This is a genomic window from Pseudomonas sp. MN1F (assembly GCF_009391885.1).
Lineage (GTDB): Bacteria > Pseudomonadota > Gammaproteobacteria > Pseudomonadales > Pseudomonadaceae > Aquipseudomonas.
Window position 1 is genome coordinate 55,872 of sequence record NZ_VZII01000021.1, and the last position, 46,016, is coordinate 101,887.

General features: G+C 64.8%; 42 protein-coding genes (1 of these 42 only partly in view). 11 read left to right on the forward strand and 31 right to left on the reverse strand.

The features are described 5' to 3' along the window. The 4 genes in view from F6X59_RS12315 to F6X59_RS12330 are tightly spaced (at most 12 nt apart) and all read right to left on the reverse strand, a layout consistent with a single transcriptional unit that may run on beyond the window. Positions 1-1,212 carry the 5' portion of an ABC transporter substrate-binding protein gene (locus F6X59_RS12315; protein WP_152956489.1) on the reverse strand. 342 nt of this gene lie to the left of the window's left edge, so only the first 1,212 of its 1,554 coding nucleotides appear in the window; the start codon lies at positions 1,210-1,212; the stop codon falls past the left edge of the window. 4 nt (positions 1,213-1,216) lie between these two features. Further along, the gene (locus tag F6X59_RS12320) at positions 1,217-2,416 is read right to left on the reverse strand and encodes an LLM class flavin-dependent oxidoreductase (protein ID WP_152956490.1); all 1,200 of its coding nucleotides are present in this window, start codon (positions 2,414-2,416) and stop codon (positions 1,217-1,219) included. A 12-nt stretch (positions 2,417-2,428) separates the two neighbouring features. Continuing rightward, on the reverse strand, positions 2,429-3,652 hold the full coding sequence (locus F6X59_RS12325) for a lipase family protein (RefSeq protein WP_152956491.1): 1,224 nt from the start codon (positions 3,650-3,652) through the stop codon (positions 2,429-2,431). Between the two features lie 11 nt (positions 3,653-3,663). After that, positions 3,664-4,737: an ABC transporter substrate-binding protein gene (locus tag F6X59_RS12330; RefSeq protein ID WP_152956492.1), complete on the reverse strand. Its 1,074-nt coding sequence runs from the start codon at positions 4,735-4,737 to the stop codon at positions 3,664-3,666. A gap of 333 nt (positions 4,738-5,070) precedes the next feature. Between F6X59_RS12330 and F6X59_RS12335 the strand changes: the two genes are divergently transcribed. Then, a complete protein-coding gene (locus tag F6X59_RS12335; RefSeq protein WP_152956493.1) occupies positions 5,071-6,135 on the forward strand; it encodes a sigma-54-dependent Fis family transcriptional regulator in 1,065 nt (354 codons plus the stop codon). Between the two features lie 77 nt (positions 6,136-6,212). Here the strand turns inward: F6X59_RS12335 and F6X59_RS12340 are convergent, their stop codons facing one another. After that, a complete protein-coding gene (locus tag F6X59_RS12340) occupies positions 6,213-7,439 on the reverse strand; it encodes an MFS transporter (RefSeq protein ID WP_152956494.1) in 1,227 nt (408 codons plus the stop codon). 377 nt (positions 7,440-7,816) lie between these two features. Here F6X59_RS12340 and F6X59_RS12345 point away from each other — a divergent pair, with 377 nt between their 5' ends. From F6X59_RS12345 to F6X59_RS12355, 3 genes are all read left to right on the forward strand, one after another. Further along, complete coding sequence (locus tag F6X59_RS12345; RefSeq protein ID WP_152956495.1) at positions 7,817-8,422, forward strand: hypothetical protein; 606 nt, start codon at positions 7,817-7,819, stop codon at positions 8,420-8,422. Between the two features lie 33 nt (positions 8,423-8,455). Further along, positions 8,456-9,028, forward strand: coding sequence for a hypothetical protein (locus F6X59_RS12350; RefSeq protein ID WP_152956496.1), 573 nt, complete (start codon positions 8,456-8,458; stop codon positions 9,026-9,028). A 533-nt stretch (positions 9,029-9,561) separates the two neighbouring features. Next, positions 9,562-10,986 carry a PLP-dependent aminotransferase family protein gene (locus F6X59_RS12355; protein ID WP_152956497.1) on the forward strand — a complete coding sequence of 475 codons (1,425 nt, stop codon included), beginning with the start codon at positions 9,562-9,564 and terminating at the stop codon, positions 10,984-10,986. Here F6X59_RS12355 and panB read toward each other — a convergent pair. Together panB and F6X59_RS12365 are read right to left on the reverse strand one after the other, a co-directional pair. After that, positions 10,974-11,789: a 3-methyl-2-oxobutanoate hydroxymethyltransferase gene (panB, locus tag F6X59_RS12360; protein WP_152956498.1), complete on the reverse strand. Its 816-nt coding sequence runs from the start codon at positions 11,787-11,789 to the stop codon at positions 10,974-10,976. The genes F6X59_RS12355 and panB overlap by 13 nt on opposite strands. 169 nt (positions 11,790-11,958) lie before the next feature. Next, positions 11,959-13,812, reverse strand: a complete 1,854-nt coding sequence (locus tag F6X59_RS12365) for an ABC transporter ATP-binding protein (protein ID WP_152956499.1) — start codon at positions 13,810-13,812, stop codon at positions 11,959-11,961. 279 nt (positions 13,813-14,091) lie between these two features. Between F6X59_RS12365 and F6X59_RS12370 the strand changes: the two genes are divergently transcribed. Beyond that, the gene (locus F6X59_RS12370; RefSeq protein WP_152956532.1) at positions 14,092-15,933 is read left to right on the forward strand and encodes a potassium transporter Kup; all 1,842 of its coding nucleotides are present in this window, start codon (positions 14,092-14,094) and stop codon (positions 15,931-15,933) included. A gap of 33 nt (positions 15,934-15,966) precedes the next feature. Here F6X59_RS12370 and F6X59_RS12375 read toward each other — a convergent pair whose 3' ends face one another. From F6X59_RS12375 to F6X59_RS12395, 5 genes are all read right to left on the reverse strand, one after another. Next, complete coding sequence (locus F6X59_RS12375; protein ID WP_152956500.1) at positions 15,967-16,929, reverse strand: isopenicillin N synthase family oxygenase; 963 nt, start codon at positions 16,927-16,929, stop codon at positions 15,967-15,969. Between the two features lie 85 nt (positions 16,930-17,014). After that, complete coding sequence (locus F6X59_RS12380; RefSeq protein WP_152956501.1) at positions 17,015-18,097, reverse strand: BMP family ABC transporter substrate-binding protein; 1,083 nt, start codon at positions 18,095-18,097, stop codon at positions 17,015-17,017. 52 nt (positions 18,098-18,149) lie between these two features. After that, positions 18,150-19,076 (reverse strand): ABC transporter permease, encoded by a 927-nt coding sequence (locus F6X59_RS12385; protein ID WP_152956502.1) that lies wholly within the window; start codon positions 19,074-19,076, stop codon positions 18,150-18,152. Positions 19,077-19,101: 25 nt separating this feature from the next. Further along, a complete protein-coding gene (locus F6X59_RS12390; protein WP_152956503.1) occupies positions 19,102-20,202 on the reverse strand; it encodes an ABC transporter permease in 1,101 nt (366 codons plus the stop codon). A 12-nt stretch (positions 20,203-20,214) separates the two neighbouring features. Continuing rightward, complete coding sequence (locus F6X59_RS12395; RefSeq protein ID WP_152956504.1) at positions 20,215-21,756, reverse strand: ABC transporter ATP-binding protein; 1,542 nt, start codon at positions 21,754-21,756, stop codon at positions 20,215-20,217. 251 nt (positions 21,757-22,007) lie between these two features. On the opposite strand from F6X59_RS12395, the gene F6X59_RS28500 reads away from it, so the two are divergent. Further along, positions 22,008-22,265: a hypothetical protein gene (locus F6X59_RS28500; protein WP_256669264.1), complete on the forward strand. Its 258-nt coding sequence runs from the start codon at positions 22,008-22,010 to the stop codon at positions 22,263-22,265. Between the two features lie 43 nt (positions 22,266-22,308). On the opposite strand, the gene F6X59_RS12405 is transcribed toward F6X59_RS28500, so the two are convergent. From F6X59_RS12405 to F6X59_RS12435, 7 genes are all read right to left on the reverse strand, one after another. After that, a complete protein-coding gene (locus F6X59_RS12405) occupies positions 22,309-22,593 on the reverse strand; it encodes a hypothetical protein (RefSeq protein ID WP_152956506.1) in 285 nt (94 codons plus the stop codon). A gap of 149 nt (positions 22,594-22,742) precedes the next feature. Beyond that, on the reverse strand, positions 22,743-23,114 hold the full coding sequence (locus F6X59_RS12410) for a RidA family protein (RefSeq protein ID WP_152956507.1): 372 nt from the start codon (positions 23,112-23,114) through the stop codon (positions 22,743-22,745). A 28-nt stretch (positions 23,115-23,142) separates the two neighbouring features. Continuing rightward, complete coding sequence (locus F6X59_RS12415; RefSeq protein ID WP_152956508.1) at positions 23,143-23,844, reverse strand: DUF3726 domain-containing protein; 702 nt, start codon at positions 23,842-23,844, stop codon at positions 23,143-23,145. Between the two features lie 2 nt (positions 23,845-23,846). Then, a complete protein-coding gene (locus F6X59_RS12420) occupies positions 23,847-25,541 on the reverse strand; it encodes a hypothetical protein (RefSeq protein WP_152956509.1) in 1,695 nt (564 codons plus the stop codon). Positions 25,542-25,567: 26 nt separating this feature from the next. After that, on the reverse strand, positions 25,568-27,118 hold the full coding sequence (locus F6X59_RS12425; RefSeq protein WP_152956510.1) for a BCCT family transporter: 1,551 nt from the start codon (positions 27,116-27,118) through the stop codon (positions 25,568-25,570). Positions 27,119-27,173: 55 nt separating this feature from the next. Then, a complete protein-coding gene (locus F6X59_RS12430) occupies positions 27,174-28,160 on the reverse strand; it encodes a dipeptidase (protein WP_152956511.1) in 987 nt (328 codons plus the stop codon). Between the two features lie 13 nt (positions 28,161-28,173). Beyond that, complete coding sequence (locus F6X59_RS12435) at positions 28,174-29,616, reverse strand: aldehyde dehydrogenase family protein (protein WP_152956512.1); 1,443 nt, start codon at positions 29,614-29,616, stop codon at positions 28,174-28,176. 95 nt (positions 29,617-29,711) lie between these two features. On the opposite strand from F6X59_RS12435, the gene F6X59_RS12440 reads away from it, so the two are divergent. From F6X59_RS12440 to xth, 3 genes are all read left to right on the forward strand, one after another. Continuing rightward, positions 29,712-30,599, forward strand: a complete 888-nt coding sequence (locus F6X59_RS12440; protein ID WP_152956513.1) for a LysR family transcriptional regulator — start codon at positions 29,712-29,714, stop codon at positions 30,597-30,599. A 96-nt stretch (positions 30,600-30,695) separates the two neighbouring features. Continuing rightward, complete coding sequence (locus F6X59_RS12445; RefSeq protein WP_152956514.1) at positions 30,696-30,938, forward strand: hypothetical protein; 243 nt, start codon at positions 30,696-30,698, stop codon at positions 30,936-30,938. Then, positions 30,935-31,726: an exodeoxyribonuclease III gene (gene xth / locus F6X59_RS12450; protein ID WP_152956515.1), complete on the forward strand. Its 792-nt coding sequence runs from the start codon at positions 30,935-30,937 to the stop codon at positions 31,724-31,726. The genes F6X59_RS12445 and xth overlap by 4 nt, the downstream gene beginning before the upstream one ends. A gap of 1 nt (position 31,727) precedes the next feature. Here the strand turns inward: xth and F6X59_RS12455 are convergent, their stop codons facing one another. Genes F6X59_RS12455 through F6X59_RS12470 form a run of 4 tightly spaced genes read right to left on the reverse strand, consistent with a single transcriptional unit; the run spans position 31,728 to position 37,237 of the window. After that, complete coding sequence (locus F6X59_RS12455; protein ID WP_152956516.1) at positions 31,728-33,929, reverse strand: xanthine dehydrogenase family protein molybdopterin-binding subunit; 2,202 nt, start codon at positions 33,927-33,929, stop codon at positions 31,728-31,730. Then, positions 33,926-34,927: a xanthine dehydrogenase family protein subunit M gene (locus F6X59_RS12460; protein WP_152956517.1), complete on the reverse strand. Its 1,002-nt coding sequence runs from the start codon at positions 34,925-34,927 to the stop codon at positions 33,926-33,928. The genes F6X59_RS12455 and F6X59_RS12460 overlap by 4 nt, the downstream gene beginning before the upstream one ends. Then, positions 34,924-35,430: a (2Fe-2S)-binding protein gene (locus F6X59_RS12465; protein ID WP_152956518.1), complete on the reverse strand. Its 507-nt coding sequence runs from the start codon at positions 35,428-35,430 to the stop codon at positions 34,924-34,926. The genes F6X59_RS12460 and F6X59_RS12465 overlap by 4 nt, the downstream gene beginning before the upstream one ends. Before the next feature lie 19 nt (positions 35,431-35,449). Continuing rightward, positions 35,450-37,237 (reverse strand): thiamine pyrophosphate-requiring protein, encoded by a 1,788-nt coding sequence (locus F6X59_RS12470; protein WP_152956519.1) that lies wholly within the window; start codon positions 37,235-37,237, stop codon positions 35,450-35,452. A gap of 149 nt (positions 37,238-37,386) precedes the next feature. Here F6X59_RS12470 and F6X59_RS12475 point away from each other — a divergent pair, with 149 nt between their 5' ends. Further along, positions 37,387-37,920, forward strand: coding sequence for a cupin domain-containing protein (locus tag F6X59_RS12475; RefSeq protein WP_152956520.1), 534 nt, complete (start codon positions 37,387-37,389; stop codon positions 37,918-37,920). 45 nt (positions 37,921-37,965) lie between these two features. Here the strand turns inward: F6X59_RS12475 and F6X59_RS12480 are convergent, their stop codons facing one another. The 8 genes from F6X59_RS12480 to F6X59_RS12515 form a co-directional block, all read right to left on the reverse strand. Next, entirely contained in the window at positions 37,966-38,979 is a 1,014-nt protein-coding gene (locus tag F6X59_RS12480) for a methionine ABC transporter ATP-binding protein (RefSeq protein WP_152956521.1), read from the reverse strand. A 3-nt stretch (positions 38,980-38,982) separates the two neighbouring features. Beyond that, positions 38,983-39,753 carry a MetQ/NlpA family ABC transporter substrate-binding protein gene (locus tag F6X59_RS12485; protein WP_152956522.1) on the reverse strand — a complete coding sequence of 257 codons (771 nt, stop codon included), beginning with the start codon at positions 39,751-39,753 and terminating at the stop codon, positions 38,983-38,985. A gap of 22 nt (positions 39,754-39,775) precedes the next feature. After that, a complete protein-coding gene (locus F6X59_RS12490) occupies positions 39,776-40,441 on the reverse strand; it encodes a methionine ABC transporter permease (protein ID WP_152956523.1) in 666 nt (221 codons plus the stop codon). Then, entirely contained in the window at positions 40,438-41,808 is a 1,371-nt protein-coding gene (locus tag F6X59_RS12495) for an LLM class flavin-dependent oxidoreductase (protein WP_152956524.1), read from the reverse strand. Before F6X59_RS12495 ends, F6X59_RS12490 begins: the two co-directional genes overlap by 4 nt. Before the next feature lie 12 nt (positions 41,809-41,820). Further along, the gene (locus F6X59_RS12500; protein WP_152956525.1) at positions 41,821-43,044 is read right to left on the reverse strand and encodes an SfnB family sulfur acquisition oxidoreductase; all 1,224 of its coding nucleotides are present in this window, start codon (positions 43,042-43,044) and stop codon (positions 41,821-41,823) included. Positions 43,045-43,210: 166 nt separating this feature from the next. After that, positions 43,211-43,585 carry a termination factor Rho gene (locus F6X59_RS12505; protein ID WP_152956526.1) on the reverse strand — a complete coding sequence of 125 codons (375 nt, stop codon included), beginning with the start codon at positions 43,583-43,585 and terminating at the stop codon, positions 43,211-43,213. Positions 43,586-43,666: 81 nt separating this feature from the next. Further along, positions 43,667-45,136: an MFS transporter gene (locus F6X59_RS12510; RefSeq protein ID WP_372240372.1), complete on the reverse strand. Its 1,470-nt coding sequence runs from the start codon at positions 45,134-45,136 to the stop codon at positions 43,667-43,669. Positions 45,137-45,150: 14 nt separating this feature from the next. After that, entirely contained in the window at positions 45,151-45,300 is a 150-nt protein-coding gene (locus F6X59_RS12515) for a hypothetical protein (protein ID WP_152956527.1), read from the reverse strand. 180 nt (positions 45,301-45,480) lie between these two features. Between F6X59_RS12515 and arfB the strand changes: the two genes are divergently transcribed. Further along, positions 45,481-45,894, forward strand: a complete 414-nt coding sequence (gene arfB / locus F6X59_RS12520) for an alternative ribosome rescue aminoacyl-tRNA hydrolase ArfB (protein WP_152956534.1) — start codon at positions 45,481-45,483, stop codon at positions 45,892-45,894. The last annotated feature ends 122 nt before the right edge of the window (positions 45,895-46,016 follow it).

Sequence of the window (46,016 nt, forward strand, 5' to 3'; positions counted from 1 at the left end):
CCCCTGGAAGGTGGCCAGGTCGACCTGGCGCACGCTGATTGTCACGCCGATGCGCCGCGCCTGTTCGGCCAGCACCAGCGCTGACGCAAGCCCGGGACCCGGCGTGGTCACCAGTTCTACCTGCAGGCCCTCCTGGCCTGCCTCCTTGAGCAACTGCGAGGCCCGTTGCGGGTCGTGCGGGCGAGGCCCGAGGCTATGATCGAAGGTCGGGTCGAACGGTGCATACAAGTCGTTGGCCACCCGGCCCTGGCCGTTGAGCGCACGCCGCACCAGCTCCTCACGGTCGGCCAGCAGGCGGAACGCCTCACGCACCCGCGGGTCGTCGAACGGCGCCTTGGCGGTGTTCATGTCGAACGACAGCCAGTTGCCGCTCACCGACTTGAGCAGGCGCAAGCGCGGGTCGGCCTGCAGCACCTGCAGGTGTTCGGTGGACATCACGTTGGCCATGTCGATCTGCCCGGCGCGCAGCGCCGCCAGGCGGCCGGTCTGGTCCTTGAAGTCGATGATCTCGAGCTCGTCGGCATACGGCTTGCCGGGTTTGTAATAGTTGGCGAAGCGGGTGAACAGCGAGCGCTGGCCCGGGGTGAAACGTTCGAGCTTGTAGGGGCCGGCGCCAACCGGGTTGCTGACCGGGTGATAATCGACCGGCACGATGCCGCCGAAGTTGACCCAGGTTTCTGGCAGCGGCATGTAGCTGCGGCCCTCGCGAAAGGCCAGGCGCACAGTGCGTTGGTCAAGCTTGACCAGGTTGTCGCGGTCGACCCAGTGCAGCAGGGCGGCATAGGGCGAGGCCAGCTGCGGGTCGGTGAGGCGGCGGATGGAGAAGATCAGGTCGTCGGCATCGATGGTCTTGCCGTGGTGGAATTCCAGCCCAGGCTTGAGGCGCAAGGTCCAGCCGCTGGCATCGGCGTTGGGCTCGGCGAATTCGGCCAGGGCCAGGCGCGGCTGCATCTGCTCATCCCATTCCCACAGTTTGCTGTACAGCGCAAAGCCGCGCACGATGCCGCTGCCAACCGGCTTGTGGGCGTCGAGGTTGCCGCTCTGGTTGCCGTCGATGATGCCCAGGCGCAGGCGCCCGCCGTAGCGTGGCTGGTCGGCCACGGCGCTGCCGGGGTTGTCGCCGGCACCGCAACCGGTGAGCAACCCGCCGGCCAGTACGCCGGCATGCCCGAGGAAGCTGCGCCGGCTCAGTGGGTAACCGTCCCTGGTCATGGCCTCAGCCCCCATTGCTGGCGTGCAGTTGCACGGCGGTGGCGGCCGGCCGGGCAAGGGCTGCGCGCTCGCCACGGAAGTGCGGCAGGATGTGCTCGCCAAGGCGGTAGGCCTCTTCCAGGTGCGGGTAGCCGGCCAGGAAGAACAGGTCGATGCCGATGCCGTGGTACTCGCGGATGCGCGCCACCACATTGCTGTAGCTGCCCACCAGCGCGCAGCCTGGTGGGATGCCGATGTAGCCGAATCCGGTCCATACATTGGGGTGAATGAAAAAGTCGTCGAACGCCTGCTGCTCGTCCTTCTCGCTGTAGCCATGTTCGTAGCTCAGCTTGCGTGCAGTACGCAGCCCGGCGTGGGCGGCGCGGGCCTTGACCGTGCCCTTGGCCACGCCTTCGTCGAAGAAGCGCTTGGCCTCGGCCAGCGCAGCCTCTTCGGTGTCGCGGGTAATTACATCAATGGACAGGCCGAAGCGAATGTCGCTGCGGCCCCACTTCAGCGCGCGGGCACGGATGTCGGCGATCAGCGCGGCGATCTCGTCCGGGTGCTCGGCACGCATCAGGTAGAAGTCCGCATGCTTGGCCGCAAATTCGCGGGCAGCCTCCGATGAGCCGGCGGTGCAGATCAGCGGCAGCTCGGCCTTTTTCAGCGGGCCGCGCAAGCCGCCGCCTTCGGCGCTGTAGTAGGTGCCCTGGTAATGGAATTGCTCGTTGTGCCAATAGCCGCGCACCACGTCCATGAACTCGGTGGCGCGGGCGTAGCGCTGGTCATGGCCCTCGAAGTCGCCGACCTGGCGCTGAATGGCATCCGAGCCGCCGTTGATGATGTTCCACACCAAGCGGTTGCCGGTGGCGCGCTGGTAGGTTGCGGCCTGTTGCACCGCCACCCAGGGGGTGTAGTGGTAAGGCTGGAAGGCGGTGACGAACTTCAACGTGCGGGTTTCCCGGGCCAGCAGCGAGCAGACGGTCCAGGGCTCCTCGCCGGTCGGCGCATTGACCATCAGTGCGCCGCCAAAACCATTGATCTCCGCCGCCCGGGCGATCTGCCCGAGGTAGTCGATGTAGCTGAAGTGGTCGCCTACCGCGAAGGCAGAGACCGCGCCGGTGCTGGGGCCGCCGGCGTGCCAGTCGCCGCGGTTGCGCGGGTCGCCGGGCAGGTACTGGGTTTCGCCATGCAGCGGCAGGCGGGTGAAGAACTCGATGCTCATGGGATGGCCTCCTTACTGGACGCTGGGGCTGCAGTTGGGCGTGACCGGCTGGCCGCTGATGACCTGGCGGGCAAAGGGAATCGAGTCCTTCAGCGAGGCATTGACCGTTTCGCTGTGGCCCAGGCCCTTGTACAGGTGGCCCTGTACCACGGAGCCTGCCTTGCAGGCGTCCTGCATCAGCGCGACCTGGGTGGCGGCGGCGGGTGTCTTGTCTTCGGCACCGGTGCCGATGAAGATCGGCTGCGCCAGCTTGAGGGTCGGGTAGGACACCTGGGCCAGCCACGGCTTGAGCTTGTCGCCCTGGTAGTCCTTCTTGGCATTGGCCGGCGTCAGGCCGCTGCCGACCACGTCGCTGACCAGCGACGACAGGCAGCTGGTGCGGGCCTGCTCGAACAGTGGCAGGGCCTTGTCGGTGTAGAAATCGCGCGGGTCGATGCTCGGGTCGTACTGCTGCGCGGCGAGCAGGGTGTAGAAGCCATAGGCCAGGGCCGGGTCGACCTTGTCCTGGTCCTGCTCACCGACGTTCTTTGAACCCACGGTGTAGATGACACCGGTGCCGATGCTGCCCTTGACCCCCAGGTTGGGCGCATAAGTGGCGGCATAGGCGCCTGCGGCGAAGGCACCGGCACCGCCTTGGGATTGGCCGATGATCAGCACCTTGTCGGCCAGCCCTGGTACGCTGGCGACCACAGCCTTGGCCGCATCGAGAATGCCGTAGGCGGCCATGCGGTTGTTGAGCAGCGGGTGACCGCCCGGTACACCCAGGCCCTGGTAATCGGTGGCGACGATGGCATAGCCCTCGGCCAACCAGCGGTTGAGATACTGCACATCGCGGTACGAACGGCCGGCCCAGGACGGCGCGCAGATATCCGCCACGCCCACCGTGCCATGGCCCCAGCTGGCGACCGGCCAGCCGCCGGCGGGCGCCTTGCCTTTGGGAATGAACAGCGCGCCGGAAACCACGATCGGGGTCTTGCCGTCGATGCCGTCCAGCGAGGTGTAGAGGATGCGTTGGGCGCTGGCGGCGTTGGGCAGGCTCAGTGCCTGCTCCAGTGGCTCGCTGCGCAGCAGCTTGCCCGGGGTGGCGGGGATGGCCTTGCTCCAGGTGTAGAAGCTCGAAACCCGGCCGTCACCCTGCTGCGGGTCGGGCTTGGGGGCAAAGGTGTCGGCCGCCATCGCGCCGATGGAAAAGGCCAGTGCGGTGAGGCTGAAAGCGATGGATGCAGGCAGTTTCATGCGCGAGGTTCTCAAGGTTGTTGGCTGAGCTGAGCGTCCAGGGACGGCCAGTAGTGGGTCAGTTGCAGGTCGATCAGTGCCTGGCGGGTAAAGCCGGTGGCCAGGTCCTGGCTGATGTCGTAGGGGGTGCGGATCAGGCGGTTGTCCAGCGCGTATTGGGCGAGGGCGTGGTAGTGGGCCTTGAGCTGTGCATCGCTCTTGGGCGCCCAGCGGGTTTTCCAGGCCACCGGGTCGCCCTGGTCGTCGCGGCGCAGCACGCTTTCGGCGACGCCGGCACGCGACGACAGTGCGTAGTAGCCATCGCGGTTCTGCTCCTGGGAGATCCACCAGGCTGCGCGCACCCAGGCCGTTGCCACCAGTTGGGTCAGCTCCGGGTTTTGCGCAATGAAGGCGTCGGTGCCCCACAGGTCGGAGACCAGCCGCCAGTCATCGGCGCCTTGCTTGGTCGACCAGAGGATGCGGGCCACGCCCTTGTCTTCCAGGGCGTAGGCCTCGTTGAGCAGCACTGCCGCATCGACCTTGCCGGCTGACACCGCCGCGGCGCCTACCTGCGGGTTGAGGTTGGCGATCTTGAAGTCGGTCAGTTTCAGCCCTTGGCTGGCGAGGAAGTTGCTGAAGGCGAACTCCCAGGGGCGGCCGCGGTGCAGGGCCAGGCGCTTGCCCTTGAGTGCCTGGATATCGCGCACCGGGGAGTCGGCGGGTACCACCAGGTAGATGTTGTTGCCACTGCCGCCGGGTACTACCAGCTTGCCTGGCACCTGGCCGGCACCGGCGATCACCGAGGGCAGGTCGCCGCGCACCGCGAAGTCCAGGCTGTTGTTGCTGAACCCCTCATTGATCTGCGGCCCGGCGCCAGCATGGGGCAGGGCGGTCCACTGCAGCTTGACGCCGCGTGCTGCCAGCTGTTGTTCGAGCCAGCCTTCCTCGATCACCCGGCCGGGTATGCCGCCGAATACCGGCGCGCCGCCTTGGGTGAAGGCGACGATGGCGATGCGCACCGCAGCCGGTGGCTCGGCCGCCAGTGCGGCCAGGCTCAGAAACAGGCCGCCGAGCAGGGCGAGGCCGTGACGCCAGGGTTTGTTCATGTGCAGCTCCAGGCAGGGGTTCGACAGGCCCGGGCCGCGTGGTTGAGCGGATCGGACGTTATCAGGCCTGGAGCGAAATGCATGCCAGCTCTTGCTCGATCAGCTGCAGCCCTTGACTGGCGGGGCGTGCAGCAAAACCTTCGAAGCCTCGGGGCGGTCTTGGCCTGCTGATCGGCAGGCACGCGGTTGCTGCTGCGTTGCTGCTCCAGCAGCAGTGCGCTGCTGAAAATCGCATTAGTCAATAATGGAATATATAAATATTAATTAATAATTTTTTGATCTAATTTGTTTCATGCACTATTGGGGCGCGCTTCAACTGCCAGGAAAGCCCCCATGTCGCTGATCACCCATCCCAATGCCCGCGAGCTGAGCAAATCGGTGCGTGCCACCGTCCTTGTATTCAAGGACCCTCGTTCCCAGGAACTGCTCAGCCGCATCGAGCGCCTGGCACCTAGCGAAGCCAACACCCTGATCATCGGCGAAACCGGCACCGGGAAGGAGCTGGTCGCCCGCCATATCCATCACCTGAGCCGCCGCGGTCGTGAGCCGTTCGTGGCGGTCAACTGCGGTGCGTTCGCCGAAACCCTGGTCGAGAGCGAGCTGTTCGGCCATGAAAAAGGTGCGTTCACGGGAGCCACCTCGAACAAGGCCGGCTGGTTCGAGGCGGCCAACGGCGGCACGTTGTTCCTTGACGAAATCGGCGACCTGCCGCTGAACATGCAGGTGAAGTTGCTGCGGGTGCTGCAGGAGCGCGAAGTGGTGCGCCTTGGCTCGCGCACGCCGATCCCGATCAACGTGCGCCTGGTGGCGGCGACCAACGTCAACCTGGCCGACGCGGTGGTGGCGGGGCATTTCCGCGAGGACCTGTTCTACCGCCTGCACGTCGCCACGATTCGCCTGCCGCCATTGCGTGAGCGTCCAGGCGACATCCTGCCGCTGGCAGAATTCTTCATCGAGGAGCACTGCCGTCGCCTGGGCTATGACCGTGCCTCACTGAGCCCGGATGCCGAACGCAAGCTGTTGGCGCACAGTTGGCCGGGCAACATACGTGAACTGGAGAACGCCATTCACCATGCGCTGCTGGTGTGCCGGCATCAGGTGGTGGCGCCAGGCGACCTGCACCTGGTCGACATGCGTCCGCTTGGGCCCGCCCAGGGGCAGGTCCCGCACGCCGTCAGCGGTGTGTCGGGTGTTGCGCCACCCAGCCTGGAGAGTGCCTTGTTGGCCTTGTTCGAACAGAACGTTGCCAACCTGTATGAACACATCGAGGAGACGGTCTTTCGCGAGGCTTACAGATACTGCCATGGCAACCAGCTGCAAACCGGGCGCCTGCTGAACATCAGCCGCAACATCGTGCGTGCACGGCTGGAGAAGATAGGCGAATTGACCAAGGCCTGAAGCAGACGGCACAGCGAGTGTGGCCCTGTCCTGACCCAAGGGTACGATCAGGGCCCATCGCGAACGATCATTACCCTTCAGCCAGCCTGCGCCGCCAGGTTGTTACTGACACTGCGCCCCAGCACCAGCACCGTGACAAACCCGCAGCCCACCAGTGCCGTGGCCAGGCTCAACAGCACCGAGCTGCCCAGCTGGTCGACGATACGCCCGCCGAAGAACGAACCCAGGGCGATGATCACCTGGAACATGGCCACGAACAGCGGCATGCCGCGCTCGACATCTTTGGGCGCCACGACGAACATCCAGATGCTGGCGCAGGCCGGGAACGCGCCGAAGGCGAAGCCCCAGAGCGCAATCAGCATCGCTGCGCCGGTCAGGCCGGTGGCGAAGTAGGGGAACAGCGCCGTACTGACGCCAATCATCACCGCCACCAGCATCAGCGTGTGGCGCACGCTCTGGTTGGCGGCGTAGCCAGCGAACAGGTTACCGATCACCCCGGCCACGCCATAGAGCAGCAGCAGGGAGCCGATGGTCGACCCATCGAAGCCGGAACTTTGCTTGAAGAACGGCGCGACATAGGTGTACGCGGCAAAGTGCGCGAGGCCGATCAGCAGCACGGCGATCAGGCCAACCCGGGCTTGCGGGTTGATGAACAGCGCTGGCAGGTCACTGACGCGGATGGCCTTGTCCGGGTTGAGCCGCGGCAGCAGGAACAGTTGTGCCAGCAGTACCGGCACGCCGACCAGTGCAGTGGCCAGGAAGGTCATGCGCCAGCCCATCAGGCCGCTCAGCCAGGTGCCCACCGGCACGCCCAGCACGGTGGCCAGGGTCACACCGGCCATGATGATCGAGGTGGCCCTGGCCACGCTCACGCCCTTGGGCGCCAGGCGGCCGCTGAGGGCAATGGCGGTGGCCCAGAAGCCACCGATGCTGATGCCCAGCAGTACACGACCGAACAGCAGCAGGCTGAAGTCGCTGGCGTAGGCCACCACCGCGTTGGCGATGATCATGATCAGCGTCAGGCCGATCAGCAGGTAGCGCCGGTCCATGGCGCCAATGCCCACCGACAGCAGCGGCGCGGCGAGGGCCGCCATGATGCCGGGCAGGGTCACCATCAGCCCGGCGTGGCCGGCGCTGATGCCCAGGTCGCTGGCCACATCGTTGAGCACGCCCACCGGCAGAAACTCGCTGGTGACCAGGGCGAAGGCGCCCACGGCGACCGAGAGAATCGCCAGCCACTGTTGCTTGACGCTTTGTTGATCATGTTGGGGGCGGCCGTGAGAGGCCTGACTGACGCTTGGCATGTTGCTGATTCCAAGGTGAGGTCGCCTGTTGCAGACGAGGGGAAGAGGGAAAACGGAAAGGGATTGTAGGAAATAACGCCGGCGTGTCGACAGGCGAGACACTCGATAGTATTCATCAACATGATTGATGGAACGCTCAGGCCAGGGCACCCGCCGCGGCCGGCTAAAGAAAAGGCAATGAAACGGTAAAGGCCTTCTATGCTGATCTCGACGACCTGATTGCGCATGAGAGCACCGTGAACTGGACTTCCCTTATTCCCGCAACCTGCATTTCAGTTTTCGCATCGCTGGCCGGTTCAGCCTACGCTGAAACGCCGCAAGCCTTCCTTCAGCCACCGTTATACGAACTGCGCGCCACGCCTACGGGGCCCCAATGCGTGCAGCTGGAAGCCGGCCTGCCGGCGTCTGTCTGGAACCCGCCAGGTGACTACGGTCGCGAAACCTCGATGCTGTTCGAGGAAGGCAAGGTGCTGGTGCTTGGCGCCGAACACAAACCCTCTGGCGAGCACGTCGCCCACCGCTATTACAAGCAACCCGCGCTGTGCCAGCGGGACTTGCAGCGCAAGCCTGAAACCACTTCGCCGACCAAGACCGCGGGGGGCGATGGCCTGACCTATGTGCAACGGCTGCAGCGGGATTTCGCGGCGCGGTTGCATTTCAGCGATGCGCAGGCACAGCGCACGGTGCAGAGCATCAATATCGATTGCCGGTCCATGGACGGTCGCTACCTGCCGTTGCATAACGCCCTGCTGGCACGCCTGGACAAGGAGAACGAATCCAACGCCTGGGTCGAGACCCGCGTTGCCAGCGCGGGCAAGGGCATCAAAGTCTATGACAGTGTTCATCTGCGCAATGGCGAGGTGCGTGAGCCGCAGCTGGTGTTCGAGGTCGACGCGTGGGGCGCGGTCACCCGCCACGGCGTGCGCAGCGACGCGCTGGAGAACGCTTGCTATGGCACCTACGGGCCCATCTGGCAATTCTGACACCTGATTAACTTCGCTTGGAGAAGCTGGCCTATGAAACTGTTGCCCGACCATTTTCCGTGCTGTGCCTTTGCGCTTCTCATCGCCACCAGCATCACCGCCCATGCCGCCCAGGTGCCATTGGCCAGTGATGCGCTGAGCGAGCGCTTCGAAACCCATGTGCTCGCCGTCGACCCGGCCAAGCACCAGGTCACCCTGGAGGGGGTGGACAAGCGGCCGGTCGTTCTGCAACTCACCGACCAGGCGAAGGCCGCGCGCAACCTGAAAGTCGGTGACAAGGTCGACATGCGCATCACCCGCTCGATCGACTACGTGCTGGACACCAGCGTCGAAGGTGCGCCGAGTGTCAGCAACGATGCCTGGGTCAACCGTGCCGACCCGGCCAGCATGCCGGGCGGGGAGTTGTACCGGACCGTCAAGGTGACTTCCCGAATCACCCACATCGACGGGCCGAACCACCAGGTGACTGTGCTCAAGCCTGACGGGCAGGAGCAGGTCATTACCGTGCAGAACCCTGAGGTGCAGGCATACATCCCGCACCTGCAGGTGGGGCAGACCGTTGATGCCGTGCATACCGAAGTGCTCAAGGTCGAGACGTCTCGCTGAACGCCACCGTGGCACGGTGATGCCTCGGCGGGAGCGAGTCCATCGATTACATTTTTTGCAACGTGGTCATGCCTGTGAGGCCATGGTTGTCAGACGGTTTACAAGGCTCAAGTCATGCACCAAGGCAGGCAACCATGGCCTCACAGGCATGAGGTGCACCGACATGAACTGGTAAGACAGATAGCCTGACTGAACGGCTTGCCCAGAAGCAGTGCCTGCCCACCGACCTGGCGTGCAGTGGTGAGGAAGGGGGCAGCACTTTGGCCGGCACAAAAATGGGAATTATCCGCTCATCTGTAGTCCTTTTCCTAAATTTGCGCTTGCTTCTTTTATCCGTTGCGGTCGAAAGTGCAGGGCTCTAGTCTCGGCGTGTCGCTGCGCATCAGCGCGACGGAGCAGGCATTCATATCCAACTTTCTGGGCTATCCATGCCCAGGCAAAAGCTTGCGTGGCGGTGGCTGCACCGCCCCTGTCAGGTGATGCGCGGTATCTCCGTGTAACCTGTGGCAGCATTTGCCAAGTGATGCTTGAGTATGGATACAAAGAAAACCAACAAGTCCAGCTACACCTACCAGGCGGTTTACCGCTATCTGCTCGACTGGATCGAAGCGGCACCATCGGATGTCGAGCAGCGTCTGCCATCGCTGCGCCAACTGGCCCTGCGCTTGAATGTTTCCGTATCCAGCACCAAGTACGCCTATTCGCTGCTCGAAGATGAAGGGCGGGTTTATGCACGACCCAAGCTCGGCTATTTCACCCGGGCCAGCAGTGCGCCATTGCTTGCCGAGCGCTCGCCGAGCCTGCTCGACACCGTGTTCTCCAGTGCCCGTCAGCCCGGCATGCTGGCTCTGAGCAGCGATGCCCCGGCCATGCTGCTATCGCTGGAAAAGCCGCTGCTGATGATCGAGCGCGAACTCGCGCGCCAGTACCCGCGGTCACACGCGCCGTTGTACCAACCGTTCGGCGAGATGGAGTTGCGCAGCGTGCTGGCAGACCTCTACACCCGTTCGGCGCACCGATGCTGGCAGGCCGAACATGTGTTCGTCGGTTCTGACCTGCGCAGCATCCTCGAACTTTCGTTACGCGCCCTGGACCTGGAAGGCAAGGTGGCGTTGGTCGAGTCTCCCTGTAGCTGGGCGGTGCTCAGGCAACTGTTGGCTGCGCGCATGACCATCATCGAAGTACCGCTGGGCGAGGATGGTCGCTTCGACCTGCCGCAACTGCGGCAGGTGCTGAGCAGTGAACCGGTGCGCCTGGCGGTGTTGTCGTCGGCGACCAGTGTGCCGCAGGGGGGGCTGATGCCGGCGGCCGACAAGCAGCAGATCTGCCGTTGGTTGGCTGAGCAGGATGTGTGGCTGTTCGAGAACGAAGGCTATGGCGAGTTCTGTTTCCAGGCCGCAGCACCGCGCTATCGAGATTTCGCGGACCCTGATCGGCTGTTGGTGTTCTCCACTTTCGACAAGGTGATTGGTTCGGAAGCACCCTATGGTTACCTGCTTTGCCGGCGCCATATCGAGCGGTTGCAACACTTGTTCCTGGAGCGTGCCTTCCGCCTATCGCCTATTCGGCAGAAGGCCATTGCCAAGCTATTCACCTCGCGCCGGGTCGAGCAGCATGTGCAAGTGCTGCGCGCCATGCTGCGCGAGCGCATGCACCATATGAAGGCCCTGCTGGAAGCTCACGGCCAGGGGTGCTTGCGCATTATTGAGCCGCAGGGTGGCGCAAGCTTTTGGCTGGAGTCTACCCGGCCGGTGGAAATGCGCCGGGTCTTTGAGCGGTTGCTGGCACAGCGTATCGTCATCGCGCCTGGGGAAATCTTCAGCCAGCGTGGCCTTTGGCGCAGTCACTTGCGGTTGAGCTACACGCTGGACTGGAGCAAGGACATTCCCCAGGCGCTGCAATGCCTGGTCAAGGCGATCCAGGACGAAGCCATTCAGGACACCGCTCAGACGCCATAGCAGTGACGCATGTCGGGGAAGGTCCCGTCGCGCACTTCGTCGCCGAAGCGGGTACACGCCTCACGGATCACCTGGGCAACATCGGCATACTGCTTGACGAAGCGTGGCACATGATCGCCACCCAACCCCAGCAGGTCCTCGGTGACCAATACTTGGCCATCGCAAGCCGGTGACGCACCGATGCCGATGGTGGGCTTGTCGGTGGCGTCGGTGATGGCCCTCGCTACGGGTTCCGCGACCCCCTCCAGCAACAGGCTGAAAGCGCCGGCCTGCAGGTTGGCCCGGGCATCGGCGCGCAATGCCGCACCGCTCTCGGGGCACAGCCCCTGGGCCTTGTAGCCACCCATCACATTGACGAACTGGGGCATAAGGCCAATGTGTGCCATGACCGGTATGCCGCGCGCGACGAGAAATTCCACGGTACTGGCCAAGGCCTGATTGGCCTCCAGCTTGACGGCGTCGCAGCCGGTACTGGCGAGCATCTGGGCGCAGTTGCGAAACGCCTGCTCTTGGGATTCCTGGTAGCTGCCGAAGGGCATGTCGGCAATCACGCAGGCCAGCCGTGTGCTGTCGACCACCGCCCGGGTGTGGGCGATGGTTTCATCCAGGCGCATGCCCAGGGTAGAGGGGCGGCCGTAGCCGACCATGGCGGTGGAGTCACCGACCAGGATGAAGTCGACCAAGGGGTCGATGACCTTGGCGATCGCGCTGGAGTATGCCGTCAGCGAAACGATCTTTTGCCGGCCTTTCATGGCTACCAGCTGTGGGATCGTCAGTCGTCTGTTGCGGATATGCGTGCTCATCAGTGTCTCGTCTCGACATGTGGCCAAAGATGTCCTGATTATCGAGCCGTAAAATGGGAACTCAATGCACAGATATCATCTGAAAACCGGCACAGATGGCTCTGCGCCGCCACAAGGATTGCACCAGCCTTCCGATACGGAGCAAGAAAGTTGCCCTGACAGCGCGTGGCTATTCCAGCGCCTCCGCCACCCCCTGATCCTCACCCAAAAAACCCCCGCTCTGGTGCTGCCACAGCCGTGCATAGGTACCGTTCTTCGCCAGCAATTCACTGTGCGTACCTTGCTCGATGATGCGCCCTTCATCCATGACGATCAGCCGGTCCATGGCGGCGATGGTGGACAGCCGGTGGGCGATGGCGATCACGGTCTTGCCTTGCATCATCTCGTCGAGGCTTTCCTGGATGGCGACTTCGACCTCCGAGTCCAGCGCGCTGGTAGCCTCGTCCAGCAGCAGGATCGGGGCGTTCTTGAGCATCACCCGGGCGATGGCGATCCGTTGCCGTTGGCCGCCTGAAAGCTTGATACCGCGCTCGCCGACCAGGGTGTCGTAACCGCTGTGGCCGTCGCGGTCGCTGAGCTGGCGGATGAAGCCATCGGCCTGGGCGTTGGCGGCGGCGCGCTGGATCTGCGCCTCGGTGGCGTCCGGGCGGCCGTAGGCGATGTTGTCGCGGATCGAGCGGTGCAGCAGCGAGGTGTCCTGGGTGACCATGCCGATGGCGCTGCGCAGGCTGTCCTGGGTGACGTGGGCGATGTTCTGCCCGTCAATGCGGATCTCGCCGCTGTCCACGTCATAGAAGCGCAGCAGCAGGTTGATCAACGTCGACTTGCCCGCGCCCGAGCGGCCCACCAGGCCGACCTTTTCGCCCGCGCGGATGTTCAGGCTCAGGCCATCGAGCACCTGGCGCTCGCCGTTGTAGTTGAAGCGCACGTTGTCGAAGGTCACCGCGCCGCCACGGGTTTCCAGCACGCCGGCATTGGGCACGTCCTGCACCTTGGGCCCGCGGGTGAGGGTGGCCATGCCGTCCTGCACGGTGCCGATGTTTTCGAACAGCGAGGTCATCTGCCACATGATCCAGTGCGACATGCCGTTGATGCGCAGGGCCATGGCGGTGATCGCGGCCACCGCGCCGGTGCCGACCTGGCCTTGGTGCCACAGCCACAGGGCATAGCCGCCGGCGCCGAAAATCAGCCCGACCACCAGCGTCTGGTTGACGATCTCGAACTGGCTGACCAGGCGCATCTGGCGAAAGCCGGTCTGCTTGAAGTCTTCCATTGCCGCCCGGGCGAAGTGCGCCTCGCGCTTGGAGTGGGAAAACAGCTTCACGGTGGTGATGTTGGTATAGGCGTCGGACACCCGCCCGGTCATCGACGAGCGTGCATTGGCCTGTTCCTGGCCGACCTTGCCCAGGCGTGGCACGAAATACAGCATGGCCAGGCCGAACAGCAGCAGCCAGGCAATGAACGGCAGCATCAGCTTGGCGGCAAAACCCCCAGCCAGGGCGATGATGGCAATGAAGTACACGCCGATGCCCGGCACGATCTCGATCACCGTGAACAGCACTTCACGCACTGCCAGCGCGGTCTGCATCACCTTGGTGGTGACCCGGCCGGAAAACTCGTCGGAGAAGAACGACAGGCTCTGGCGCAGCATCAGCCGGTGGAAGTCCCAGCGCAGGCGCAGCGGCAGGTTGATTGCCAGCACCTGGTGTTGCATCAGCGTACGCAAGGCCACCAGCGCGATGCTGGCGATCAGCAACAGGCCGACGCCCCACAACACGCGGCTTTCTTCCGGACTCACGCCGCCGCCGGCCTGCCAGTTGGAGAGCAGGTCCACCACCTGGCCGAGGAAGGAAAACAGCCAGGCCTCGTAGATCGACACCCCGGCACTGAACAGCGCCAGCGCCAGGATGTAGCCGCGGGCGCCGCGGGTGCAGGCCCACAGGAAGCGCAGCAGGCCGACCGGGGGAGGCGGCACCTCGTCGGGCGGGAAGGGGTCGAGCCAGCGTTCAAAGGCACGAAACATGAGGGTCTCCGGGATTTATTCGTTTGCAACAACCATACAGCACATTTGCCTGGCGGGAGATTTGCAGCGCCTGTGAGACCGAGCGCTGAACCTCCCAAGGCGAACCCCTGGTTTTTTTACGCTCTTTTTACGACTGGCCTGATTGCCTACAGAGATACTGACCGCGCGATGCTCAAGGATGGCATGCACTTCTACCCGCCAGTCCAGAGAAGCCCTTTCGTGAGCCAGCCCGCCGTCGCAGCAAACCCACCCCATTCCAGCAAGCCCGCTGCCATCGGCATGCTCGTCGCCGCAGTCGGCGTGGTCTATGGCGACATCGGCACCAGCCCGCTGTACACCCTCAAAGAAGTCTTCGCCGGGCACTACGGCGTGCAGGCCAACACCGCCGGGGTGCTCGGTGTGCTGTCACTGGTGTTCTGGTCGCTGCTATGGGTGGTATCGCTCAAGTACGTGCTGTTCATCCTGCGCGCCGACAACCAGGGCGAGGGCGGCATCATGGCCCTGACCGCGCTGGCGCACCGCGCGGCGGCACCCTACAAGCGGCTGAGCAGGCTACTGGTGCTGCTCGGCCTGTTCGGCGCTGCGCTGTTCTACGGCGACAGCATGATTACCCCGGCAGTTTCGGTGTTGTCGGCCGTGGAGGGGCTGCAGTTGGCCTTCGACGGCATCGAACATTGGGTCGTACCGCTGGCGGTGCTGCTGCTGGTAGCGCTGTTCCTGATCCAGAAACACGGCACCGCGCGCATCGGCATTCTGTTCGGGCCGATCATGGTGCTGTGGTTCGTGGTGATCGGTGCGCTGGGCGTGCACGGCATCGTGCAGCGCCCGGAGGTGCTGCAGGCGCTAAACCCGGCCTGGGCGGTGAAGTTCTTCATCTACCACCCCGGCATGGGCGTGGCCATTCTCGGCGCCGTGGTGCTGGCACTGACCGGCGCCGAAGCGCTGTACGCCGACATGGGGCATTTTGGCCGCAAGCCGATTGCCCGCGCCTGGTTCCTGCTGGTGCTGCCGGGGCTGGTGCTGAACTACTTCGGCCAGGGTGCATTGATCCTCGGCAACCCAGAGGCCGTGCGCAACCCGTTCTACCTGCTGGCGCCGGACTGGGCCCTGCTGCCGATGGTCGGGCTGGCCACGCTGGCGACCATCATCGCCTCCCAGGCGGTGATTTCCGGGGCGTTCTCGCTGACGCGCCAGGCCATCCAGCTGGGCTATGTGCCGCGCATGTTCATCCAGCACACCTCCAGCGAGGAGCAGGGGCAGATCTACGTCGGCATGGTCAACTGGGCGCTGATGGTTGGCGTGGTGCTGCTGGTGGTCGGCTTCGAGTCGTCCGGGGCACTGGCGGCGGCCTATGGCGTGGCGGTGACCGGCACCATGTTGATCACCACATTGCTGGCTTCGGCGGTGGTGCTGTTGTTGTGGAAGGCCCCGCGCTGGCTGGCAGTGCCGATGCTGCTGGCGTTCTTGCTGGTGGACAGCCTGTACTTTGCTGCCAACGCGCCGAAAATCCTCCAGGGCGGCGCGTTCCCGGTGATTGCCGGGGTGGTGCTGTTCGTGCTGATGACCACCTGGAAGCGCGGGCGTACGATCATCGTCGAGCGGCTGGACGAAAGCGCATTGCCGCTTGAATTGTTCATCGCCAGCCTGCAGGCGCAACCGCCGTACCGGGTGAATGGCACGGCCGTGTTCCTGTCTGCGCGGCCCGAAGCCGTGCCCCACGCGCTGCTGCACAACTTGCTGCACAACCAGGTGCTGCATGAGCAGGTGGTGCTGCTGACCGTGGTGTTCGAGGACGAGCCGCGGGTCAATGCCGGCAAGCGCTTTGAAGTCGAGGCCTTCGGCAACGGCTTCTACCGGGTGAGCCTGCACTTTGGCTTCATGGAAGAGCCCAACGTGCCACTGGCCCTGAGCCGTTGCCCCTATGCGGACCTCGAGTTCGGCCCGATGCGCACCACCTACTTCCTCAGCCGCGAGACGGTGATCGCCGGCAAGCAGAAGGGCATGGCGCGCTGGCGTGAGCACCTGTTCGCCTTCTTGCTGAAGAACGCCAACAGCAACCTCAAGTACTTCCAGCTGCCACTGAACCGGGTGATCGAACTGGGTACCCAGGTCGAGATGTGAGGCCGCTGCAACCCTCGGCAACGGCCCTGCCGTTCAAACCACCGCTTCGCGGCGATAGGCATAGGTCTCGGCAAAGCGTGACAGCATGTAGGCGCTGCACGACACCGCCGGGTACCGGGCCGGGTTGGCCGCGCTGGAGCAGTTGGGCAGGCAGCTGATCTCGGTGTCCGGGTGCGGTTCGGCGAAGAACGGCATCGAGTAGCGGTCCACACCCAGCGGGCTGATCACCCGGTGCGGTGTGGACGTGTAACGGTCGTTGCTCCAGCGCGCCATCATGTCGCCGATGTTGACCACATAGGTGCCTTCGATGGGCGGGGCGTCGATCCATTCGCCGTTCACGTTCTGCACCTGCAGGCCGCCGGCATCGTCCTGGTACAGCAAGGTCACGCAGCCGTAATCGGTGTGTGCGCCGGCGCCTTGCTGGTCGGCGCTGCTGGCGGTCTGGCGTGGCGGGTAGTGGATCATGCGCAGCACGCTGATCGGCTCGGCAAAGCGTTGGTCGAAAAAGTCCTCTTCGATGCCCAGCGCCTCGGCCATGGCCCGCAGCAGGGTCAGGGACAGGGCGTGCATGTCCTGGTAGTGCTGTTGCAGCAGCGCTTCCCAGCCGGGGATGGCGGGGTGGCGATTGGGGCCGCGCAGTGGTTTTGCCGCGAGCACGTCGGGGTGCTCGGCGCTCATGTGGAAACCCATGTCGAAGGTTTCCTTCAGGTCACTCGGCCGGCTCGGGTCGAGCTGTTCGGTGGCGATGGCGCCGTAACCGCGGTGGTGGGCGCTGCGGGTGATGTCGATGCGCAGCTTTTCCTCGGCCGGGCGGGCGAAGAAGTCTTCGGCGGCGGCTTTCAGTTCGGCAATGCGCGCAGCCGGGATCGGGTGCCCCTTGATGTAGTAAAAGCCCCATTGCCGGCAGGCGGCGTCGATCTGCCGGGCCACCGCCTGGCGGGCGGCGGGGTCGTGCTGGTACAGCGGGGCGATGTCGATGATGGGCAGGGTATTCATCAGGGCTCCGTGAGGTCACTGTAGGACGAACTGTCTTTTCAGGGCTGGCGCGATCCCACAGGGATCGCGCTCAACCAACCGGCACTTACTTGGGCAGCTGTGCAGTGATGCCCTTGACGTAGTAGTTCATCCCCGCCAGTTCGGCATTGCTGGCCACGGCGCCCTCAGGAATCTTCACTGCACCGCTCTGGTCAAGAATCGGCCCGGTGAACGGGTGGAACGAGCCATCCTTGATGCTGGCGATGATCTGCTCGGCGCCACTTTTCACGTCGGCCGGCACCAGGTCGCTGATCGGCAGCTCGACGGTGCCGTCGGCCAGGCCACCCCAGTAGTCCTGCGGCTTCCAGTTGCCGTCGATGACCGCCTGGGTGCTCTTGATGTAATGCGGGCCCCAGTTGTTGACGATCGAGGTCAGCACCGCCTTGGGCCCGAAGTGGGCCATGTCCGAGGCGTAGCCCACCGCGTAGATGCCACGGCGTTCGGCGGCCTGGATCGGCGCCGGGCTGTCGGTGTGCTGGAACAGCACGTCGACACCCTGGTCGATCAGGGCGTTGGCCGCATCGGCTTCCTTGCCCGGGTCGAACCAGGAGTTGACCCACACCACCTTGATCTCGGTGCCGGGGTTGTACTTGTCCAGCGCCAGCTGGATGGCGTTGATGTCACGCAGCACCTCCGGGATCGGGAAGGAGGCGACGTAGCCGACCTTCTTGCTCTTGGTCATCTTCGCGGCGAGGTAACCGCCGACGTAGCGGCCTTCATAGGAGGTTGCCAGGTAGGTGCCGAGGTTCTTGTCCTGCTTGTAGCCGGTGGCGTGTTCGAAGGTGACCTTGGGGAACTGCTTGGCGACCTTGGCGGTCGGGTTCATGTAGCCGAACGAGGTGGCAAACACCAGGTCGTAGCCGCCCTTGGCCATGTTGCGGATGACCCGCTCGGCGTCGGCGCCTTCCGGCACGTTCTCGACGAAACGGGTGTCGACCTTGTCGCCGAACTGCTTGATCAGCGCCTGGCGGCCCTGTTCGTGCTGGTAGGTCCAGCCGTGGTCGCCGATCGGGCCGATGTAGACGAAGCCCACTTTCAGCGGGTCGGCGGCGGAGGCGGACAGTGCGGTACCAAGGCCGATCGCGGCGGCCAGGGTGCGCAGCAGCTTGGTGCTTTTCTTCAGATGCATCGAGGGTTCACTCCTGTGGGTCTTGTGTTGTTTTCTTGTTTGCGGTGTGGCGTCAGCTTCCCGCTTTCCAGGGCTGGCCGAGCGAAACCGGTGCATACAGCCGGGTCTTGATTGCATCGCGGGAGAGCACCACCAGCACCAGGATCGTCGCCACATAGGGCAGCATCGCCAGCAGGTTGGCCGGGAAGCTCACGCCGATGCCCTGGGCTACCAGGTGCAGGATGCTGGCCAGGCCGAACAGGTAGGCGCCGAGCAGCACCCGCTGCACCCGCCAGCTGGCGAACACCACCAGCGCCAGGGCGATCCAGCCGCGGCCGGCGGTCATGTTTTCTGCCCACATCGGGGTGTAGGCCAATGACAGGTAGGCGCCGGCAAGGCCCGCCAGGGCGCCGCCGAACAGCACCGCCAGGGTGCGCACGCGCAGCACCGGCAGGCCCATGGCGCTGGCCGCGTCGGGGTTTTCGCCGACGGCCTGGAGGATCAGGCCGGTACGGCTTTTCAGCAGCACCCAGGCGACCAGGGCGAACAGGGCGAAGGACAGGTACACCAGCACGTCCTGGTTGAACAGCATGTGGCCGATGATCGGCAGGTCGGCCAGCAGCGGAATCGCCAGCGGTTCGAAGCCGCTCAGCGGCTTGCCGACCCAGGCGCTGCCAACGAACGCCGACAGGCCGACGCCGAAGATGGTCAGGGCCAGGCCGGTCGCCACCTGGTTGGCCTGGCAGCCCAGGGCGACCACGGCGAACAGCGAGGCCAGCAGCATGCCGGCCAGGCACGCCATCAGCACGCCAAGCCACAGGCTGCCGGTGGCGAAGGCGGCGATGAAGCCCACCACCGCGCCGAACAGCATCATGCCTTCCTGGCCGAGGTTGAGCACGCCGCTCTTCTCGCACACCAGTTCGCCCAGGGCCACCAGCAGCAGCGGGGTGCCGCAACGCACCATGGCGTAGAGAATGTTGCCAAGCAGATCGAGATCCATAGTCGAAGCCTCAGGTCAGGGGAGGTCAGGCACTGGCCGTTTCGGCCACCGGCGTACGCCGCCGCCAATTCAGCGTCAGCCGCAGCCGGTAGAGGATCAGCACGTCGCAAGCAAGCAGGTAGAACAGCATCATTCCCTGGAACAGCCCGGTCAGCGCCTGCGGCAGGTTGAGGGTCATTTGCGCGTTCTCGCCGCCCAGGTAGAGCAGGGCCATCAGCAGGCCGGCAACCAGGATGCCGAGCGGGTTGAGCCGGCCAAGAAAGGCCACGGTGATCGCCGCATAGCCGTAGCCCGGCGACACCTGCGGCACCAGTTGGCCGATTGGCCCGCTGACTTCACTCACCCCGGCCAGGCCCGCCAGGCCGCCGCTGATCAGCAACGCCAGCCACACCAGGCGCTTTTCGCGAAAGCCGACAAAGCCGGCGGCGCGCGGGTCGAGGCCGAGCACCTTGATCTGGAAGCCCAGGAAGCTCTTCTGCAGCAGCACCCACACCGCCACCAGCGCCAGCAGCACGAAGTACAGGCCGACATGCAGGCGGCCATCCTCGAACAGCGCTGGCAGGCGGCTGGCATCGCCGAACATCGCCGACTGCGGGAAGCTGAAGCCTTCGGGGTCCTTGAGCGGGCCGTGCACGCAATACAGCAGCAGGTTCAGGGCGATGTAGTTGAGCATGATGGTGGTGAGGATCTCGTTGGCATTGAAGTGCGTGCGCAGCCACGCCGCCAATGCGCCCCACAGTGCGCCAGCGAGGGTGCCGGCCAGCAGCACCCAGAGCAGGGCCCAGCGGCTTTCCCAGTCGATGATGTGGATCGCCACGGCACTGCCGGCCAGGGCGCCGATCAGCAGCTGGCCTTCGGCGCCGATGTTCCAGATGCGCGCCTGATAAGCCACCGCCAGGCCCAGGGCGCAGAGCAAAATCGGCAGGGCCTTGAGCAGTAGCTCGCTGAGGCCGTAGAGGTCGCTGACCGGTTCGATCAGCAAGGTGTGCAGGGTCAGCAGCGGGTCATGCCCCAGGGCGCTGAACAGGACCGCCCCGCTGACCAGGGTCAGCAGGCCGGCGAGCAGCGGTGACAGCACCAGCATGGCGCGCGACTGCTGGGTACGGGGTTCGAGGGATAGCAACATGGCGGGTTCTCGTCAGGTGGCGGCGTGCGCGGTATCGAACTGGCCGGCCATCCAGCTGCCGACCTCCACGCTGTGGGTGTCGGCGGTGGCCTTGAGCGGCGACAGGCGCCCACTGCACAGGGCGCCGATGCGGTCGCTGATCTGCAACAGCTCATCGAGGTCTTCGGAAATCACCAGGATCGCCGCGCCGGCATCGCGCAGGGCGATCAGTGCGCGGTGGATCGCTGCGGCGGCGCCGACATCGACGCCCCAGGTCGGGTGAGCGGCGACCAGCAGCCTGGGGTTCTGCAGGATTTCGCGGCCAAGGATGAACTTCTGCAGGTTGCCGCCAGACAGGCTGCGTGCCGTGGCTTGCGCATCCGGCGTCTTCACCGCGAAGCGCTGGATGATCTGCTCGGCCAGCGCCTGCACCTTGCCCGAGCGGATCAGGCCACGTTCGACCAGGCCCTGCTGGAAGGCGGTGAGCAGGGCGTTGTCGGCCAGGCTCATGTCCGGCACGGCGCCGTGGCCCAGGCGCTCGGCCGGGACGAATGCCAGGCCCAGGGCGCGGCGGGCATCCGGGTGCAGGTTGGCGATGGGCTGGTTGTCGAGGCTGATGCGTTCGCGCTCGCGGGTGGGCAGGCGCGTTTCGCCACTGAGCAAGGCCAGCAACTCGTCCTGGCCGTTGCCGGCAACCCCGGCGATGCCGACGATTTCGCCGCTGCGCACCTCCAGGCGCAGGTGCTCGAAGGAGCTGCCGAACGGGTCCTGGTTGCGCCAGCTGAGGTCGTCCACCCGCAACCGTGGCAGGCCACCGGCGCGCTTCGGGTAGCTGGCTTCGAGCCCTTCGGCATCGCCGACCATCAGCCGCGCCAGTTGCAGGTCGCTGCAGTCGGCCGGTACGCAGGCGCCGGAAACCCGGCCGGCACGCAGCACGGTGGCGCTGTGGCAAAGGGCACGCACTTCGTTGAGCTTGTGGCTGATGAACAGGATGCTGCAGCCTTCGCTGGCCAGCGTACGCAGGGTAACGAACAGCTGCTCGACTTCCTGGGGCGTCAGCACCGAGGTCGGTTCATCGAGGATCAGCAGTTTGATGTCCTGCATCAGGCAGCGCACGATCTCCACCCGCTGGCGCTCGCCGATCGACAGGCTGTGCACCAGGCGCTCCGGCTCCAGCGCCATGCCATAGCGCTGCGACACCTCGCGGATGCGCGGCGCCAGCTGCTTCGGCGAGCCTGCCTCGCGGCCCAGTGCCAAGGCGATGTTCTGCGCCACGGTCAGGGTCTCGAACAGCGAAAAGTGCTGGAACACCATGCCGACCCCCAGGCTGCGGGCCTGGGCCGGGTCGTCCACTTGCACCTGCCGACCTTCCCACAACAACTGGCCAGAGTCCGGCCGGGTGACGCCGTAGATGATCTTCATCAGGGTGCTCTTGCCCGCGCCGTTCTCGCCGAGCAGGGCATGGATTTCACCAGCGGCGATGCGCAGGTCGACGCGGTCGTTGGCCAGCGTGCCCGGGTAACGCTTGGTAACTGCACGCAGCTCGAGGCGCAGGTGCATAGGGGTTTCGGACATGGGACTGCTCGGGGTGGTGGGTGTGAGCAGCTTGCAAAGCAAAAACATGGCCAAGTGGTCAGATTCCCGTGCGGCGGCCGTTGCCGTCAGGGTTGCGGCCTATCCGGGCAGGGTGCCGGGCGGGTGCAGCGGGAGGCGGGGTGTTTGGTTTTGGGGCGCAGGGGGCGCCAAAGTGGGGCGAAATTCAAGCATGAGCTGCCTTGATGCTTTCACATAATGCGACTAATACTAAAGAGCTGCCAAGAAGAGGGATGGTCATGCAGACGCGCTTTGTTGTGGTGCCCGCGCTACCGCTAGAAAAGGAATACCTACCGAGGTGTGCAGGCTTTCCCAAGGCATTGGGCCAGGGCTACGACCTCTATGACACGCTCGACAAGCTCAGGCTGACGCTGAACTTTCCTACGCGGGCTGAAGCGGATTACGCGTGTGCCTGCCGCAACGGCTTGCTAGGCCCGAGTGATGAAGACGCCTGCGGGGGGCGTTCTGGGTGGTGTGCCGCAGAAACCTGAGGCACCGGGGCAGCTTCGCCACCCCGGTGCAAGCCGAGCAGTATCAACGATCCTTGTCTTTGTTCTGGGTGCCACCCTGGGTGGATTGCCCACCCATGCGTCCGGTGTCAGACGGCGCCTGCGTGCCGCCGGCCTGTCCACCCTGGTGTCCGGTGTCCCTGGACTTTTCCCAATCCTTGTCCATCTTGTCGTCAGGTTTTTGCCCGGACTGCTGGCCGCCTTTCTGCGAACCCGGCATATCGCCTTGGCCACCTTTGCGGCCAGCGTCACCTGCGCCGGCCTGGTTGCTGCCGCCCTGGTTTCTATCGTTGTCTTGATTGTTAGCCATGATCGGTTACCTCAAGTCAGACACAGAACGTTCTGTGTTCACGTGTGACTGGCGAAGGTTGCGGCACAACGCAAAAACTTTCGGCTAATCGGACGAGACGCTTTAACAAACCCCGGGCAAACCATTAGTGGCTAAAAAACCGCTGGGGCTCAAACGCAGGCGTACACCACCAGCTCCACCAGCATTTCCTCACGGGCCAGGCCGGCTACCACAACCGCTGCACGGTTGGGGTAGGGCGGCTGGAAGTAGTCGCCGTACAGGCGGTTGACCGTGGCCAGGTAACTGCGGTCGGTGACGTAGATCAGCACCTGGGTCACGGCATCCAGCGAGCTGCCGGCGGCCTCCAGGGTATGGCGCAGGTTATCCAGGGTCTGGCGGGTCTGCGTCTCGATGCCGCCAGCGACCACCTGGCCGTGGGCATCAATGGGGATCTGCGCGGTGTAGAGTGTGCCGTTGCCGACGACCGCCCATTCCAGAGGGGCCTTGGAGGCATAGAGGTCGGTCTTGATCGCCTGTTTCATTGAGTGGGTTCCTGGGTGTGGGTGCAGGTCAGTCGGCATCGCTGCCTGCGCCTGCGCCATGGCGGCGTGAGGCTTCGCTGCTTTCGACGAGGATCTGCTCGGACAATTGCTTGAGCCGCTGCCAGGTGCCTGCGTCGACCGTAAAGCCCTGGTTTGCCGTGTTCGATGCCGTGACACGCGCAGGCGTGGGCAGGGTCTGGCCAGGCCGGGTGAACAGCACCGTGATGCCTTGCTCGAACGCCTGGACGGCTTCGGGCTGGGCGTCACTGCGCAGGGCAGGGCGTTGCTCGCCTGCAGTAAAATCGGCCAGGTGGCGTTGGCGCGCATCTTCCCAGCGGGCCTGCACGTGCACCCCACGCTCGGCGGCCTTGCTCAGGTAGCCCAGCAACAGCAGGCGGTTATGGCAGTGATGGATCTGCAGCAACGCCTGGCCGCGGCGCAGGGCCTTGTCCAGCACCAGTTCCACCGCCGTCGCGGCGCAGCGCAGCACGCTCTGGCCCTGGGAGTCGATCACCAGCAAGGTGTTGTCTTCTTGGTTCAGGGTGAAAGGCTGGTTGGCCTCGCCCTGCAGGTAGTTCAGCGCTGCAGCCAGCGTGCCGATGCCGTCCAGCCCTTGCAGGTGCAGCCAGCCCACCAGTTCGGCCGCGTCCTCGTAGTCGCCAGGGGCAAAGCCCATGCCTTCGAAGGCCTTGCGGCACATTACCTGGATTTCGTTGAGCGATACGCGCATGGTCACAGCTCTCCCTGCGGCATGACCGCGAAGTTCCAGTCGTCTTCGAACGGCTGGCCGATGTCGCTCACCAGTGGCGCGCCCTGGAACAGGGTGATGCGCACCCAGCGGCTTGACTTGGGGTCGAACTTGCCCGCGCCGAAGAACGCCAGCTTGCAGCGCAACAGGTGGATCGGCAGCATGTTGCGGTCCAGCAGGTTGGCGCGGATTTCCCCGTAGGTGCTCTGCGCCATGCCTTGCAGGCGACGCACCGTGCCCTTGAGCGCAGGCGCGGCGATGAGCAGGTGCGCGGTCAGGGCGTGGGGGTGAGCCTGCAGGTGCTCGACCACGGCGCGGTGGCAGCGCTGGATATTGCGGGCGATGCCTAGTTGCATTTCCTTTTCCGCCCCCGGTTCCTCGGCGCGCATGCCCAGGCGCGGTTCCTCTTTCTCGGCCGAGCGGTACCAGAAGAAGTGCTCGGCCTCCACGTTGTTGAAGTCGTAGGCCAGGGCCCAGCCATACTGCTGTTCGATTAGCGCGCGCAGCTGACAGAGCGGCATCTGTGCGTCCAGCTGCCAGCCCTCGCTGACCCCCATCTGCTCAGCCAGTGGCGTGACGTGCTCGGGGTATAGCTCCAGCAGCAGGCTGACCAGCAGCTCCTGGCAGCCCGGCCCGCCGTGTGCTTCGCTCCAGGCCCGCAGGCGCGGCCAGAGGTCGTGGTCAGCGGGCTGGCCGCTTAGCCAGTTGCCCAAGGCGGCGAGCTCGGCAAGGGTTTGCTGGTTCTGCGCGTGCTGGCGCAGGTCTTCGGTCTGGGTCTGGCTGAGGTGCAGGCGGGCACGCGTGAGCAAGCCTTGCAGGCGCGCCAGGCGGGCGGGTTCGGCGGGTTGCGCCAAGGCCAGGGCCAGGGCGGTTTCGCGCAGGCTGATCCAGCGTTCCACCAGTTGCGGGTGGTTGATCAGGAAGGGCGCCATGCCCAGCCCGGTCGCGTTGCCGACCCCCAGGTAGCGTTGCAGTGCCGGGGCCAGCGGCACGGCCCGTTGCGGGTCGAGGGCGCGGGCCATGTGTTCGATCTGCTCGATGCTGAAATGGCGCAGCAGGTAGACCGTGAACATCTGCGCGCTGAAGGGCTGGCTGAAGTCCGGGTTGCCTTGCAGGCAGCTGAAGTCGGCGATGCCGAACTTGCCGTTGCCATACACCGCGGTGGTGCGATAGAGGTAACCGACCTCGGCCAACTGGCGCGGGTCGGGCTGCTGCCCCTCGGCCAGCGCCGCCAGGAAACGGTCGAAGTTGCGCAGGCTACGGTTGGCCCGGGACAACACCAGCACGCGGGCGTCGAAGCGGCCAGCTTCCTGCAGCGGCACGTTGCGCTGCAGGTCGGCCAGTTGCGCCGTGTCGACATCGCCGGCCACCAGCACGAAGGCAACGTCCCACTGGTCGGCGATCACCCGGTCGCTGCGTTTTTCCGGCGGCAGGTAGGCCGAGAAGATCACGCAGTGGTAATGCCCGTGCGGCGTGTCGATGCGGTAGATGGCGGTGCCGAAGCCTTGCGCATCGAGGTCGAAGCGGCTGCGCCGGATCTGCCAGTGCTGGTTCATCATCCGCCGCATGCTGCTGCGCACAAAGCTCAGCGGGCTCTGGAAGTGGCTGCCCAGCCGGGCCAGGTCCATGACCTGGCTGGCAGGGCGCAATGCCGGTGTTGCAGGTAGGCTGTTGGACATTGTTGTCATACCTGGATGGATCATGTTCAGACGCCTTGTTCGCGGGCCATGTGCCGGGCAATGCGTACCGCATCCCACAACGCTGGCAGGATCACCAGCGACACCGGCACCGCGGTGATGACAATGAAGGACTGCAGGGCCGTCACGCCGCCTGCGCCGATGGTGATCAGCACCACCGCCGCCAGGCCCATGCCGATGGCCCAGAAACCACACAGCCATTTCTTCGGTTTATCGTTGCTGGACATCGCCAGCGCCACGGTAAAGGCCATGGCATCGCCATTGGTGGCCACCGAGATGAAGCTCAGGAACAGGAACAGCGCACTGATCAGGCCACCCAGCGGCAGGTTCTGTGTCACCCCCAGCAGCAGGTCTTCGGGCTGGGTGCCATGGGCGGTGACGATGCCCGGCGCCTGCAGCTCCAGGCCGATGCCGGTGCCGCCGACCACGGTGAACCAGAACATGGTCACCAGCGGCGCGATGATCGACAGCGTCATGATGATCTCGCGAATGGTGCGGCCCCGCGAGATCCGCGCGACGTACAGCGCCACCATGGGGGCATAGCCAATGAACCAGCCCCAGTAGAACACCGTCCACCAGTCCAGCCACTTGGGGTCGGCGCGGAACATCGTCATCGGGATGAAATGCTCCACATGCAGGGCGAAGGCTGCCGGGAAGCCGCCGAGGATGAACAGAGTCGGGCCGAACACCACCATGAACAGTGCCAGGCCGATCATCAGCCAGACGTTGATCTCGCTGACGAAACGGATGCCCTTGAGCCCCACCAGGCACGACACGGTGTACATCGCCGTGACCAGCACGATGGTCAGCGACTGGGTGACGATATCGTTGGGCAGCCCCCACACTGCATGCAGGGCGCTGCTGATCTGCAGGCCAAGGAAGCCGATCGGGCCGATGGTGCCGGCCACCACGGCGATGATCGAGGTGGCGTCGGCCAAGGTGCCGATCGGGCCCTTCAGCGCTCGTTCGCCAAACAGCGGGTAGAGCAGGGTGCGCGGTGCCAGTGGCAGGCCCTTGTCGTAGTGCAGGTGCATCAGCACGATGGCCAGCAGGCTGCCGAGCACGGCCCAGGCCAGGAAGCCCCAGTGCACGAAGGATTGCGCCAGTGCCGCAGTGGCCGCCGCCTCGCTGTGCGGTTGCAGGCCGGCGAACAAGGGCGGCGGGCTGGCAAAGTGCATCAGCGGTTCGGCCGCGGCCCAGAAGGCGCCGCCGCCTGCCAGCAGGGCGCACATGATCACGGCGATCCAGTTGAAGGTGCTGATGTCCGGGCGCTGGCTCACGCCGCCCAGGCGCACGCGCCCGCAGCGCGAAAAGCCGATGGCCAGGCTGACCGCGAAGGTCGCCAGCATCAGCACCTGCCAGTACAGGCCAAAGGCCTTGGTCGACCAGGCAAACAGGGTGTTGACCAGCGCCGACACGGTGTCGATGTCGATCAGCGCCGCCAACAGGAAGGCGCCGAGGAAGCCGCCGCTGATCAGGAACAGCGGCCAGTCGATGTCCCGCGTCAGCGGCAGGCCCATGGCCTGGCCTTCAGCCTGCAGGGTGGTTGGGTTTTTCATGAAGCCTCCGGAACCTGCGATTGTTGTTATTGTTGATGCTGTCCGTGCAAGGGGTTCAGGCCTGCGCCGTGGTGGCGGTCTCCAGCAGGCGCAACCAGTTCAGCCCCATGATGTTGGCCACGTCGGCCTCGGCAAAGCCGCGGGCACGCAGGCCCTGAGCGATGTTGCCGAAGTCGCGGCTGTCGCGGAACCACTGCAGCGGTGCCGGCCAGTGGGCATTGTCCTTGGAGCCTTCGCCGTAGTCCTTGTCCTTGCTCCAGCGGCCATTGCGCATCCATTCGAGCACTGCCAGCGGTTGTGCCTGGCACAGGTCGGTGCCGATGCCGATATGCTCGACGCCCATCAGGTCGGCGGTGCGCGCCACCATGTCGCAGAAGCTTTCCAGGCTGCAGTCCGACGCACCCTTGAGGTGGAACGGGTAGGTGCTGAAGCCCAGCAGCCCGCCGGACTCGGCGATCCCGCGCAGCACCGCATCGGACTTGTTGCGCTTGGCGGCGTGGAAGCTCGTCGGGTTGGCGTGGGAAATGATGACTGGCCGGCTCGACAGCTCGATGGCTTCCAGGGTGCTGCGTTCGGCGCTGTGGGACATGTCGATGAGCATGCCGACCCGGTTCATTTCTGCGATCACCTGGCGGCCGAAGCGGCTGATGCCGTTATCCTCGCGCTCATAGCAACCGCTGGCCAGCAGGCTCTGGTTGTTGTAGGTGAGCTGCATGACGAACACCCCGAGCTGGCGGAACACCTCCACCAGGGCGATGTCGTCCTCGATCGGCGAGCAGTTCTGGAAGCCGAAGAAGATCCCCACCCGGCCTTCCTCGTGGGCCAGGCGAATGTCGCTGGCCGTGCGCACCGGGCGGATCAGCTCGGGCCAGGTTTCGAAGCGGCGGTTCCACTCACCCAGGCGCGACAGGGTCTCGCGGGCGTTCTCGTGGTAGGCGATGGTGGCGTGCACCGCGCTCAGGCCACCGGCCTGCATCTGCTGGAATATTTCCGGGCTCCAGTTGGAGTACTGCAGGCCGTCGATCATCAAGAGGTCGTGCATGGTGGGTATTCCTTCAGGGCCGCAGGTAGGTGGTCTTGACCACGGTGTAGAAGTCGCGGGCGTACTGGCCCTGTTCGCGGGGGCCGAAGCTCGAGGCTTTGCGGCCACCGAACGGCACGTGGTAGTCGGTGCCGGCGGTGGGCAGGTTGACCATCACGCAGCCGGTCTGGGCACCGCGCTTGAAGGCGCTGGCGTGGCGCAGCGACTGGGTGATGATGCCGGCGGTGAGGCCGTACTCGGTGTCGTTGAGCGTGGCCAGTGCTTCGTCGAAGTCACGTACGCGGATCACGCAGGCGATGGGGCCGAACACCTCCTCGCGGTTGATGCGCATGTCGTTGCGGCTGTCGATGAACAGCGCCGGGCGCATGTAGTAGCCGTCGTTCTCCAGTTGCAGGCGTTCGCCTCCTTCGATCAGGGTGGCGCCCTCGGCCTGGGCCAGCTGCAGGTACGCCAGGTTCTGTTGCAGCTGGCGCGCGTCGGCCACCGGGCCGATCTGCACGCCGGCCTCCAGGGCGTGACCGACCTTCAGCTGGCGCATGCGCAGGCGCAGGGCCTCGACGAAACGGTCGTGAATGCCTTCGCAGACGATCAGCCGTGAAGACGCCGTGCACTTCTGCCCGGTGCCGAAAAAGGCGCCGTTGAGGGCGCACTCCACCGCCAGGTCAAGGTCGGCGTCGTCCATTACCACCAGGGCATTCTTGCTGCCCATCTCCAGCTGGCAACGCACCAGGTTGCCCGCCGTGGCGACCGCGACGCGGCGGCCGGTCTGCAGCGAGCCGGTGAAGGTCAGGGCGTCGATCTCGGCCGACTGCACCAGGGTTTCGCCGACGCTGGCGCCGCTGCCCATGAGCAGGTTGAAGGTGCCGTTGGGCAGGCCCTGGCGGCTGATGATCTCGGTCAGCGCCCAGGCGCTGGCCGGCACCAGGTTGGCCGGCTTGAACACCACGGCGTTGCCGAAGGCCAACGCGGGGGCGATCTTCCAGGCGGCGGTGGCCATGGGGAAGTTCCACGGGGTGATGATGCCGACCACGCCTACGGGTTCACGATGCACTTCGATATCGATGCCGGGGCGCACCGAGGCGGCGGTCTCGCCCATCTGGCGCAGCACTTCGGCGGCGTAGTAATGGAAGAACTGGCCGCTGCGGTTGACCTCGCCGATGCCTTCGGCCAGCGGTTTGCCTTCTTCACGCGAGAGCAGCTCACCGAGCTCTTCCTTACGGGCGATCAGCTCGTCGCCGATGGCCATCAGCACCTGCTGGCGGGCCTCCAGGCCACTGGCGGCCCACTGCGGCTGGGCGGCGCGGGCGGCCTGGATGGCCTGCAGGGTTTGTTCGGCGCTGGCCTGGTGGTATTCGCCGATCAGGTCGCGGGTGTCCGAGGGGCTGCGGTTGCCCAGGGTGGCGTGGCCTTCGCACCACTGGCCATCGATGTAGTTCTTGTAGGTGTTGAGTGACATGGATGAAAGCCTCTGTTTGCCTGGCGTTCATCTTGCGAGCAATATGCGGCAAATAAAAATTAATAAAAAAAATGCTTTGATAAGGAAAGCTAACCATGTTGCCCGAGCTGAAAATCGCCCAGCTGCGCTACTTTCTGCTGGTCGCCGAACACAAGAGCTTCCACGCCGCGGCCCGCCAGGCGTTTCGCACCCAGCCGGCGATATCGCTGGCGGTGCGCGAGCTGGAGCAGAAGCTGGGCCAGGCGCTGATCGAGAAGGGCGGCGGCCGGGTCGAGCTGACCCCGTTCGGCGCGCATTGCCTGCCGTTGTTTCGCGGGCTCATCGAGCACCATGACCGCATTGCCCGCGAGGCCACCTTGCTGGCCCGCCACGAGATCGGCCAGGTCAGCATCGCCACCGTGCCGTCGGTGGCCAGCCGCATGTTGCCTGGGCCGTTGGCGCGTTTCGTTGCCGAGCACCCGAACGTGCAGGTCAGCATCCAGGACGGCACCGCCGAGCGCGTTCAGCAGTTGTTGGCCCAGGGGCAGGTGGACTTTGCCATCAGCAGCCTGTGGCTGGAGGATGAGCAGCTCGATTTTGCCCCGATCGTCAATGATCAGGTAGGCGTGGTGTGCCGCGCCGACCATCCACTGGCGCAGGCCGGCGATGCCCTGCACTGGTCGCAGTTGCAGGGGGTGCCGATGGTCCGCAACGGTACCTCGCAGCTGCTGGCAGGGACCGAGGCCGAATGCTTGCTGGAGCACAGCCGGCTGTTCGTCTCCAACATGATCTCGCTGATCGCGATGCTGGAGGAGGGAGTGGGCATCAGCACCTTGCCGTACCTGGCGTTCCCCCTGGAGAACGACAAGCTGGCGTTCGTGCCGCTGGTCGAACCCAAGGTGGAGCGGCACATCGGCATGCTGACGCGAAAGGGCCGCAGCCTGTCCCCTGCGGCAGCCGCGTTGCTGGCTTTTTTGCAGGTGCACCTGGCGACGGCGGGGTAATGTGGTGCTCCCCTTCACTTTGCCCCTGTCGGTCGGTTGAACGTTGCCAGGGGAGAGGGCTCATACATGCAAAGGGCACAGCGAGGAGTGTCACCCATGAGCATCGAACGCAGTATCCCCGAGCTTGAAGCCTGGTACGCCCAGTACGACGACATCAGCTACCGCCGCGCGTCGCCGGACGCCTACCACCATGAGCTGGTTCGCACCGCAGAGGCCCTGCGCGACGATGGTGCCATCGACTGGGACGACTGGCTGGCACTCAAGGCGCTGGCCGATGACGCCCATGTCCATGCGCTGGAGGATGCCGTGCAGGCCCACGTGAGCGACCCGGACGCATGAAAGCGCTGAAGATCGCCACGTTCAACATCAATGGTATCCGCAGCCGCCTGCCGGCACTGCTGGCCTGGCTTGAGCGGGAACAGCCGGACATCGCCTGCCTGCAGGAACTCAAGGCACCCGACGCGCAGTTCCCGCGCCAGGCACTGGAGGCGGCCGGCTACGGCTGCCTCTACCAAGGGCAGCCGTCGTGGAACGGTGTGGCGATCCTGGCGCGTGGCAGCGAACCGTTGGAGGTACGGCGCGGCTTGCCCGGCATGGACGATGACGGCCAAAGCCGCTATCTGGAGGCTGCGGTGCATGGCGTGCTGGTGGCCTGCCTGTACCTGCCCAACGGCAACCCGCAGCCTGGGCCGAAGTTCGACTACAAGCTGCGGTGGTTCCAATGCCTGATCGAGCATGCCAAAGGGCTATACGCAAGCGGCCACCCGACGCTGCTGGCGGGCGATTTCAACGTGGTCCCCACCGACCTGGACATCTACAACCCACGCTCATGGCTGAAGGATGCGCTGCTGCAACCCGAGTCGAGAGCGTGCTACCAGCAACTGCTGGACCAGGGCTGGGTCGATGCCATTCGCCATCTGCACCCTGACGAGCGCGTGTACACCTTCTGGGATTACTTCCGTAATCACTGGGCGCGTAATGCCGGGTTGCGCATCGACCACCTGCTGCTCAACCCGGAGCTTGCGCCTTACCTGAAGCGGGCCGGCGTCGACGCCTGGGTGCGTAACGAAGCCAAGGCCAGTGACCACGCGCCGGTCTGGATCGAGGTAGGCGGGCGCAAACAATGACTCACAGCAGCGTGTCCAGGGTGATCGGAAACGCCCTGATGCGCTTGCCAGTGGCGTGGTAGACCGCGTTGGCGACTGCCGCCGCTACCCCGACCACGCCAATTTCTCCCACGCCTTTGGAACCAAGGTCGTTGACGATGTCGTCCTGTTCGTCGACAAATATCACCTCGACATCAGCGATGTCGGCATTGACCGGAATGTGATACTCGGCCAGGTTGTGGTTGAGTATCCGGCCTAGCGCGTGGTCAGTCTGGGCCTGTTCCTGCAAGGCCATGCCCAGGCCCCACACGACACCGCCGAGGATCTGGCTGCGAGCGGTTTTCGGGTTGACCACACGCCCGGCTGCGACGGCGCTGACCACGCGGTTGACCTTGATCGTGCCCAGCGCTTCATCCACCAGGACTTCGACGAACACGGCCGAGTGCGTGGCGGTGGAAAACGGTTCACGCTTCGCGCTCGGCTCTGCATCGATCTGTACTTCGAAGAAGCCTTTTTCCGATGTGGCAGCAATGTCCGAAAGCGCGATGCTCTGTTTGCCGAAATGCAGGTGACCGTCGGCGAAGGTGATTGCCTCCAAGGGCAGGCTGGCCAGTGCCGGGTAGGCCGCGCGGGCGCATTCCAGCACCTTGCTGCGCAGGATCTGGCAGGCCTGCAGGACTGCCGCACCGACGGAGGAGACCGTGAACGAGCCACCCTGCAATGGCGCGGTGGGTAACGAGGAGTCGCCCAGCACGAAGGTCACGTCCGCTATCGGCAGGCCAACTGCGTCGGCGGCGATCTGGGTCATGACCGTGTAGGTGCCAGTACCGATATCGGTCGTCGCGCTGCTGACGGTCAAGTGGCCTTGCGCATCCAGCCGTGCCTTGGCGCTGGCCTTCATCTGCATGGCTTCCCACACGCCACCTGCCATGCCCCAACCGATCAGTTGCCGGCCTTTTCGCATGCTACGGGGTATGGCATTACGGCCGCTCCAGCCGAAGCGCCTGGCGCCTTGGTCGTAGCAGGCCAGCAACGCCTTGCTGGAGTAGGGCTTGCCTTCGTTGCCGTTATGCGCGGTGAAATTGACCCGACGCAATTGCACCGGGTCAAGTTCGAGCGCACAGGCGAGTTCATCCATCGCACATTCCAGGGCAAGTACACCGGAGCCTGCACCGGGGGCACGCATGTCCAGCGGGGTGTACACGTCGAGCGGGGTCAGGCGATAGCTCAGCGCCACGTTATCGCAGCGGTAAAGCATGCCGCTCCACTCCACCAGGTGCTCGGTGAAGTCTTCGAAGCGAGACGTCTGGCCGATCGCGTCATGGGCAACGGCCAGCAAACGGCCGTCGGCATTTGCCCCCAGGCGCAGACGCTGCAGCGTGCGGGGCCGGTAACCAAAGGTGAACATCTGTTGGCGGGTGAGGGTGACCCTGACCGAACGTTTGAGTTGCAATGCGGCCATGACTGCAAGCGGCAACTGGTACTGCGGACGCAACCCTGAGCCAAACGCCCCGCCGACATACGCGGCCAGTACCCGGATGCGGTCCTTGGGCAGCCCGAACACCTTGTGCAGGTAGTCCTGGCAGTTCTGGGTGCCCTGGGTCTTGTCGTGTATCTCAAGCTGATCGCCGGGTTTGTAGAGGACCGTCGAGGCATGAGGTTCCATGGGGTTGTGATGCTCGTTGGCGGTCTGGTAGGTCGCATCGACCTTGACCGGCGCATGGGCGAACTGCCCGGCGAAGTCGCCACGGGGCGCTGGGGTCTCGGCGGGGGCCTTGTGGCTATGCTCGAGGGCGGCCAGCAAGTCGGTCTGGTGTGCCTCCTGGCTGTACTCGATCTTGATCAGGGAGCCTGCGTAGCGGGCCAGTTCGAGGTTTTCGGCAACCACCAGTGCCAGCGGCTGCCCGCTGTACAGCACGCGGTCATTGAACAAAGGGCGAAAAGGCGCGCCTTCGGCCGAGTCTGCATCGCTGTAGTCATCGTCGTAACTGGATACCCGAGGGCGGTGGGCGTGGTCCAGCACGGCAATGACGCCGGTTACCTTCATCGCCTCGCTGCTGTCGATGTGAAGCACCCGGCCGCGGGCGATGGTGCTGCACACGACGCTACCATGCAGCAGCCCGGCTTCGGGGTATTCACCGGCATAGCGAGCCTGCCCGGTGACCTTTGCCACGCCATCGACGCGGTCCAGGGGCTGGCCGACAACAGTTGTAATGCCATTCATGGGGTGGCTCCTGCGTAGGTATTGCCAAAGGCGGCCTCACTGAGCGCACGCACGATGGCCCGCTGTGCGAGGGGGACCTTGAAACCGTTATGGCTCAGCGGCCTGGCACCTTGCAGCAACACGCGGGCGGCCTGGGTGAACAGTGCCTCGGAAGGCGCGTGGCCTTTGAGTACCTGTTCAGCGGTTGCTTCGCGCCAAGGCTTGTGCGCTACCCCGCCGAGTGCCAGACGGGCATCCTCAATGATGCCTCCCTTGATCTTCAGGCCAGCCGCGACCGATACCAGGGCGAAGGCATACGATGCACGGTCGCGAACCTTCAGGTAGCTGCAATGCGCCGCGAAGTCTGGCGGGGGCAACTCGATGGCGACGACAAGTTCATCGTCGCTCAAGTGATTGTCGCGCTCGGGTGCGTCACCCGGCAGGCGGTGGAAGTCTGCGAAGGCGATCTGGCGCTCATCGCGCGGGCCCTGCACGTGTATCACCGCCTCCAGGGCGGCCAGTGCCACGCACATGTCAGAGGGATGGGTGGCGACACAGGCGGCGCTCGCACCGAGGATGGCGTGCATCCGGTTCAGGCCTGTGCGCGCCGGGCAGCCGCTGCCGGGCTCGCGTTTGTTGCACGGCGTGCCGGTGTCGTAGAAGTATTGGCAGCGTGTGCGTTGCAGCAGGTTGCCGCCGGTGGTCGCCATGTTTCTCAATTGCGCTGAGGCGCCTGCCAGGATGGCCTGGGACAGCAGCGGATAGCCCTGTTCGATCAGCGGGTGCCAGGCCAGCTCGCTATTGCTGACCAGTGCACCGATGCGCAAACCGCCGTTTGCCGTCGCTTCGATTGCCTGGAGCGGCAGGCCCGAGATGTCGATCAGGCGCTTGGGCCGTACCACGTTTTCCTTCATCAGGTCGACCAGGTTGGTGCCGCCGGCAATGAACCGGGAGGTTAAATTTGCAAGGTTGATGGCTTCGTTGATAGTGGTGGGTTTGTGGTAGCTGAACGGGTTCATTTGCCTGCCTCCTGCATGAGCGGCAGGGCTTCTTCCACGGCCGCCACGATGTTGCCGTAGGCGCCGCAACGGCACAGGTTGCCGCTCATCTGCTCGCGTATGGCTTCGCGGCTGTCGGCCCGCCCTTCATGCGCAAGGCCGATGGCCGAGCAGATTTGCCCGGGGGTGCAATAGCCGCACTGGAACGCGTCATGGCTGATGAACGCACGCTGCATGGGGTGCAGCTGATCGCCGTTGGCCACGCCTTCGATGGTGACCAGTTCGGCGCCGTCGCACATGACCGCCAGGGTCAGGCAGGCATTCACCCGCCGGCCGTCACGCAACACGGTGCACGCGCCGCACTGGCCGTGGTCGCAGCCTTTCTTGGTGCCGATCAAGTCCAGCTGTTCACGCAGCAGGTCCAGCAGCGTCGTCCACGGCAGGACCTGCAGCGAGCGGGCCTGCCCGTTCAATGTCAGGCTTATGGAGTGCGCCTGGGCGTCCTCGGGAGTGATTGCACGCATGGGAGGTCCTCACGGTGGGTCATTTCTTGCCCGGCAATACCGAGCTGAGCACTTGTTTGGCCGTCTGCACGATCACGCCGGCCTGGTTCGGGTCACCCTGCAGCAGGGTGCTGGCGAACTTCTTCGCCTGTTCCAGTTTGATATGCGGCGGCAGCGGCGGCACGTTGGGGTCGGTCTTGAACTCGATCAGCACTGGCCGGTCGGCGGCCAAGGCCCGTTCCCAGGCGTCGGCGATGTCTTCCTCGCGTTCCACGTAGATGCCCTGCAGCCCGATGGAGATGGCGAACAGGTGGTAGGGCACGTCGGGGATCGACTGCGAGGCTTCGAACTTGGGGTCACCCTCCATTACCCGCTGCTCCCAGGTGACCTGGTTGAGGTCTTCGTTGTTGAACACCGCGCAGATCCACTGCGGGTTGTCCCACTGCTGCCAGTACTTGGCCACGGTGATCAGCTCGGCCAGGTTGCTCATCTGCATGGCGCCATCCCCGACCAGGGCGACCACCGCCCGTTGCGGGTGGGCGAACTTGGCGGCAATCGCATAGGGCACCGCCGCGCCCATGCTGGCCAGGCCACCGGACAGCGAGCACTGCATGCCCTGGCGGATTTGCAGGTCGCGGGCGAACCAGTTGGCGCAGGAGCCAGAATCGCTGCTGATAATGGCATTGTCGGGCAGGCGTGGGGACAGTTCGTAAACCACGCGTTGCGGGTTGATCGGCTCGGCCTTGACCAAGGCGCGCTTTTCCAGGGTCTTGTCCCAGTGCGCCCGCCAGCTTTCGACCTTGTCACGCCAGCGCCGGTCCGCCTTGTGCTCCAGCAGTGGCAGCAACGCGTGCAGGGTTTGCGCAGCGTCGCCCACCAGGTTCACTTCCATCGGGTAGCGCAGGCTGAGCATGTCCGGTTGCAGGTCGATCTGCACCCCGCGGGCCTGGCCTTCCTTGGGCAGGAATTCGGCATAGGGGAAGCCTGAGCCGATCATCAGCAAGGTGTCGCATTCGTTCATCAGCTGGTAGCTGGGTTCGGTGCCGAGCAGGCCGATGGAGCCGGTGACCCAGGGCAGGTCATCAGGCAGCACGGCCTTGCCCAGCAGCGCCTTGGCCACGCCTGCGCCGAGTTTTTCCGCGAGCGCAATGACCTGCTCGGTAGCCTGCAGCGCGCCGGCCCCAACCAGTATCGCCACCTTGCGCCCAGCGTTGAGCACGTCGGCGGCGCGCTGCAGGTCCTCGCCGAAGGGGACAACCTTGGGCTTGCTGTAGCCGATGCCGGAATGCACCGTGCCATGGGCTCTGGGCGGCTCGCTGTAGGGCAGGTCCTGCAGGTCGTTGGGCAGGATGATTGCGGTGACGCGGCGCTCGCCGACAGCCGTGCGCACGGCGCGGTCGAGCAGGTGGCGCACTTGCTCGGGCGTAGAGGCCTGCTGGACGAAGGCACCGGCCACATCCTTGAACATCGACAGCAGGTCGAGTTCTTGCTGGTAGTGCCCGCCAAGCGCGGCGCGCGCCTGCTGGCCGACGATGGCCAGCACCGGCTGGTGGTCCATGCGCGCATCGGACAGGCCGGTAAGCAGGTGCGAGGCACCGGGGCCGGAGGTGGCGATGCAGACACCCAGTTCGCCCGTGAACTTGGCGTGGGCGCTGGCCATGAACGCGGCCATTTCTTCATGGCGGGCCTGGATGAACTCGATCTTGCCGTTGGCCCGGCTCAGGGCGCCGAACACGCCATTGATGCCATCGCCGGGGTAGCCAAAGATGCGCCGCACGCCCCATTGATACAAGCGCTCCACCAGAAAGTCGCCTACCGTGCCAGTCATTGCCTTCTCCCGGAATGTCCTTGATAGGGGTCTGGACTTGGCTGGGTTTGGGAAAGTTTCAACGGTGTTCGCGTCTGTCGGCTGACCGGAACCTCGTCAGGCTCGCCGGCTTCCCAGGCACATCGACTACCGGACGAGGATGAACGCAGATGAGTGATATCGATACCACCAGCGGCAACTTGCAGACCTTGCTTTTTGAAGATGACGGGGCCACGCCCAACAACCGTTTTCCGGTACTGCTGTACCGCTTTCAGCTAGACCCTGCAGATGACAATGCCAGCGCGTTCGAAGCGCTGTTCTCGGCACACCAGTGGACGCCCCTGTGGCGTGCTGGCATTTTCGACTACCACCATTATCACCCCAACGCCCACGAGGCCTTGGGCGTCGCCAGTGGCCATGCGCAGGTTACCCTTGGCGGCGAAGCGGGGCAGACGCTGAGTGTCAAAGCGGGCGATGTGCTGGTATTGCCGGCGGGTACCGGTCATCGCTGCGTCGAAGCCAGCGATGACTTTCTGGTGGTCGGCGCCTATCCGCACGGGCAGGAAGCGTACGACATCCAGCGTCCGGATCGTGCATCGCACCAACAGGCGCTGGCGCGCATCGCTGCAGTACCCGTCCCCGCGCAGGACCCGGCCACAGGCATGCAGATGACCCACTGGCATAACCGAACAGCAAGCGACTGATGGCGCACTGTAATCTTGGCAGCCTGGTCGGTGTGACCGGTTCTCTCAAACCCACTCGACCCGGTCGGCCAGCCGGCTGGCTCGCTGCATCAGCACTTCGGCCGGCGTCGCGTTGCTGATCGCCAGGCGCAGGCGCCCGAGGCAGCGGCCTTGAATAGGCTCGATAGAGGCCGAATGCAGGCTCACACCTTCGCCCAGTGCCGCGCTGATAGCCGGCAGGTCGGGCTGCAATTGCTGGTTGCCGGTGTAATGCAGGTCGATGTAGCGGCGGCCAGGGGCAGTGGCCTTGTGCGGCAGGGCAGCATCGCTCAGCAGGATGCGGCTGACAGGGTGTTGGGGGTTGCCGAACACTTGCCACACCTCACCGGCCTCGACGATACGGCCTTGTTCCAGCACCGCCACGCGGTCACACAGGTCGCGTATCACCTGCATTTCGTGGGTGATCAGGACGATGGTCAGGCCCAGCCGCTGGTTGATGTCGCGCAACAGTTCAAGCACCGACTCGGTACTTTGCGGGTCGAGAGCCGAGGTGGCCTCGTCGCACAGCAGGATCTGGGGTTGCAACACCAGCGCCCGGGCAATGCCCACGCGCTGCTTCTGGCCGCCTGACAGCTGGGCCGGGTAGTCCCCGGCGCGACCTGCCAGGCCGACCAGTTGCAACAGTTCCTGCACCCGGGCGGTGCGCTGCGCGCGCGGCACGCCGGCCATGCGCAGCGGTAGTTCGACATTCTCCCCGACGGTGCTGTTGGCCAGCAGGTTGAAGTGCTGGAAGATCATCGCCACCTTGCGCCGCAAGGTCTGCAGGGGCTTGCCCTGCAGCCCGGCAATGTCCTGGCCGTCGATCAGCACCTGGCCAGCGCTGGGGGCCTCCAGGCGGTTGAGCAGGCGCAACAGCGAGGACTTGCCCGCGCCACTGCGGCCAATGATGCCGAACACCTCGCCGCGGCGTATCTCCAGGTCGATGGCATCCAGCGCACTGACCCCGCCATAGCGCTTGTGGATGCCCTGCAGTCGCAAGTGGGCCTGGGCTGGCTGGAGCTGTTGCTGAAAGCGGCTCATGGCTCAGAACCCCGGGGCGATCTGGCCCTTGTAGCGGGTCAGGATGAAATTGCGTACTTCTGGCGAATTGAGCGCCTTGGCCAGTTTCTGGATGCCCGGGTCCTGGAGGTTGTCGGGGCGGGCAACCAGGTATTCGACGTACAGGTCCTTACCTTTTTCGACGATCAGCGCGCTGTTGGTATCGATACCGGCCTCCAGTGCGTAGTTGGCGAAGACGAAGGCCAGGTCTACCTGCTTGACCGAGCGGGCCAGCATGGCGCCTTCCAGCTCGCGGATCTTCAGGTGGCGCGGGTTGTCGATGATGTCGCGCTGGGTCGATTGCGGGTTGCTCGGATCCTTGAGTTTGAGCAACCCAGCCTCGGCCAGCAGCACCAGGGCGCGGCCGGTATTCACCGGGTCGTTGGGGATGGCTACGCTGGCGCCCTCGGGCAGCTCGGCCAGGGTCTTGTACTTGGCCGAATAGGCACCGAACGGCTCGATGTGCACGCCGACCACCGGGACCAGGTCGGTATGCCGGGTCTGGTTGAAGTCGTTGAGGAACGGCCGGTATTGGTAGTAGTTGGCATCCAGGTGCTTTTGCGCCAGTTGCAGGTTGGGCTGGATGAAGTCGTTGAACACCTTGATGTCGAGGTCCACGCCTTCCTTGGCCAGGGCCGGTTTGACGAATTCGAGGATCTCGGCGTGGGGCACCGGTGTGGCACCCACGACCAGGTGTTCGGCGGCCTGGGCGCTGAAGGCGATGAAGGCGGCGAGGGCAGTGAAGGTCTTTCTCATGATGGCAATACCTTGAGGGGAGTCAGCGTCGGGTGAAATGTCTTACCAGGCGGTCGCCGCTCATCTGCAGCACCTGCACCAGCAGGATCAGCAGCAGCACGGTGACCACCATCACATCGGTCTGGAAGCGCTGGTAGCCGAAGCGGATCGCCAGGTCGCCGAGGCCGCCGCCGCCGATCACGCCGGCCATGGCGGTATAGTCGACCAGCACGATGGCGGTGACCGTGACGGCCGCAATCAGCCCGGTGCGCGCTTCGGGCAGCAGGGTGTAGCGGATGATCTGGGCGATGCTGCCGCCCATGGCCTGGCTGGCTTCCACCAGGCCGCGGTCGACTTCGCGCAGGGCGGTTTCCACCAGGCGCGCGAAGAACGGCGTGCAACCGACTACCAGCGGCGGGATGGTGCCCTTGACCCCGAGCGAGGTGCCGGTCAGCAGCGTGGTCACCGGGATCAGCACGATCAGCAGGATGATGAACGGTAGCGAACGCAGCACGTTGACCACCACGGAAAGACTACGGTAGAGCGGCCCGTTGGCCAGCAGTTGGCGTTGCCCGGTGAGGTACAGCAACACCCCCAGGGGCAGCCCGAACAGCACGGTGAAGCCCAGGGCCGCGCCCAGCATGCTCAAGGTATCGAGGCAGGCCTGGGCGATTTCCGCCCAGTCAAGGTTGCTCAGCAGTTCGTTCATCGGCGAGCCTCACGGCGCAGGGCGGCAACCGGGTGCGACCCGCCCAGGCGGTCACCGCGGCCGAACAGCTTGTGGCGCAACGTGCCGGGTTGGTAGGCACGCTTGAACAGCCCGCGGGCTTGCAGTTCTGGCACCAGCAGGTCGACCACCGCTTCGAAGGTTTCCGGCGCGACCACGCTGGCCAGGTTGAAGCCGTCGACATCGGTTTCCTCCACCCACTCCTGCAATTGATCGGCCACGGTCTGTGCCGAGCCCACCAGCACCGGGCCGTCACCACCGATGGCGCAGTATTCGGCAATTTCGGCAGTGGTCCAGGTGCGTGTCGGGTCGGCACGGGTGAAGGCTTCCACGGCGGACTGGATGGCGTCGCTGGGCACGTCGCGCAGCACCTGGTCGGGCGCGTATTCGGCGAAGTCGATACCGGTCCAGCCCGACATCAGTGCCAAGGCGCCGCTGGCGCTGGCGTACTGGCGATACTCCTCGAGCAGGGCCAGGGCCTGCTGGTCGGTGGGCGCGACGATGACCGTCAGTTGTTCGAGGATCTGTACCTCATCGGCTGCGCGGCCGCTGGCAGCCACCGCCGCGCGCAGTTCGGCCACCTGCTTGCGCAGCACCGCCTTGCTGGGTGCGGCGACGAACACGCACTCGGCATTGGCGGCGGCGAAGGCACGGCCGCGGCTCGATGCGCCGGCCTGGTAGATCACTGGCGAGCGTTGCGGCGAGGGTTCGCTCAAGTGAAAACCCGGCACCTTGAACCAGCTGCCCTGGTGGTCGATGCCATGGACCTTGCGCGGGTCGACATACACCCCGGTTTCCCGGTTGGCCTGGACCGCATCATCGTCCCAGCTGGTTTCCCAGAGTTTGTAGCAGACCTGCAGGTATTCCTCGGCCAGGGCATAACGCTGATCGTGGCTGAGGGGCGGCTGCCCCAGGTTACGCGCGCCGCTGGCGAGGTAAGAGGTGACGATGTTCCAGCCGGCGCGCCCCTGGGTCAGGTGATCGAGGGTGCTCATGCGCCGGGCGAACGGGTAGGGGTGTTCGAACGACACCGACGCGGTCACGCCGAAACCCAGGTGGCGGGTGGCCGCGGCCATGGCGGGCACCAGCTGCAAGGGGTCGTTGACCGGTACCTGGGCGGCGTTGCGCAAGGCCGCGTCGGCATTGCCGCCAAACACGTCATACACGCCCAGCACGTCGGCGATGAACAGGCCATCGATGCAGCCCCGCTCCAGGGTCTTGGCAAGCGCTACCCAATAATGGATATCGGTGTAGCGGGTGGCCTGGTCCCGTGGGTGGCGCCAGAGCCCGGGCGAAAGGTGGCCGACGGTGTTCATGGCAAAGGCATTGAGGCGGATCTGCTTGGTCATGGTCGGGCAGCCTCAGTTCCAGTCATGGCGGGCAGGCTTGATGCCGTTCAAGGCCCAGTTGCCGACCAGGTGATATTTCCAGCGCACCGGGTCGTGCAGGGTATGCACCCGGGCGTTGCGCCAGTGGCGGTCGAAGTTGTGCCGAGTCAGCGACGAGCGCGTGCCGCCCAGTTCGAACAGGCGGTTGCTGGCTTCGATGGCCACCTCGGTGGTGAGCACCTTGGCCTTGGCCACGGCCACCGAGGCCAAGGCCACGTTGTCTTCATCCGGTGCCGGTCTGGCCGCATCCAGCGCCAGGCCCGCGCGTTCCAGCAGCGCCTCGGCCGCTTCCTGGCGGATTTCCAGTGAGCCGACCTGGATGATGGTCAGTGGGTCTTCGCTGGCCTTTTCGACCTTGGCATCGATCCACGGGCGGGCGTGCTGGCGCACGAAGGCAATGGTGTCGTCCAGTGCCGCACGGCCGATGCCGGCATCGATGGCGGCGGTGGTCAGCTGGGCGAAGGGGCCTGCCAGGGTCGGGCTCTCGTAGGAGCGGTAGCTGGGGAACAGGTTGAATGCCGCTACCCGCAGGCCATCGAGCAGCACGGTGCCGCTGGAGGTGGTGCGTTGGCCCATGCTGCTCCAGTCGTCGACGATCACCAGGCCTGGCGTGCCACGTTCGACGAATGCCAGCTGCGCACGGTCCTGCTCATCCAGCGCCAGTACCCCGATCCAGTGGGCGTACAACGAGCCGGTGCAGTAGCCTTTGCGTCCATCGATGCGAAAGCCGTCGCCTTCGGCCACCAGTCGGGTGCTGATGTCCTGGACGGTCTTGCCGCCGGTTTCCGACAGGGCATTGGCAAAGCGATGGCCCTGCAGCACCAGGCCGAAGAAGTGGCGTTGCTGTTCGGGGGTGCCTTGCAGGCGGATGTCTTCGAGCAGGCAGTAATGATTCTGCGGAATTTGCCCCAACGACGGATCAGCGGCCGAGACGATGGCGATGACCTGGGCGAGCGTGGCGAACGAGACCTCGGCACCGCCATAGGCGCGTGGCACGGTGATGCCCCACAGCCCGCTGTTGGAGAAGGCGTCGACAATGTCTGCCGGCACTTCGCGCTGTCGATCACGTTCGGCTGCGCCTTCGCGCAGCAGTGCCGCGACCTGGTGGGCGACGGCGATCGCTTCGGCGTCGTCGTGGATGATGTGCGCTGCGGGGCGGCGGATATCGTAGGCAGCAGAGAGGATTTCGCTAGGCATGGACAACTCGATGTGTAGTCGGACGACTTCACATTGCAGCTGTTGTGCCAGCCCCTGTTACCCAGCAAATCCGCGGGTTGCAGCTGACTGATGCTGATTATTCCTGTGTAAAAGCACTGACAACTGTTGCTGAGGTGTTTGCCCGGCAACAGTGGCATGGTCGGGTTCACTTGTGCAGTGCTTGCACCAGCTCTGCCTTGGTCATCTTCGAGCGTCCCTTGATGCCTTTGCTGCGCGCCTCCTTGAGCAGGCTGTCTTTGGTCTGGCTTTGCAGCGAGGTGCTCGATGTGCGGGCATGACCTTCGCGTGACTTGGCTGCTCGCTTGGCCGCGTCCGAGCGGGCGGTTTTCTGCTCGGCAGATGAGGTCTTGCTGCCCGAACCGCTCGACTTCTCGCCACCCCCGGACTGCTTGTTGACGGTGGCCCAGGCGCGCGCCTCGGCTTCATCCTTCGGCACGCCCTTATGCTCGTAGCTCTCCTCGATGTGCTCGGCCTTGCGCTTCTGCTTGTCGGTGTATTTGTCCTTGTCGCCGCGTGGCATGGCAGTCACTCCTGCAGGGTGTGTATGCACGGTTGAAGGCGCTGGGTGCGTGGAGTGCCATCGAATGGACGGGCGGCGTGCTCACGGCTCGCTGATCTGCGACAGCGGCCTGGCCACGTGTTCCAGCGAACGCCGCTCGGCCGCCACGCCCCAGATTGCCTGGGTCAGGCCGGCGATGATCATCAGCGCCGCGCCAATCAGGTAACCGCACAGCACGTTGCTGCGCTCGCCGCTTTCGATCAGCGCACCGAACAAGGTTGGCCCGATCAGGCCACCCAGACCGGTACCGAAGGCATAGAACACGGCAATGGCCAGGGCGCGGATTTCCAGCGGAAAGGTCTCCGCCACCGTGAGGTAGGCCGAACTGGCCGCCGCCGAGGCGAAGAAAAAGATCACCATCCAGGCGATGGTCTGCTGGGTAACGTCGATCAGTTCCTGTTGGAACAGGTAGCCGCTGACGGCCAGCAGCACGCCCGAGACCAGGTAGGTCGAGCTGATCATGATGCGTCGGCCGACCACGTCGAACAGCCTGCCCAGCAGCAGCGGGCCGCAGAAGTTGCCCAGGGCGAAGGGCAGGATGTACCAGCCCACCTTGGCCGCTGGTACCCCGTAGAAGTCGGTCAGCACCAGCGCATAGGTAAAGAAGATCGCGTTATAGAAGAATGCCTGGGCGGTAAGCAAGGTCAGGCCTACCAGTGCGCGGCGCCGATGCTCGACGAACAGGCTGTGGAACACCTCGCGCAATGGCGTATGGTCGCGGGCGCGCAGGCGCAGGGGAGGGGCCTGCAGTGGTGGGATCGCGATGCCGCGCGCATGGTAATGGCGTTCGATGCCGGCGACGATGCGCTCTGCGTGTGCCGGCTGGTTGTGGATCATCAGCCAGCGCGGGCTTTCGGGGATCCACAGGCGCATCAGCATGATCAGCAAGCCCAGCACCGCGCCGATGCCGAAGCACAGGCGCCAGCCCAGATCGCCACCGACGACTATCGGGTCGAGCAGGACCACGGCACCAAGCGCACCGAGCGCTGCGCCGATCCAGAAGGTACCGTTGATGGTCAGGTCGACCCAGCCGCGATAGCGTGCCGGGGTGAATTCCTGGATAGTCGAGTTGATCGCCGTGTACTCGCCGCCGATGCCGGCGCCGGTGAGGAAGCGGAACAGCAGGAAGCTCCACAGGTTCCAGGAGAACGCGGTCGCTGCCGTGGCGCCGATGTACAGGAACAAAGTGATGAAGAACAGCCTGCGCCGCCCGAGGCGGTCCGTCAGCCAGCCGAAGAACAGCGCACCCAGGACCGCACCGGCGATATAGGTCGCGCCTGCCAGGCCGATGTCGGTGTTGCTCAGGTGCAGCGCAGGGCTGGCCTTGAGCGCGCCGGCCACCGAGCCCGCCAGGGTGACTTCCAGGCCGTCGAGCAGCCAGGTGATGCCCAGTGCCAGTACCAGCAGGGTGTGAAAGCGCGTCCACGGCAGGCGGTCGAGGCGAGCGGGGATGTCGGTGCTGTACAGGCGCTCCTGGGCAGCGCCGGTCTGCTGCAAGGCTTGTGTCGTCACTGCAATGCCTTCATTCAACCGTCCGATTGCTCTTCTGGCGGAACCTGCTCCTCTGGCCAGTCTGGAGCTTCCTGTTGCGGTTGCGGTTCTGGCTTGGGCACGGGCTCGCCCGGATTGTGCGGCACTTCGTCGACATACGGGTCAGGGTGGTTGGGGTCGATCATGGCCTGTCTCCTGAAAGGATGGTTACCTCCTGTTAGGGCGTGCAGGTGCGTTGGCTGTTCAATCCGATTCGCCAGTGGCTGCGATGGTGTTTGCACTGGAGCGAGTGGGTCAAACGTGATTTGTTCTGTAGGCCAGCGGCGAAGGCTGAGATAATGAAGGCCAATCACAAGGGCCATGCCATGCTGTCCATCTCCAATAACGTGCATCTGCCAGATGCCGAGATCGAACTGACTTACATCCGCGCGCAAGGCGCAGGCGGGCAGAATGTCAACAAGGTGTCCAGCGCTGTGCACCTGCGGTTCGACATTCGCGCCTCGTCGCTGCCCGAGTTTTACAAGGAGCGGCTGCTGGCGCTGCGTGACAGCCGCATCACCGGCGATGGCGTGCTGATCATCAAGGCCCAACAGTACCGCACCCAGGAGCAGAACCGCGCTGACGCATTGGCGCGTCTTGCCGAGTTGATCATCACTGCGGGCAAGGTCGAGAAGAAACGCCGGCCAACCAAGCCGACTCTGGGCTCGAAGACACGCCGGCTTGAAGGAAAAGCCAGGCGCAGTGATGTCAAGGCGGGGCGGGGAAAGGTGGAGTTCTAGAGTGAACCCGTTTTAACTGAGAGATGCATGCCTTGAGGTCTTCAGCGCCTGTGAGATCGAGCGCCGCCCGCGCGGCGCATCGCGAGCAAGCTCGCTCCTACATTTGTTGCAACGTGGCCATG

What these genes read in the sequence shown, in the direction of transcription:
- F6X59_RS12480 (WP_152956521.1), bottom strand. Translation starts at nt 38,979, where the DNA reads ATGAGCCGCTTTCAGCAACAGCTCCAGCCAGCCCAGGCCCACTTGCGA.
- arfB (WP_152956534.1), top strand. Translation starts at nt 45,481, where the DNA reads ATGCTGTCCATCTCCAATAACGTGCATCTGCCAGATGCCGAGATCGAA.
- F6X59_RS12375 (WP_152956500.1), bottom strand. Translation starts at nt 16,929, where the DNA reads ATGAATACCCTGCCCATCATCGACATCGCCCCGCTGTACCAGCACGAC.
- F6X59_RS12465 (WP_152956518.1), bottom strand. Translation starts at nt 35,430, where the DNA reads ATGCGTGCAATCACTCCCGAGGACGCCCAGGCGCACTCCATAAGCCTG.
- F6X59_RS12335 (WP_152956493.1), top strand. Translation starts at nt 5,071, where the DNA reads ATGTCGCTGATCACCCATCCCAATGCCCGCGAGCTGAGCAAATCGGTG.
- F6X59_RS12415 (WP_152956508.1), bottom strand. Translation starts at nt 23,844, where the DNA reads ATGCGCGTATCGCTCAACGAAATCCAGGTAATGTGCCGCAAGGCCTTC.
- F6X59_RS12440 (WP_152956513.1), top strand. Translation starts at nt 29,712, where the DNA reads ATGTTGCCCGAGCTGAAAATCGCCCAGCTGCGCTACTTTCTGCTGGTC.
- F6X59_RS12455 (WP_152956516.1), bottom strand. Translation starts at nt 33,929, where the DNA reads ATGAATGGCATTACAACTGTTGTCGGCCAGCCCCTGGACCGCGTCGAT.
- xth (WP_152956515.1), top strand. Translation starts at nt 30,935, where the DNA reads ATGAAAGCGCTGAAGATCGCCACGTTCAACATCAATGGTATCCGCAGC.
- F6X59_RS28500 (WP_256669264.1), top strand. Translation starts at nt 22,008, where the DNA reads ATGGTCATGCAGACGCGCTTTGTTGTGGTGCCCGCGCTACCGCTAGAA.
- F6X59_RS12475 (WP_152956520.1), top strand. Translation starts at nt 37,387, where the DNA reads ATGAGTGATATCGATACCACCAGCGGCAACTTGCAGACCTTGCTTTTT.
- F6X59_RS12485 (WP_152956522.1), bottom strand. Translation starts at nt 39,753, where the DNA reads ATGAGAAAGACCTTCACTGCCCTCGCCGCCTTCATCGCCTTCAGCGCC.
- F6X59_RS12390 (WP_152956503.1), bottom strand. Translation starts at nt 20,202, where the DNA reads ATGTTGCTATCCCTCGAACCCCGTACCCAGCAGTCGCGCGCCATGCTG.
- F6X59_RS12445 (WP_152956514.1), top strand. Translation starts at nt 30,696, where the DNA reads ATGAGCATCGAACGCAGTATCCCCGAGCTTGAAGCCTGGTACGCCCAG.
- F6X59_RS12460 (WP_152956517.1), bottom strand. Translation starts at nt 34,927, where the DNA reads ATGAACCCGTTCAGCTACCACAAACCCACCACTATCAACGAAGCCATC.
- F6X59_RS12515 (WP_152956527.1), bottom strand. Translation starts at nt 45,300, where the DNA reads ATGATCGACCCCAACCACCCTGACCCGTATGTCGACGAAGTGCCGCAC.
- F6X59_RS12355 (WP_152956497.1), top strand. Translation starts at nt 9,562, where the DNA reads ATGGATACAAAGAAAACCAACAAGTCCAGCTACACCTACCAGGCGGTT.
- F6X59_RS12385 (WP_152956502.1), bottom strand. Translation starts at nt 19,076, where the DNA reads ATGGATCTCGATCTGCTTGGCAACATTCTCTACGCCATGGTGCGTTGC.
- F6X59_RS12365 (WP_152956499.1), bottom strand. Translation starts at nt 13,812, where the DNA reads ATGTTTCGTGCCTTTGAACGCTGGCTCGACCCCTTCCCGCCCGACGAG.
- F6X59_RS12425 (WP_152956510.1), bottom strand. Translation starts at nt 27,118, where the DNA reads ATGAAAAACCCAACCACCCTGCAGGCTGAAGGCCAGGCCATGGGCCTG.
- F6X59_RS12405 (WP_152956506.1), bottom strand. Translation starts at nt 22,593, where the DNA reads ATGGCTAACAATCAAGACAACGATAGAAACCAGGGCGGCAGCAACCAG.
- F6X59_RS12495 (WP_152956524.1), bottom strand. Translation starts at nt 41,808, where the DNA reads ATGACCAAGCAGATCCGCCTCAATGCCTTTGCCATGAACACCGTCGGC.
- F6X59_RS12320 (WP_152956490.1), bottom strand. Translation starts at nt 2,416, where the DNA reads ATGAGCATCGAGTTCTTCACCCGCCTGCCGCTGCATGGCGAAACCCAG.
- F6X59_RS12330 (WP_152956492.1), bottom strand. Translation starts at nt 4,737, where the DNA reads ATGAACAAACCCTGGCGTCACGGCCTCGCCCTGCTCGGCGGCCTGTTT.
- F6X59_RS12490 (WP_152956523.1), bottom strand. Translation starts at nt 40,441, where the DNA reads ATGAACGAACTGCTGAGCAACCTTGACTGGGCGGAAATCGCCCAGGCC.
- panB (WP_152956498.1), bottom strand. Translation starts at nt 11,789, where the DNA reads ATGAGCACGCATATCCGCAACAGACGACTGACGATCCCACAGCTGGTA.
- F6X59_RS12430 (WP_152956511.1), bottom strand. Translation starts at nt 28,160, where the DNA reads ATGCACGACCTCTTGATGATCGACGGCCTGCAGTACTCCAACTGGAGC.
- F6X59_RS12410 (WP_152956507.1), bottom strand. Translation starts at nt 23,114, where the DNA reads ATGAAACAGGCGATCAAGACCGACCTCTATGCCTCCAAGGCCCCTCTG.
- F6X59_RS12435 (WP_152956512.1), bottom strand. Translation starts at nt 29,616, where the DNA reads ATGTCACTCAACACCTACAAGAACTACATCGATGGCCAGTGGTGCGAA.
- F6X59_RS12420 (WP_152956509.1), bottom strand. Translation starts at nt 25,541, where the DNA reads ATGTCCAACAGCCTACCTGCAACACCGGCATTGCGCCCTGCCAGCCAG.
- F6X59_RS12395 (WP_152956504.1), bottom strand. Translation starts at nt 21,756, where the DNA reads ATGTCCGAAACCCCTATGCACCTGCGCCTCGAGCTGCGTGCAGTTACC.
- F6X59_RS12380 (WP_152956501.1), bottom strand. Translation starts at nt 18,097, where the DNA reads ATGCATCTGAAGAAAAGCACCAAGCTGCTGCGCACCCTGGCCGCCGCG.
- F6X59_RS12340 (WP_152956494.1), bottom strand. Translation starts at nt 7,439, where the DNA reads ATGCCAAGCGTCAGTCAGGCCTCTCACGGCCGCCCCCAACATGATCAA.
- F6X59_RS12325 (WP_152956491.1), bottom strand. Translation starts at nt 3,652, where the DNA reads ATGAAACTGCCTGCATCCATCGCTTTCAGCCTCACCGCACTGGCCTTT.
- F6X59_RS12350 (WP_152956496.1), top strand. Translation starts at nt 8,456, where the DNA reads ATGAAACTGTTGCCCGACCATTTTCCGTGCTGTGCCTTTGCGCTTCTC.
- F6X59_RS12470 (WP_152956519.1), bottom strand. Translation starts at nt 37,237, where the DNA reads ATGACTGGCACGGTAGGCGACTTTCTGGTGGAGCGCTTGTATCAATGG.
- F6X59_RS12370 (WP_152956532.1), top strand. Translation starts at nt 14,092, where the DNA reads ATGCTCGTCGCCGCAGTCGGCGTGGTCTATGGCGACATCGGCACCAGC.
- F6X59_RS12500 (WP_152956525.1), bottom strand. Translation starts at nt 43,044, where the DNA reads ATGCCTAGCGAAATCCTCTCTGCTGCCTACGATATCCGCCGCCCCGCA.
- F6X59_RS12505 (WP_152956526.1), bottom strand. Translation starts at nt 43,585, where the DNA reads ATGCCACGCGGCGACAAGGACAAATACACCGACAAGCAGAAGCGCAAG.